This is a genomic window from Streptomyces daqingensis, from assembly GCF_014645895.1.
Taxonomy (GTDB): Bacteria; Actinomycetota; Actinomycetes; order Streptomycetales; family Streptomycetaceae; genus Streptomyces; species Streptomyces daqingensis.
On record NZ_BMMP01000008.1, the window covers coordinates 197,995 to 255,665 of the forward strand.

The window sequence follows — 57,671 nt, forward strand, 5'->3', positions numbered from 1 at the left end:
ACCCACTCTTCGGTGCCGTCGGAGAAGGTCTGGTGTTTCCAGATCGGGACCTCGTGCTTGAGGTCGTCGATCAGGCGGCGGCACGCGTCGAACGCCTCCCCGCGGTGCGGGCAGGAGACGGCGACGACGACGGCGAGGTCCCCCACCTCCAGCTCGCCCACCCGGTGCACGGCTGCCAGCGCCCGCACGGGGAAGTCGGCGGCCACCTTCTCCGCGACCCGGCGCAGTTCGGCTTCAGCTGTCGGATGGGACGAATAACCCAGACGGGTGACGTCGGCACCGCCGTCGTGATCGCGGACCGTCCCCACGAAGAGCGCGGTGCCTCCCGACGCGTCGTCGCCCACGGCGGCGAAGACCTCGTCCACGGAGAGGGGCTCCTCCCGGATGCCCAGCAACCGGATCGGGTCGTCCGCGGCCTGCTCACCAGGGTGATCGAACTTCTGCGACATGCCCTCATGCTGCCCTACCCACCACGGCCAGCGGAACCGGAAGCCCCCGGCTGTGCAGGCCGGCGCCGCCGAGCGGACCGGCCGTGAAGCGCCGCTCCTACAGGCCGCGGCGCTTGCGGGCCCTGCGCACGAGCGCGGCGGTGCCCAGCAGAGCGACTGTCGCGCCCGCGCCTGCCGCAGTGGCCGCTTCCGTACGTCCCAGTCGGCGTCCGGCGAGAGTGTGGCGTCCCGCCACCTCCTCCAGCAGCTCCGCCAGCACTCCCTCGTTCGTCCACTGAGGCCGCCAGCCCGCGTCGTGCAGCCGTGAGCCGGAGACGACCCAGGGGTGCATGGTGTAGGCGAGATCGCCCGCGGGCGAGGGCGTCAGTCCGAGCCGGTGCAGCCGGGACGCGGCCCCCAGCGCGACCGCCGAGGGCAGTTCCATCCGCCGGATCCCCGTGAGCTCCTCGACCTCCTCCTGCTCCAGCCAGCCGTCGCAGCCGACGGCGAACTCGCCGTCGGCCTTCTCCAGGACCGCGTACTGCAGGGCCGTGACCAGGTCTTCTACGTGGCAGAACTGCCAGCAGGGGCGGGAGTCGGCCACCACCAGCAGCCGGGGTGATTCGAAGTAGCGGGTCAGGGCGGTGTCCATGCCGGCCCCGACGAGGACCGAGGGGCGTACGACGGTGACGTTGAGCCCGGGGTGCGCGCGGGGCGCACGGCGAGCGAGCCGCTCGATCTCCAGCAGATCGCCGACGGCCGTGGCCTCGGCGGTGGCGCGCAGTTCGGCGTCCTCACTCAGCGGTACGTCGTTGTCCGGCAGAGCGCCGTACACCATCGTCGACGTGCACAGCACCACGCGCCGCACGCCCGCGGCCGCTGCCGCGGTGAGCACCGTCTGGGTGCCGCGGACGTTGAGGGCGGTACGGGCGGTGGGGTCCGTCTCCAGGTCGAGGTCGAGCGCGAGGTGGACGACGACGTCGACCGGATCGCCGTCGTTGCGCAGACGGTCGGCGATGACGGGGTCCCGGACGTCCAGCGTGTGCCACTGCGCCTCGGTGACCTCGCCCCTGCGCTCGTCGAGGGCGATGACGCGCTTGATCTCCTCCGAAGCGGCAAGCCGCTCCGTCAGGAGCGCCCCGACCCCCGAGGCGGCGCCCGTCACGGCGACGGTTGGGGTTCGCGCTGCGCGAACGTTGCTCTCGGAGGAACTCACCGGTCGTCTCCAGCGGTTGTTTCTGGTAGGAGGTGCGCAGGCTCCATCCTGCCTGACAGGTGTCTAGGCTGGAGGTGGAGCCGGCGAGATCCGTGCAGACTCGCGTATATCCCGATTGGTCCACTTCGGCCAGCCGGTCCAGTCCAACGTAGTCCACCAGCTCGTTCCTGCGAGCCAACGTCAGCGCACCGTCCGGCGAGACCCGCAGGACCTTGAACGCACGAGACCCACGAGACAGAGCCGAGGAAACCCGTGAGTGACTTCCCATTCGGATTCGGCGTACCTCCCGAGGAGCCCGAAGACGGGGACGAAGGCAAGAAGAAGGGTGACGGCGCCGGCCAGGGTGGCCAAGGCGGTCAGAGCGGTCAGGGCGGTGGTCAGGGCCGGGGCGGGGCGCCCGGGCCCTTCGGCTTCGGCGGTGGCCCGGGAGGCTCCGGTGCCGACAATCCGCTCGCCGCGATGTTCGGCTCGCTCGGCGGCGGTCAGGGCGGCATGGACCCCAACGACCTCGGCGCCGCCTTCCAGAAGCTCGGGCAGATGCTCTCCTACGAGGGCGGGCCCGTGAACTGGGAGATGGCGAAGGACATCGCGCGGCAGACCGTCGCAGCGGGGCCGCCCGGCCGCGACGCGCTGCCGGAGGGCTCCGAGAAGGCCACGAAGGACGCCAGCATCGGCCCGAGCGACCGTGCCGCGGTACAGGAAGCCGTCCGCCTGGCCGACCTCTGGCTCGACGGCGTGACGTCCCTGCCGTCCGGCTCGGGCACCGCGGAGGCGTGGAGCCGTGCCGAGTGGGTCGAGCTGACGCTCCCCGTGTGGAAGGACCTGGTGGACCCGGTCGCCGAGCGGGTCGGGGCAGCCATGGGCGACGTACTGCCCGAAGAGATGCAGGCTATGGCCGGTCCGCTCATCGGAATGATGCGCTCCATGGGGGGCGCGATGTTCGGTACGCAGATCGGTCAGGCCCTGGGTGTGCTGGCCGGCGAGGTCGTCGGCTCGTCCGACATCGGCTTGCCGCTGGGGCCGCCCGGAAAGGCCGCGCTGCTGCCGGGGAACATGTCGGCGCTCGGTGAGGGGCTCGGCGTCCCCCAGGACGAGGTCCGGCTGTACCTCGCTCTCCGCGAGGCAGCCCACCAGCGGCTCTTCGCGCATGTCCCGTGGCTGCGGTCGCACCTCTTCGGAGCCGTCGAGGGGTACGCCCGCGGCATCAAGGTCGACACCAGCAAGCTGGAGGACGTGGTCGGCCAGTTCGACCCGCAGCGCCCCGAGGAGCTGCAGGAGGCCCTGCAGCAGGGCATGTTCCAGCCTGAGGACACTCCGGAGCAGCAGGCCGCGAAGGCCCGGCTGGAGACTGCTCTCGCGCTCGTGGAGGGCTGGGTGGACGCGGTAGTCCACGCCGCCGCCGAGCCGCACCTGCCGTCGGCCTCCGCCCTGCGGGAGACGCTGCGCAGGCGCCGTGCCTCGGGAGGCCCCGCGGAGCAGACGTTCGCCACGCTCATCGGGCTGGAGCTGCGCCCTCGCAGGCTCCGCGACGCGTCCCGGCTGTGGGCCTCGCTCACGGACGCCCGGGGCATGGAGGGGCGCGACGGGCTGTGGGCGCACCCCGACATGCTGCCGACCGCGGCGGACCTGGACGATCCCGACGGCTTCGTGCACAGCGAGAACGCCGACTTCTCCGAGCTGGACAAGATGCTGGGCGACGCCGCTGAGGGGGCGTCCGGCGGCGTTGCGGCCGACGCGGGAGAGAGCTCCGGCGGTGACGGCGGCGAAGCCGCTCGCGACGAGGACGGCGGAGCCGGCCGTGACGGCGGCGGTGACGAGGGCCGCGGCGACGGCAACGACGGCAGCGGCCCCGACGGGAAGAAATGAGCCTGTTCGAAGACGCCGTCCGACGGCTCACGGAGTGGCCCGCCCCGGACGAGGTGCAGGAGGGCCTGCGCGAGGAGTACCTCCGCCACCTCCAGTCCCATCCGGCCGGCATGTGGAAGGCGTGCAAGGACGGTCACATCACGGCCAGCGCGCTGGTGATCGATCCCGGCGGAGAGCGCGTCCTGCTGACGCTGCACCGCAAGCTGCGGATGTGGCTGCAGATGGGCGGGCACTGCGAACCCGAGGACACCACACTCGAGGACGCCGCTCTGCGGGAGGCCACGGAGGAGTCGGGCATCAGCGGTCTGACGCTGATGCCGGGCGGACCTGTGCGGCTCGACCGCCATCAGACGCCGTGTGCCTGGCATCTGGACGTGCAGTACGCGGCGCTGGCGCCGCCCGGGTCGCTGGAGCAGGTGAGCGAGGAGTCCCTGGAGCTGCGCTGGTTCGGTTACGGCGAAGTGGCGACCGTGGCCGACGAGTCGGTGGTGTCGCTCACGGAGCGCTCCCGCGTGCTGGCGCGGACAGGGTGAACTGAGCGGGGCGCTGCCGGACGGACTGCGCCCCGCCAAGCGTGCGCGGCGAGGCCGGGTCCCGTCTCACGAACGGGGCCCGGCCTCACCACTGCTCAGTTGCTGAAGATGTTGCCCTGGTTCTGGCCTGCCGCTCCGTTCGGGCCCATGCCGTACTGCGCTCGGAGCCCTTGGCCGATCACGGCGTTCTGCGGAGGCAGCAGCTCGCTGGGCTGGACAAGGGCGTAACCCTGGCCCATGAAGCTCAACTCCCAGCCCTCGCCGGTGTTTCCGCGGCGGCGCCACACCTGCGAAGCGCTCGTCTGCGCCTGCATCTGCACGCGCAGGGAGCTCGACCAGGCGACGACAGCGTCGGCGTCGGCGTTCGAGTAGGCGTCCGGCGAGACCCGCATCATGAGGGGCTGTCCCGACGTCATCAGCGCGACCTTGCCCTGTCCGGTGATGTTGAGGTTGTACTTGCCGGACCCGGAGACGCCGAACTGGCTGTCCACCGCGATGACTTCCCAGTGCAGCTGGGAGTCGAGGGCGAGGACGTACGCACTGTCGACGGTCAGGCCGTCGCGTTCGACGTCCACGAGATGCACGTGCTGGGCGAGGTTGGCGAGGTAGACGGTCCCCTGCCCTGAGCAGCGCATGAGGTCGAGTCCCTCGCCCGTCCTGCGCCTCGCGTTCCGCTGCTGCGACGTCTGGTACTCGCCGTCGAACTCCAGCATTCCCTGATAGGCGACCATGCTGCCCTTGCGGGCGAGCACGTCCTCGTGGCCGGTCAGGGAGACGCGCAGCAGCCTCGGGTTCTGCAGCGCGTAGCGGTCCTGGCTCTGGACCTCGGTGTAGCCGAAAAGCGGGCTCTGCATGATCCTTCGTCCTCCCCCGTCAGCCTCGTGCCCGCAGGCGGTCGGCGCTGTCCTCGCTCGGTTGTACGACGACGAACCCCTGGCCGGAGAAGCCCAGTTGGTACGCCTCTCCGCTGCCCCGGCCGATCATCGCGGACGCCTTGAAGCTGCGCTTCCCCTTCATCTTCAGGTGCGTCGACCAGGCCACGAGCGCGTCCGGGTCCACCGACGTCTCGTCGTCACCGCGGCCGCAGTCGACGACGACGGGCTGGCCGCGGGTGGTCAACGCCACCCAGCCGGTGCCGGTGACAGCGACGTTGAAGAGGCCCTGGCCTGCGAACTTGGCCATCCCCTTGACGCGTTGCACTCCCCATTCGAGATGGGCGTCGAAGGCGAGGAGGTTGGTGCCGTTGACGGAGATGCTCTCGTCGTTGAGGTTCAGAATCACGACGTTCGCGCCGTAGTCGGCCAGGTAGAGCAGGCCGTCGCCGTGGCAGCGCATGAGCGGCGCGCCTTCGCCGGTGAGCCACTGGGAGGCGCGCTGCCGCACCGCCGGCGGGTTCGGCTCGTACTGCACGAAGCCCTCGTAGGCGATCATCGAACCGACGCGGGCGAACAGATCGTGGCCGCTCTGCATGACGACCTTGAGCATGTGCGGCCCGTGGTTCTCCATTCGGGCCGCGGGCTGGGACGGGGCGTAGCCCGCGATGAGCTGCTGATCCATGACGGGCTCCCTCACACCTCGTAGGGCTGGACGACGATGAAGTTGCCGGGCGCGCCGCGGAACTGGAGGTTCACGGTCTCGCCGCTGTGCCCGGGATATGCCTGGCGGCGGAGCCGGACCTGGCTGGAGACGATGACCTGAGCCGCTGCCGACCAGGCAACGACGGCATCGGCGTCGGCGAAGGTGGTGGGGGTGACGGGAAGGACCACAGGGGGGCCCTGCGTCGTGACGACGACAGTGCCGGTGCCCTGGAAGACCATCGTGAAGAGCGCACCGCCCGGTATGCCGTGGCCCTCGATCCGCCGCACCTCGTACTGAAGGCCCTCGTCGAAGGCGAGGACGTGGTCCGCGGACACGCAGATCGAGTCACCCTGCAACTCGATCGGGTGGAGAGTGGCGGCCTCCTCGGCGAAGAAGACCTGGCCACCGCCGGTGCAGCGCATCAGCTGCATCTCCTGGCCCGTTGCGTTGCCGACCACGCGGCCGCGGAAGCCCGCGCCCTTGTAGCTGAAGTCGACCTTCCCCTGGTAAAGGACCATGCTGCCCTGGCGGGCCAGGACGGGCTGGCCGTCGATGCCGAGGTCGACGCGGGCGAGCTGCTCGTTCTGCAGCGTCCAGCGCTGACCCGTGGGCGCTTCGCGGTACTTGTCGAGTGTGACGCCCATGCCCGCGGCCGGGCCCTGCGGGATCTGCGGCATCTGCGGCATCTGCGAGCCGAAGGGCGACTGCGGGGCCTGCGGGGCGAAGGGATTCTGCTGTGCCTGAGGCGGCTGCGGTGCCTGCGGTGCCTGCGGTGCCTGCGGCGGGCTGAACGACTGCGTGGGAGGCGGTTGTTGCGGCGGCGGTCCCGGCGGGCCGGGAGGCGCCGGCTGCGCGGGCGCCTGCCCCTGGGCGTAGGCGTCCGGGGCCGCGATCGTCGGGGCGGTCGCGTGGGCCGGCGTACCAGGAGCCGGGCCCTGCTGGGTGGCCGCCGGCTGCGGCGCGCCGAACGCGGGCGGCTGCTGCGGCGGGGCGCTCGCGGCGGGCGGAGCGGAAGCCGGGGCCGGTGCGCCCGCCGGCGGCGCGAAGCCGGGTTGCTCCGAGGCGCCCCCGGGCGGCGCGAAACCCGGAGCCTGAGCGGGCTCGGCGGCCGCCGGCTCCTCCTCTTCCAGGACCTCGCCGCCGAAATTGCGCAGCAATGCCTCGAGACCGCCGTCGAAGCCCTGCCCGACGGCGGCGAACCGCCACTCGTCCTTGAAGTAGAAGTCCCCGAGCATCACCGCACGTTCGGTGCTGAACTCCGAACCGTCGAACGAATACCGGGCGACCTCTTCACCGCCGGCGACTATCCGGATGTAGCCGGACTGCGCCTGGGACATCTGGCCGGCCCCGTCCAGGGCGGCGGTGAACGAGAGGCGCTTGATCTGAGAAGGGATCTTGTCCAGCGTCACACGGAAGGATTCCGTGTCGCCTGACTGGGCGCCGAGCTGCTGGAGCGACTCCTCCGGCGACTTCGGCTGGTTGAAGAAGATGAAGTACCGGTCGTCGGAGAGCCGTTCATCGGCGTCGAGGCCGAAACAGCTGATGTCGAAGGAGAGTCCGGGACCGGCGACCTGCACTCCCACGTACAGATCGCGCCCGGCTGTCAGATCACTGATCTTGGCCTTGTGGCCGCGCTGGAATTCCCTGGCCATACGTAACGACCGTCCCCCCGTCCGCAAATGTGTGCCGTATGAGGCGCCAGGCTATCCAATGCCCCGCGGAGTTCACTCGTCGCGTGCGGCAGGAAGTTCGGGCAGCCGGTCGGCGGCCACGACCCCCTCCAGGAAGCCGCGTGCCCGCTCCGTACGCGGATAGACCTCCAGCAACTCCCAGAAACGGGGGCCGTGTCCGGGCACCAGCAGGTGGGCGAGCTCGTGCAGCAGGACGTAGTCGACGACATATCCCGGCATGCCGCGCAGGCGGTGCGAGAGCCGGATGCTGCCCTCGGCGGGGGTACAGGAACCCCATCGAGTGTTCTGGTTGGTGACCCAGCGCACAGAAACGGGCCGCGCGCGCCCCTCCAGATACTGCTCGGAGAGCTGGACGGCGCGTGCCGCCAGCTCGCTGTCGCCGAGATGGCGCTTGCTCTCCTGGGCGGCGAGCTTTTCGAGCATGACTCCGACCCAGCGCTGCTCCTCGTCCCGGGACATCCGGGCAGGGATCATCACGATGGTGCGGTCACCCTCGCGGTAGGCGGAGACCGTGCGTCTGCGGCGCGCGCTGCGACGCACTTCGACCGCCTGCTGGCTGGTGCTCTTCAGCGGGTCGGCGGGCACGCGTCGACGTTACCCGTTGTGTGTGGCGGAAGTCCCACCTCCGGTCGGATACGAGGCTTATGCCCTGATATGCACTCGACTCATACGACTACTCCCCAGCCCTGTGGATAACTTTCGGCGGCCTCCTTGCCTGCAACCGCATTCTGTCCTTCCACGGCGGAGAGCCCGATGGGGCGGCACCTCACGGAACGGGAAGAGCATGCATCCGATGATCAAGCCCGCATTGCGGCGGGCCTGGCGAGACAGGCAGACGGTGCAGTACGGCGCGGCGCCCGCACACGCCGTGCTGCTGGGTCCGGTGGACAACACCACAGCGGGCTTCATGGAGCTCATGGACGGGACGCGGAGCCTCGTCCAGCTGCGGGAGGAGGCCGCACGCCTGGGCCTCTCGTCCGCTACGGCGGACCGTCTGGTGGAGAGGCTCTCCTCGGCCGGCGTGCTCGACGACGCGACTGCGGACCGGCAGGCCGCGGCCAGTGTGAGCGACGGCCTGCGCCCCGACCTCGGCTCGCTGTCGGTCGTGCACCGCGAGCCGGGAGGAGGGCTGCGCCGGCTCGTGGCCCGCAGGGAGAAGAGCGTGCAGGTGCGGGGAGCGGGGCGGGTGGGAGCACTGGTGGCGTCGACGCTGTCGGCGGCCGGGGTGGGGGAGGTCGACGTCGTGGACGGGGGTCACGTCGAGCCCTGGGACACGGTTCCGGGAGGCATTACCGCGGAAGCGGTCGGCGAGCGCCGGGATGCCGCAGCCCGCAAGGCTGTCAGCAGGGCGAGACCGTGGCGCTCCCGTGCACGCGGCCGTACGAGAGGGGCCGTGGGCCTGGTGGTGGTGGCGCCGCGCGACGGCCTGGACGCCTACGCCCCGGATCCGGCGTCCTCCGAGGGCTTCGTCCAGGCCGGGACGCCTCACTTGTACGGCGGTGTGGTGGAGAGCACAGGCGTAGTGGGGCCGCTGGTCCTTCCCGGGGTCTCTCCCTGCGCGGGGTGCATGCTGCGGGGCCGCGCCGAGCGGGACCCGAGCTGGCCGCTGGTGGTGGGGCAGTGGCGCACCTCGGGACGGCGACGTGCGGGGGTTCCCGCCTGCGATGTCGCGCTGGCGACGATGGTCGCGGGGGCCATCGCCTCCTACGCGCTGAGCTACCTGGACGGCGACGGCGGTTGCGCGGCCGGCTACAGGGTGCGCTTCTCGATGCCGCATCTGACGGGTGACACCGAGCAGCTCTCCGCCCATCCTGAGTGTCCGTGCGGTGCCGCTTTGGTGACAGCGGAACTCCCACCCTCGGCGGAAGCCCTGGAAGAGGTCACAATGGCCTGATGGCCGCCGTCCTCGGTGCTGTCCGGTAGAGCCGTCTGGAAGTTGGAGGGGCCCATGTCCGATCTTCCCCGCAAGGCAGTGACGCGTACGGCAAAACTCGCGGCGCTGCCTCTGGGGTTCGCCGGCCGCTCCGCGTGGGGGCTGGGAAAACGCATCGGCGGGCTGTCAGCCGACCTTGTGGGGCACGACCTCCAGCAGCGGACCGCGGAGCAGCTGTTCAAGGTGCTCGGGGAGCTGAAGGGGGGCGCCATGAAGTTCGGGCAGGCGCTCTCCGTCTTCGAGTCCGCGCTTCCGGAGGAGATCGCGGGCCCGTACCGGGCGACGCTGACCAAGCTCCAGGAAGCCGCCCCTCCGATGCCCACCCGCACCGTGCACCAGGTGCTCGCCGAGCGGATGGGCGAGGACTGGCGGGACCTCTTCGAGGAGTTCGAGGACAAGCCCTCGGCGGCGGCGTCCATCGGGCAGGTGCACCGCGGCGTCTGGCATGACGGGCGTGAGGTCGCGGTGAAGGTTCAGTACCCCGGCGCGGGTGAAGCGTTGATCTCGGACCTCACCCAGCTCGGCAGGTTCGCCCTGCTGCTGGGCCCCCTCATACCGGGGATGGACATCAAGCCCCTCATCTCCGAACTGCGCGACAGGGTGAGCGAAGAGCTGGACTACGGCTTGGAGGCCCAGGCACAGAGGACGTACGCGGAGGAGTTCGCGGACGACCTGGACGTCGTGATCCCCGACGTGGTGCATCAGTGCGAGCAGGTGCTGGTCACCGAGTGGATGGACGGCGTACCGCTCGCCGAGGTGATACGCGAGGGCACCCAGGACGAGCGCGACCGGGCGGGGCAGCTTCTCGCCCGCTTCCTCTTCTCCGGCACGGCTCGTACCGGACTTCTGCACGCCGACCCGCATCCCGGCAACTTCCGCCTGATACCCGGAGACGGGTCCGGCGAGGACGGCGACACCGCGCAGTGGCGGCTGGGGGTGATGGATTTCGGCACCGTGGACAGGCTCCCCGAAGGGCTGCCTCCCATGATCGGCACGGCACTGCGCATGGTCATCGAGGGCGAAGCCGAGGCGGTCTACGAGTTGCTGCGCGCCGAGGGGTTCGTCAAGGAGTCCATCGACCTTGAACCGGCTGAAGTACTGGACTACTTGGTCCCCGTGATCGAACCGGCGCGGGCGGAGACCTTCCCCTTCGACCGCGACTGGATGCGCGAGCAGGCCGCGCGGATCGCTGATCCGCGCTCCCCCGCACACCAGTTGGGCAAGCAGCTCAATCTGCCGCCCTCATATCTGCTTCTGCACCGCGTGACGCTGAGCACCATCGGTGTCCTGTGCCAGCTCGGGGCGTCGGTGAGGATGCGGGAGGAGATGGAGGCGTGGGTCCCGGGCTTCGCCGACGACGAGGATGACGAGGGCGCTTCCCCCGCGGAGGACACTTCTGCCTGAGCTTCGACGCCTCGCGACAGGCCGGCAGACGGCGCCGGCCGATGGCCTTTGCCTCATGCCGAGTCGTCACTGATCGCCGGGACACCGCGCCGGAGCCGTCGGCCGGACGGCAGCTGCAGGAGAGGCGCCTTGGCGGGAGCGGGCTGCTCACCACCAGGACGAGTCGAGGCGCTGCTCGATGGCTCTGATGCTCTCCCGGGCGCACGTGTCGCAGAAGTAGCGTGTCTCACCGTTCTCGCGGGAGCTCACCCAGGTCAGCGGAATCGCGTGGGCGACCTTCCCGCATGCGGCGCACGCTGTCCCGCCCGCCGTCGACTCGCTGTTCGTCTCGTCCATTCATCGAAAGATAACGCCGGGCAGACCCGAGAGCCGGGGCATGGCGCCCCGGCTCTCCGGTGACTTCACTGCATGACCGCCATGGCGATCGCCCGGCGGGCTCGCAGGGAGGCACGCTCCGCACGGCGCTGAAGGCGACGGGCGGATGTGACGCGCAGGGCCCTGCGTTGCGACTCGGCCTCGTGCAGGCGGTCGTCCATATGGGCTCGAGCCAGGGATTCTGGCATGAGTTGCATTTCTCGGTTCCTGTTCTGACGCGAGGAGTTCGCGTCGATTCCAGTTCTGTCGGGTGTCTCGGAGGCAGCTGTCATCGTCGGGACCTGCTTCGGAAGGTGACGCAGCTGCGGATCGTGCGTCATCGGGCGGTCGATCGTGCCGGCGGTCGTCATGCCGTGACCGGGTTCTTACGCGGGCGTCCGCGCGGACGCTTCCTGGGAACCACCACGCCCTGGATGAACAGCTCGCCGCCCCATACCCCCCAGGGCTCGCGGCGGTCCTTGGCGCCGGCGAGGCAGGCCTCACGCAGCGGGCAGGTCTGGCAGAGCGTCTTCGCGTACTCCACGTCGGCCGGGGCCTCGGCGAAGAAGACCTCGGGGTCGTAGGAACGGCAGGGCACGGTGACGTCGAGACGCTCGATGGCGTCGTCGAGTTCGGTGAGCGTGATGAGCGGGGCGGGCACAGGGTCCTCCGTGGGGCAGTCAGGCGGCATCAGGTCGGTCGTGGGTGACGGGGTGTGCGTGTTGGGGTGCACTGCCGGTTTTCCTCGTCTGTCGATGTCTGTTGTCTTGTCGGCCCGGCTGGTGGCCGGGCGGGGGCAAACAGAAGGGCCGCGGATCCCGGTGTGGGTTCCGCGGCCCTGGAAGGTGCCGACCTGATCTGCCGATCAGGCTGGATCTCTCCAGGGTTCGAGCCCACGGAAGGCCCACGTCGGGTTGTGCTTCGGCTCTTCGTTGCGGATGCCTGCGTCAGGGGCCGCGAACATGCGGACATAGGCCACTGCCTGTGCCGCTGCTGCAGATCCCTTGGTCTGTCGTACGCCGCTGCTGGGAACGACGCGGGACACACCGATGCCGTTGAGCCGGGAATCGAGCAGGCAAGAGGCGACGACCGAGCGGTCGGTCATCTGGGTGTCGGTGATGAAGCTGATCACTGGGCTCGCCTCCTCTCGGCGACTCGGGGGATCAACCGAAGCTGATCCGCATACGTACAGGAGTCAGTACAGCATGGATGGGGTGGGGCGAAAAGCCCCCGCCCTGTCCACGTCCGGAAGGCTATGGTGCTCCGGACAGCGCGCGCAAACTATTTTTCCGCCCCTTCTGGAAAAGGTTCCGAAGCGGGTGCCGGGCCGGACCCGCAGCAGGTGCTGGCTCGGCCGGCTACGAAGTACCCGGCGGTCGTGCGAGGGAGCCCCGCACCCGTCACTACGCGCCGGTCACCAGGCAGCCCCCCACGAACGCCAGGCGCCAGGCGTCGGGCGTCGGGCGTCGGGCGTCGGGCGTCAACCAGCAGACGCCAGCCACCGGCCGCGGCACACCTGGCGTCGGCATGGCGGCCCGGGACGCTTACTGCGAAGGCTCTTCGGCGTCTTCAGCGCCCAACTCCTCGCCCGCGCACAGCGCGAGGACGTCGGCGCCGAACCGCTCGAGCTTGCGCGCCCCCACGCCTGAGATGCACGCCAGCTCCGCCTCCCCGTCCGGCACCGTCTCAGCGATCGCCAGCAGCGTCTTGTCGGTGAAGACGCAGTACGCGGGCTGCCCCAGTTGCTTCGCCTGCTCGGAGCGCCACTCACGCAGGCGTTCGTAGAGCTGCTCGTCCATGTCGGACGGGCAGTCCTCACAGCGCATCAGCTTCATCTCGCCTGGGTCGGTCAGGGAACGCCCGCAGACCCGGCACTGCACGGGCCCGCGCCGCTTGCGCGCCCGGCTGCCGCCACTCCGCCCGCGCTCGATGCCGCCGGGGCCGCCGGAACCGCGGGTGCCCGTCGCCGACGTTCCGGGCCGCAGCCCGTTGAGGAACCGGCTGGGGCGCCTGCCGCCGCGGCCCCCCGGCGAGCGCGACAGCGCCCAGGAGAGCGTCAGATGGAGGCGCGCCCTGGTGACGCCGACGTAGAGCAGACGCCGCTCCTCCTCGACCTGGGCGTCCGTCTTGGCGTGGGTGATCGGCATCATCCCCTCGGTGAGCCCGGTCAGGAACACCGCATCCCATTCGAGGCCCTTGGCCGAGTGCAGAGACGCGAGGGTGACGCCCTCGACCGTGGGGGCGTGCTGTGCGTTGGCCCGCTCGTCCAGCTCCGCCACGAAGTCGCCCAGCGTCGGGGCTTCCTTGCCCGCCGCGGAGCGGGACGCGGCGAGGGACTCCGCGAGCCGGACGAGCGCCGCCAGGGACTCCCAGCGGTCGCGCACGGCCCCGGAGCCCGCCGGAGGCTCCGGCGTCCAGCCGCTGCCGCTCAGGACGGCACGCACCTGGGAGGGGAGGTCGGCCGCGCCGTCGAGCAGGCTGTCGTTCTCCCCGAAGCGGGCGGCGCTGCGCAGCGCCACTCCCGCCTCCCGGACCTCCGGGCGCTCGAAGAACCGTTCGGCGCCCCGGAGTTGATACGGCACGTCGGCGTCGACCAGTGCCTGCTCGTAGATCTCCGACTGGGCGTTGATGCGGTAGAGCACGGCGATCTCGCTGGCGGGCACGCCCGAGTCGATCAGCTCGCGGATGCGCCTGGCGGTTCCCTCGGCCTCGGACGGCTCGTCCGCGTACTCCACGTACGCCGGTTCGGGGCCGGCTTCCCGCTGCGAGACCAGCTCCAGGCGGTGCTCCGCCGCACGGCCCGTCGCCTGTGAGAGCAGGCCGTTCGCCAGGTGGACGACCTGCGGCGTGGAGCGGTAGTCGCGCACGAGCTTGACGACCGTGGAGTCCGGGTGCCGGGTGCGGAAGTCGAGAAGGTGGTCCGGAGTGGCGCCGGTGAAGGAGTAGATCGTCTGGCTGGCGTCCCCCACGACGCACAGGTTTTGCCGGTCGCCCACCCACAGCTCCAGCAGGCGCTGCTGCAGAGGGCTGACGTCCTGGTACTCGTCGACCACGAAGTGCTGGTACTGCCCGCGGACGGTGTCGGCGATGTCGGGGCGGTCCTGCAGGACCCCGACCGTCAGCAGCAGGACGTCCTCGAAATCGATGACCGAGCGGTCGCGCTTGAGCTGCTCGTACATGCCGAAGACGCGGGCCGTCTCCGCCGGGTCCCGCGGGGGCACCCGGGTCGTCTTGGCGACCACCGCCGGGTAGTCCTCCGGCACCGTCTGCGTCACCTTCGACCACTCGATCTCGCCGATGAGGTCCCGCAGTTCGTTCCGGTCGAGGCGCAGACGGCAGCGCGCGGCCGCTTCGGCGACGAGCTGGACCTTGCGTTCCAGCAGGCGGGGGAGCTCGCCCCCCACGGCTCGGGGCCAGAAGAACTGGAGCTGGCGCAGGGCGGCCGAGTGGAACGTACGCGCCTGGACGCCGCTCGCCCCGAGCTGCCGCAGCCTCCCGCGCATCTCCCCCGCCGCCCGGCTGGTGAAGGTGACCGCGAGGACGCTGGCCGGGGGAAGGATGCCCGCGCGCACGCCGTAGGCGATGCGGTGGGTGATGGCGCGGGTCTTGCCCGTGCCCGCGCCCGCGAGCACGCACACCGGGCCGTGGAGGGCCGTGGCCACTTCCCGCTGCTCCGGATCGAGCCCCTCCAGCACGGCGTCGGCGTCACGAGGCGGATCCGCGTAGGCGTCGGGCTGGGAGAACAGGGTGGGGTCCGTTGCTGCTGTCACCCCGCCATGCTGCCAGGTGGATCCCGGCGGTAGTCACGCTTGTCCACAGCTGAAGTCGTATCGTCCTACGGACTGTTGCGCCGGCCGCTCTGAGGAGGCGCCCCGGGCCGCCGCAGGACGGTTCGGGGACCCGGGAATGGTCCGGTTCGCTCGTACGTTCCCTCAGGCACCAACTGACACGAAGGAGCGCGAAACCCATGGCGGGAAACGTGACGATGTACAGCACCACATGGTGCGGCTACTGCCGTCGGCTGAAGGGCCAGATGGACCGCGCGGGGATCGCGTACACCGAGGTCAACATCGAGCACGACCCGGAGTCGGCCGACTTCGTGGAGAAGGCCAACGGCGGCAACCAGACGGTGCCGACCCTGCTCTTCCCCGACGGGACGACGCTGACCAACCCTTCTCTCGCACAGGTGCAGGCCGCCCTGGGCGCCTGAACACACGGCGCACGCCGGGCGCACGCCCGCCCTCGGCGGCGCCGGAGCGCCTTCGCACGCACGAGCCCCGCCCCCGCGGCGGGGCCTGCGTGCGTCGGGGGAAGCCCCGCCCGGGTCAGCGCTGCTTCTCGGGCCTCGGCAGCGGGCCGCCGTACCAGAGCTCCACCAGGCGCGCGGCGATGGAGATGCCGGCCGGGGCCAGGACCTCTCCCGTATGGATCGCCTCCCGGATGTCATCGCGGGAGAACCACCGGGCTTCCTCGATCTCGTCGCCGTCCACCCGGATCTCCGGTGAGGTGGCGCGCGCCATGAAACCCAGCATGAGACTGGCCGGGAAGGGCCACGGCTGGCTGGCCACGTACTCCACCTCGCCGACCGCGACGCCCGCCTCCTCACCGACCTCGCGGACGACCGCCGCCTCCAGCGACTCCCCTGGCTCGACGAACCCGGCGAGCGTCGAGAAGCGGCCCTCCGGCCAGTGGACCTGCCGCCCCAGGAGGGCGCGGTCCTTCTCGTCCGTCACCAGCATGATCACGGCCGGGTCGGTACGCGGGTAGTGCTCGGCTCCGCAGGCCGCGCAGCGGCGGAGGTGCCCGGCCGCCGCGATGACCGTGCGCTCGCCGCAGCGGGAGCAGAAGCGGTGCGTGCGCTGCCAGTTCTCCAGGCCGACGGCGTGTGCCATCAGTTCGGCGTCCCGCGGCGAGAGCAGCAGGCCCGCTTCACGGAGCCCGGCGGGGCGCGCGATGTCGTCCATGCGCCCGGGGAGCGCGTCCTTCTGAAGGGCGAAGTAGCGCACGCCCTCCTCGTCGACGCCCAGGAAGTAACGGTGGGCCTCGGTGAACGGGGCGTCGAACGAGGGCATCATCACGAGTTCGGTCCGGCCGTCGCCGTCGTCCTCGATCAGCGCCTGGCCGTCGGAGACCACGAACACCCGGGTCGTCGGATGGCTCCAGGCGGCCGCCAGCCACGCCTCGTCCATCCTCTGGTTCGCGGCGCGGTCGATGCCGCCGGTGGGGGTCAGGGTGATGGGAGCGGAGTCGGCGGCGCTGATGCGGTCGGTCCAGGTGGTCACGTGGGCTTCCTGCTCCTCCTGCGATCGGTGGTCTTGCTCGGGGCTCCGCCGGGCCTCGCACGGGCGGCGGCGGAGCGGGCGTGGGACGGCGTCACCGGACGCCGCCCGGCGTCATCCGGCACCCTCCGGCTCCGGACGCCAGTTCTCGGCGAGGTCCGACCAGAGGCAGGCCGCCGCTTCGGCGCCCTTCGTCAGCAGGTCCAGCTCGACCTTCTCGTTCGGTGAGTGCCAGCCGTCCGAGGGGACGGAGATGCCGAGGAAGAGGACCGGTACCTCCAGCGCGTCCTGAAGGTCTGCCGCCGGACCGGAACCGCCCTCACGGGTGAATCGGACCCGCTTCCCGAACGCCCGCTCCATCGACCGGACGACCGCTTCCAGCGCGGGATGGCCGAGCGGGGTGAGGCACGGGCGTGTGGCGCCCCAGAAGGTGATCTCGTGGCGGATGCCGTCGGGCAGGCTCTGCGAGACCCACTCGCGGACGGACTGCTGGACCTTCTCCGCGTCCTGTCCCGCGACGAGCCGGAAGGAGAGCTTCAGCTGGGCGCTCGACGGGATGACGGTCTTGCCGCCGGGGCCCTGGTAGCCCCCGCCGATGCCGTTGACCTCCGCTGTCGGGCGGGCCCAGATCCGCTCCAGGGTGGTGTAGCCGCTCTCGCCGCTCACCGCGTGGGAGTGCGCCGTACGCAGCCACGTGTCCTCGTCGAACGGAAGCTCGGCGAACAGCTGCCGCTCCTCCTCGGACAGCTCCACGACCCCGTCGTAGAAACCGGGAAGTGCGACGCGGTGATTCTCGTCGTGCAGCCTCGCGACCAGCCGCGCGGCCTCTGCCGCCGGGTTGGGGACCGCCCCGCCGAACGAGCCGGAGTGGATGTCCTGGTCCGGCCCGTACAGGTCGATCTGGCAGTCGGTGAGCCCGCGCATGCCGGTGCACACGGTCGGCGTCTCCGCCGACCACATGCCGGTGTCGGAGACGATCGCGGCGTCGCAGCGGAGACGGTCGGCCTTCTCCCGCACCAGGTCGGGGAAGTGCGGCGAACCCGACTCCTCCTCGCCCTCGACGAGCAGCTTCAGGTTGACGGCGGGGGCAGCACGGCCGGTGGCGGCCAGGTGCGCCCGCACGCCCAGGGTGTGCATGAAGACCTGGCCCTTGTCGTCGGCGGCGCCCCGGGCGTACAGGCGGCCGTCGCGCTCCTCCGGCGCGAAGGGCTCCGAGTGCCAGCCGTCCGCGAGGACCGCGGGCTGCACGTCGTGATGCCCGTAGACCAGGACGGTGGGCGCGCCGGGATCGTCCGAGGGCCACTCGGCGAAGACGGCCGGTGCCCCCGGCGTCTCCCAGACCTCCGCGACCGGGAAGCCCGTCGCGGCCAGCTTCCCCGCCAGCCAGGCGGCACTGCGTGCGAGGTCGTCCGCGTGCGAGGGGTCGGCGGAGACGGACGGGATGCGCAGCCACTCCACGAGGTCGTCGAGGAAGGCGGCGCGGCGCTCTTCGACACAGGCCCGGACAGCGTCGTCCGGAACTGCAGGGCTGCTGCTCATGCCGGGCAGCCTATCCGGCATTCGGGTGGCCCTCCGCATTCCGTACGAGGTGCTGCGGAGGGTCCGCGCCTGTTCACGCGTGGTCGGCTCCGCCTGCCCGTACGTCGGCGCCGGACTCTCCCGCCCGCTGCCCAGGCATACGGGGGGCCGGGGGGCCGTCGGGGTCGCCCCCGTCGCCGCTGAGGAGCCGTTCCAGGTCCGCGCGGTCGAGGAGTTCGGCAGGCCGCACCAGCTCGCCGCTGCGGACGTAGAGGAACCCGGCGGAGACCGCGGCGAGCGGCACCCCGGCCTTCTCCGCCCATGCGAGGCGGTACACGGACAGCTGCAGGGGGTCGGCCGTGCGGGACCGGCCGGTCTTCCAGTCGACGATCTCGTAGGTCTCCGCGCCGTCTTCCGTGACCTCCCGGTAGACCGCGTCGATGCGCCCGCGGATGACGCGTCCCGCGAGTTCGAGCTGGAAGGGCTCCTCCACGCGGTGCGGGGTGCGGTGCGCGTAGGGCGTACGCCCGAAGGCCTCCTTCAGCGCGGAAAGATCCCGCTCGTCCACGATCTCGGGCGGCTCGGGATTGCCGTCCTCGCCGCCCGGCAGCTCGTCCGGCCCGAGCATCGGAAGCGTCAATTCCTCGAACCGGGACTCCACCCAGGCGTGGAAGCGCACGCCTCGGCGCGCGGCCGCCGGCTCCGGCGGACGGGGCATGGGGCGGGCGAGTTCGCGAGCGAAGGCGTCGGGATCCGCTGCCATGCGCATCAGCTGGGACGCGGTGAGCGAGGGAGGCAGCGGAACGTCCCGCTCGGTGCTGCGCGACCGCCGCAGCTCCCCCTCCAGTGCCTCCAGGTCGCGGTCCCAGGAGGCGGCGAGCCTGGCCTCCTCGGGAGCGAGATCCGCGGCGTCGCCGTCGCTGTCCTCCGCGGCGTCGCCGTCGCAGTCCTCCAGATGCGTGCGCACCGCCTCAGCTGCGGCACGCCTCCGTTCCAGCGCCTGCGCGTCCAGCGGCATCGGCCACGCCCGCTCCTCCGCTGCAGCCTCCAGCAGCGGATTCTCCGCGTCGTCGGCGGGAGCGGCCGCCCAGTGCTCCACTTCGCCGTGTGCGGGATCGGCCTCGCAGTGCTCCCTCAGCGCGTGCAGGAAGGCGGAGGGCCCCCGGCGCTTCTTCTGGGTGGGACCCCACCAGTGGCCGGAGCCGAGCAGCAGCGAGCGCGGACGAGTGAACGTGACGTACCCGAGGCGGAGTTCCTCGGTGGCCTGGTGGTCGCGCATCGCCGTCTCGTAGTCGCTGACGCCCTTGGACTTCCACTCGGCCACGTCGGGAAGCGTCGCCGCGTCGCCGCGCAGGGCGTGCGGCAGGACCCGCGGCCGGCGGAGCCAGGACTCGCGGGGCTGCTCGCTCGGGAACTGCTTCACCACGAGGCCGGGCACCGCGACGACGTCCCACTCCAGGCCTTTGGCCTTGTGCGCGGTAAGGACCTTGACGGTGTCCTCGCCGCCGGGCAGCGAACTGTCGAGGCCCTTCTCGTACTGCGCTGCCGTACGCAGGAACCCGAGGAACGCCAGCAGTGTCGCTTCGCCGTCCACGGCGGCGAACCCCGCGGCGATGTCGAGGAAGTTGCCCAGGGTCTCGCGGCGGCGGGCCGCCAGCGCGTGCGGCGACGCGGACAGTTCGACTTCCAGGCCGGTCGCGGTGAGCACCCTGTGCAGGACGTCCATCAGCGGGTCGGCCAGCGAGCGCCGCAGGTCGCGGATCTCGGCGGCAAGCCTGGCGAAGCGCATGCGTGCGGCAGTCGAGAAGGGCAGGTCGTCCTCGTAACCGTCCGACTCCAGGAACGTCTCCAGGGCGTCCGCCAGGGAGACGACTTCCGCCGGGTCGGTGCCTTCCACCGCGGCGGCCAGCCGCCCGTCCGGGTCGTCGTCCTGGTACCGCGCGTGCTGTACGAGCAGCCGGGCGCGGCGCCCCAGCAGTGCGAGGTCGCGGGGGCCGATCCGCCAGCGCGGCCCCGTCAGCAGCCGTACGAGCGAGGCGTTCGCCGTGGGGTCCTGCAGAACCTCGCAGGTGGCGACGAGGTCGGCCACCTCCGGAAGGTGCAGCAGCCCGGACAGGCCCACGACCTCGACCGGGAGATCCCGGGCCACCAGCGCACCCTGGATCTCCGCGAAGTCGGCGGCCCCGCGGCACAGCACGGCGATCTCCCCGGGCTGCGTGCCCGTCCGCACGAGGTGGGCGAGGGAGTCGGCCAGCCACTCCAGTTCCTCGGCGTGCGTGGCCAGCAGCGCGCACCGCACCGTTCCCTCGCGCTCCGCCCCGGGGGCCGCACGCAGCGCCTCGACGCCTTCGTGGCGCGCGCGCAGCGGCGCGGCGAGCGTGTTGGCCAGGCTGAGGAGCCTGCCGCCGCTGCGGCGGTTCTCGCTGAGAGAGAACCGGGGCGCGGGGGTGCCGTCGGCGTTCGGGAAGTGGCGCGGGAAGTCGTCGAGGTTGGCCACCGACGCACCGCGCCAGCCGTAGATGGCCTGACAGGGGTCTCCCACCGCGGTGACGGCGTGGCCGGCGCCTGCCGGCGCGCCCGGCACACGAGAGGTGCGCGGTGCACCCGGCGTACCCGGTGCGCCCGCCGGGCCGGACGCGCCGAACAGACCCGCGAGCAGCACGCGTTGGGCGACCGAGGTGTCCTGGTACTCGTCGAGCAGTACGACCGGGAACTCCTGGCGCAGGATGCGGCCCACTTCCGGAACGTCCCGCGCGAGTGTCGCCGCCAGGGCGATCTGGTCCCCGAAGTCGAGCAGGTCGCGCTCGCGCTTGCGCGCGCGGTACTTCTCGACGAGACCGAGCAGTTCGGTGCGGCCGAGGGCAGTTTCCGGAACCTTGCGCAGCGTGGCGTTGGTGAGCGGAACGCTCTCCAGCCGCTCCAGCAGACCGGAGTCGTACGAGCGGAGTCCGTCCGGCGGGACCAGATGCTCGGACAGTTCCGCGTCGAGGGCCAGGACGTCCTCGACGAGTGCCGCGACGGTCTTCGTGAGCGCTTCGAACGGCCCCGGGTCGGACCGCAGGACGCTCGCCGCGAGCTGGAAACGGGTGGCGTCCGCGAGGAGCCTGGCCCCTGGTTCGATTCCCAGTCGGAGGCCGTGATCGGTGAGGATGCGGCCCGCGAAGGCGTGATAGGTGGAGATCTGCGGTTCGCCCGGCGGGTGTTCGGGATCGGCGGGGTCCGGATCGGTCACCCCTGCGCGTACGAGCGCCTTGCGCACGCGTTCCGCTAGTTCGCCGGCGGCCTTGTTGGTGAACGTGAGCCCAAGCACCTGTTCGGGGAGCACCTGTCCCGTGCCCACGAGCCACACCACGCGTGCCGCCATGACCGTCGTCTTGCCCGAGCCCGCTCCGGCCACGATCACCTGGGGAGCCGGAGGCGCCGTGATACAGGCGAGCTGCTCCGGGGTGAACGGGACACCGAGCAGCTCCTTGAGCTGTTCGGTGTCGGTGAGTCGGGCAGGCACACGAAGACGCTAACGGGCGGCACCGACAACTGGCGCAGCGGCTGCTGAAGACCCCTCCGGAGCGCACGTGGTCGGGGCCGGCCACCGTCCGCGCCGTCGATCCGTGGCGTTCAACCGACTAGCCCTGCGAGCTGCGGGACAGTCAACTGCCCGGGGGAGCGGGAGGATCGAACTGTGAAAGGACCTTCACCGACAGTTGGGTCCCTGGCGGTTCATCGCGGCGGCGCTTGGCAGCCCGTCACTCGACGACCTGCTGTCCCTCGGAGCGCGCACTGCACGCGCTGCGGAACGAACAGTGCGTGCAGTGCTGTCCGGGTGAGGGAGTGAAGCGCTCGTCCAGAACACGTCCGGCTGCCGTGGCAAGCAGTTCGCCGACCCACCCCTGTCCGGGATCGCCTTGGACGGCGCCCTCCGGGCCGTCCGGTGCCGACGGCGCGTCCTGCGCGGCCTCCGCCAGAGCCTCCTGACGCTGCACCACGGGCAGCGAGTCGCCCCCGTCACGCTTCGGGGCGCCGAGGCGGAGATGCACGAGTTCGGCACCGCCGGAGTCCGGACGCCCGCCGTCGAAGAGGTGGTCGGCGGCACCTTCGCGGACGGCCAACTGGTAGACGGCGAGCTGCGGGTGGCGCTCGACCTGCGTCCCGCTCGGTTTGCTCCTGCCTGTCTTGAAGTCGACGACGTACGCCCGTCCCGCCGCGTCGCTCTCGACGCGGTCCGCGCTGCCGCGGATGCGCACCTCGTACTCCCCCGCATCCAGCGTGACGTCGAAACCGATCTCGGTGCCGGCGACCTGCCGCAGCCCCGCCCCCTCGCCGCGCTGCATGACGTGCCAGCGCAGGAACCGCTCCAGCGCCGCCCGAGCGCTCTCCTTCTCCTGCCGGGACTTCCACGGCGCCTCGAACGCGAGCCCGTCCCACACCGTGTCCAGACGCTCCATCAGGACTTCCAGATCCGCGGGAGTGCCGCCGGAGGCGACCTCGTCGGCCAGTACGTGCAGCACGTTGCCGAAGCCCTGCGCGGCAGTCGCCGGGGCGTCCGCCTTCACCTCACGCGCCAGGAACCACTGCAGCGCGCAGGTGTTGGCCAGCTGGTCCAGCGCGCTGCCGGACAGGACGACGGGCTTGTCCCGGTCCCGCAACGGCACTTCGGACCGGGTCGGCTCGTGAAGGCCCCACCAGCGCTGCGGATGCGCGGCCGGTACGAGGACGTGCCCCTCCTCGTCATGCATGGCGGCGAGACGGGCGAGGCGCCGGGCCGCGGCATCCCGCAGGGCGGGCGAGGCAGCGGGGTCGACGGTGGTCGCCCGCAGTTCGGCGACGAGCGCCGAGACCGACAGGGGTCGGCGCGGCCGCCCCGTGACGGACTTCGGTTCGACGCCCAACTCGCCCAGGAACCGCGACGGCTGGTCGCCGTCCTCCGCGGGAGCACGCACCGCCGTGACGATCAGCCGCTCCCTCGCGCGCGTCGCCGCCACGTAGAACAGCCTGCGTTCCTCCGTGAGCAGAGCTCCCGGGGAGAGCGGCTCGGCGAGGCCGTCGTGGCCGATGCGGTCGGCTTCCAGCAGGGAGCCCCGGCGGCGCAGATCGGGCCAGAGGCCTTCCTGGACGCCCGCGACGACGACGAGTCGCCACTCCAGCCCCTTCGAACGGTGCGCGGTCATCAGCCGCACCGCGTCAGGGCGTACGGCCCGGCCCGTCAAGGTGTCGGCGGCGATGTCCTGCGCGTCGACCTCCTCCAGGAAGTTCAGCGCGCCGCGGCCGCCGCTGCGTTCCTCTGCCCGTGCCGCCGCGGCGAACAGCGCGCACACCGCGTCGAGATCGCGGTCCGCGTTGCGTCCCGAGGCGCCGTTGCGCAGGGAGGCGCGTTCCAGCCGCTGGGGCCACGGGGTGCCGTCCCACAGCTGCCACAGTGCCTCTTCTGCGGTCCCCCCGCCCGCGAGCAGCTCACGCGCCTTGCGGAGCAGCAGCCCCAGACGCTGCGCGCCTCTCGCGTACGACGGATCGTGCGCCACGAGACGTTCGGGCTCGGCGAGCGCTTCGGCCAGCAGCACGTCGGACGGGCGCGGGATGCTCTCCCCCGCTGCGCGTTCCTCCTCACGCAGCGCCCGCCCGAGACGGCGCAGGTCCGACGCGTCCATCCCGCCGAGCGGCGAGGTGAGCAGAGTGAGGGCGGTCTCCGGGTCCAGCCATCCGGACGCTGCGGAGGCGGAGGTGCGGGCAGCGCCCGGACGAGCCGCTCCCCCGCCGCCCTCCCGAGGCGCGGGTACCTGCGCTTCCGCGGCGCTGTGCCGCCGTGTCCGTTCACCGTCCTCCCGTTCCCGTTCCCGTTCACCGTCGTGTCGTTCCGGCCCGCCGCCGTCCTGCCGCGGGACCGCGTCGCTGTCCGGTCCGTACTCCGTGCGGCTGCCGCGGCCGTCACGGCCCCCGTCCGTCCCGCGCTGCTCCCGTCGTGCCGGCTCCGCATGCGCCGGCATGACCGCGGCCCGCGCCACTGCCCGCAACGCCGTGAGAAGTGGCGCCACCGCGGGCTCGTGACGGAGCGGCACGTCGTCGCCGTCCACGTCCAGGGGAACGCCCGCCGATGTGAGCGCACGGCGAACAGCCGGTATCGAACGCCCGCCCGCACGGACGAGGACCGCCATCTCCCGCCACGGAACGCCGTCTTCGAGATGCGCCCGGCGCAGGATGTCCGCGACGTTGTCGAGTTCGGCTCCGGCTGTGGGGAACGTGCAGACCTCGACGCTGCCCCCGGGCCGCTGCGCCACCAGGTCTCGGTGGGCGCGCACCGCGTCCGCCGGAAGCCGCGCCAGCGGGATGCGCGCGGTGATCTCGCGAGTCGCCGCCAGCAGCCGGCTCCCCGAACGGCGGGCCGCGCGCAGCACGTGCACGGGAGCCGGCCTGCCGGACCGCTGCCGGAAGACCTCCGGGAAGTCCAGGATGCCGTTCACGTCGGCACCGCGGAACGTGTAGATGGACTGGTCCGGGTCCCCGAAGGCGACCAGGCAGCGGCCGCCGCCCGCCAGCGCCCTCAGCAGCCGCACCTGCGAGGGGTCGGTGTCCTGGTACTCGTCGACGTATACGGCGTCGTACCGTCCGCGGAGGCCCGCCGCGACGTCCTCCCGCTCGGCCAGCAGGACCGCGCGGTGCACGAGTTCGGCGTAGTCGAGCACGCCCTGCGCATCGAGGACGTCCAGGTACTCCGCGAGGAAGGCCGCCGCCGCTCCCCAGTCCGGCCGCCCGGTGCGCCGCGCGAACGACCCGAGAGCTTCCGGGCCCAGGCCCAGCTCCCGGCTCCGGGCGAGCACCGCGCGCACCTCGTCGGCGAAACCGCGGGTGGTGAGGCACGCGCGCAGTTCGTCCGGCCAGCCGATGCGGGCCCGGCCCTCGGCCTCCAGCGCGAGCTGACCCTCCAGCAGCTCGCGGATGTAGAGGTCCTGCTCCGGTCCCGACAGCAGGCGCAGCGGCTCCGAGAACAGGTCCGCGTCCTGGTGTGCCCGGACGAGCGCGTAGCAGTACGAGTGGAAGGTCGTCGCCTGCGGTGCCGCGGCCTTCCGCGAAGCTGGTACGCCTTCGTGATCTGTACCTGTGCCGCGGCTGAGCCGTGCTGCCATACGGTCGCGTAGTTCGACCGCGGCCTTGCGGCTGAAGGTGAGGACGAGGATGCGCTCCGGGTCGCCGCCCGCCCGTACCCTCTCCGCTACGGCCTCGACGAGCGTCGTGGTCTTGCCTGTTCCGGGCCCCGCCAGGACGAGCAGGGGACCGTCGGCATGGTCAACCACCCGGCGTTGCTGTGCGTCCAAGGCAGGAGGGTCCGGGGGCACGGGCGCCGTGCGCACCAGGCGGTACGTGCCGGGCGCCGGGGCGGCGTCACCGGGGGGTGGCCGCTGCGCATCGGACGGGATGGAGGAGCTCACGTGGATCGCCTTGGGGAGGGTCTGTGCTGAATGGTGCAGACGCTACGCCAGCGGGCACACGGCCCGCAGCGCGGTACTCGTGTACTCCGTACGGGTGGCTCGCTACGGGCAGTACGCGGGAATGGCGGAAGGTGATGACTGTGAGCAGCCGCACTCGGGGGTCAGTCCCCGCCGTCCCACCGTGCTCTGCGCATGTCGATCCGCGGTATGTGCCCGTCCGCCGCGCGCCCCGCCTCCCGAAGCGGGGTCCCCTCGGCGCGGTAGTGCTCCAGCGCGCGCAGTTCGCTGCCCGGCAGCAGCCCACCGTCCGCCCTGACGACGCGCCACCACGGGACGGCTCCGCCGTAGAGCGCCATCACGCGCCCGACCTGGCGCGGCCCGCCTTCCTCCAGCCACTCGGCCACGTCCCCGTAGGTCATCACCCGGCCCGGAGGGATCCGGTCCGCCGTGTCCAGGACGCGTTCCGCGTACTCGGGCAGCTCGGCCGCCACCGACGGCCCGGCGCGCCCGCCCTGCCGTTCGGACGGGCCCGGGCGCTCGGGCTCCGCGAGGCTCTCGGACTGCACGCTTCGGGACCGGGTGAGGCTTCGGGACTGCGCAGGGCGCCCGGCGGGCTTCTGCCGGCCGGGCGGAGGGGAAGAGGGGCCGGGTGGTTCGCTCCCATGCATACGGGCCATGGTGCCGCACCCCACCGACAACGGCCCTGCGGTCCCCCGCGCCGTTCGCCTTCCGCCGCATCCGGCGCACGTCGCGTGGGAAGGCCCCTGGGCGGGCCCCGGACGGCTCCCCCATGCCACCATCATGCGGGCGGTGACGAGTGATACGGGATCAGGACGGAACGGCGGCCGGTCAGCGGCAAGGTGACCGCGCTCCTCACGCGAGGGGCGCCGGCACCTCCGACGATGCTGCCCGCGAACGGCCGGGGGCCGCGTCCCGCCGGGGACGCCTCGTCCGCGCCGACGATCCCGCCGCCTCCCCGGCCGAGGACGAGAAGACGACCGAACGGGTCGAGAGCGACGAGCCGCTGCTCCCGGCCCGCGTCCACCGCCCGTCCGATCTGCTGCGCCTGGGACTGGGGCTGCTCGGCATCGCGATCGTGCTGGTCATCGCCAACTTCGCGCACGGCACGACCGCGGGCCTCGAGCAGGACATCGACAAGGGCACCCAGCAGGCCCCGCCGCTGCTGATCAGCCTGACCGGTCTTACCTCCAGCATCGTCATCCTCCTCGTCCCGGTCGCCTTCGCCATCGAGCGGCTCATAAAGCGGGACGGGCTGCGGATCGCGGACGGCGTCCTCGCCGCCGTCCTGGCGCACGGCGCCTCCCTCGCCGTGGACCTGTGGGTCGCCCAGGCCGCACCCGACTCCGTGCGCGACGTCCTGACCAAGCAGATCACCGACTCCGACCTCACCACCCCCGTCCACAGCTATCTCGCCCCCGTGATCGCCTACATGACGGCCGTCGGGATGGCGCGCCGTCCGCGCTGGCGCGTCCTGCTGTGGGCCGTGCTCCTGCTGAACGCCTTCGCCGTACTCTTCCCCGGCTACTCGACCCTGTTCTCGATCATCGTCACGGTGCTCATCGGCTGGTCGGTGGCGTACGGCACTCTGTACGCGGTCGGCACGCCCAACGTCCGTCCCACTGGCCAGACGCTGCTCGCCGGACTCCGCCGCGTCGGCTTCAGCCCGGTCAGCGCGCTGCGCGTCGAGGACCCCCCGAGCCCCGACGGCACCGAGGCGGGCGACCACGGGCGCCGCTACCGCGTCACGCTGGAGAGCGGCCCGCCGATCGACGTGACGGTCGTCGACCGGGAGCAGCAGGCCCACGGCTTCTTCTACCGGGTCTGGCGGCGGCTGACGCTGCGCGACTTCATCCAGAACCGGAGCCTCCAGTCCCTGCGCCAGGCCCTCGAGCAGGAGGCGCTGCTCGCGTACGCCGCCATCGCCGCCGGAGCCAACGCCCCCCGCCTGATCGCCACATCTGAGCTGGGCCCGGACGCGGTGATGCTCGTCTACGAGCACATCGACGCCCGCACGCTGGACTCGCTGCAGGACGAGGAGATCACCGATGAGCTGATGCGGACCGCCTGGCAGCAGGTCGAAGCGCTGCAGTCGCGCCGCATCTCGCACCGCAGGCTCGTCGGCGACGCTCTGCTGGTCGACGCTTCCGGGACCGTCTATCTGACCGACCTCAGGGGCGGTGAGATCGCCGCGGGTGACGTCGTCCTGCGCATGGACATCGCGCAGTTGCTGACGACGTTCGGACTGCGCGTCGGTGCGGAACGGTCGGTCGCCGCCGCAGTGGACGTGCTCGGACCCGACGCCGTCGCCGACAGCCTGCCGATGCTGCAGCCGATCGCGCTCAGCCGCAGCACTCGGCACACGCTGCGCCGTCTCGCCAAGGAGCGCGCACAGCGCGAACGTGAGGCGGTGATCGAGGCGTCCCGCGCCAACAGGGAGGCCAGGGAGCACCGCGCAGACGAGAGGCCGGGCGTACTGGTCGACGCGGCCGCGGAACACAAGCAGGACCGCAAGTCACTGCGCGCGGAGAAGAACGCGCAGAAGAGAGCCGTCGACGAGGCGCTGGAAGAGGCGCGCGAGGAGGATCTGCTCGCGCAGATCCGGCAGCAGGTGCTGCTGATCAGACCGCAGGCCCCGATAGAGCCGGCCAGGCTGGAACGTGTCAAGCCGCGCACCCTCGTCACGTTCATCGCGGGTGCGCTCGCCGCCTACTTCCTCCTGTCGCAGCTCACGCAGGTCAACTTCGGCGAGGTCGTCGGGCAGGCGAACTGGGCCTGGGTCGGCGGCGCGGCGCTCTTCTCGTCCCTGACGTACTTCGCGGCGGCGATGGCGCTGCTGGGCTTCGTGCCGGAGAAGGTCCCCTTCCTGCGGACCGTCGTCGCTCAGGTCGCGGGCTCCTTCGTGAAGCTGGTCGCGCCCGCCGCCGTCGGCGGTGTCGCACTGAACGCACGGTTCCTGCAGCGCTCCGGGGTCCGCCCGGGCCACGCCGTGGCGAGCGTCGGCGCCTCCCAGCTGTTCGGCCTGGGCAGCCACATCACGCTGCTGCTCTTCTTCGGCTATCTCACCGGTACCGAGCACACACCCACCCTGTCGCCGTCCAGGACCGTCATCGCGGGGCTGCTCACGGCCGCTGTGCTGGTGCTGATCGTCACCGCGATCCCGGCCCTGCGAAGGTTCGTCTCGACGCGGCTGCGCTCGCTGTTCGCGGGCGTCGTGCCCCGGATGCTGGACGTGGTGCAGCGCCCGCGGAAGCTCGTGACGGGCATCGGCGGGATGCTGCTGATGACGCTGCTGTTCGTCATGTGCCTCGACGCCTGTGTGCGGGCGTTCGGACACGACGCGAGTTACGCGAGCATCGCGGTCGTCTTCCTGGCGGGCAACGCGCTCGGTTCGGCGGCGCCCACTCCGGGCGGTCTCGGAGCCGTGGAAGCGGCGCTGATCGCCGGGCTCATCACCTTCGGGGTGCCGAAGGAGATCGCGACTCCGGCCGTTCTGCTGTTCCGGCTGATGACGCTGTGGCTGCCGGTCGGCCCGGGCTGGCTGTCGTTCACGCACCTGACGCGCAGGGGCTCGATCTGAGCGACGCCGCGTCCAGCCAGACGGGCGGCCGCGCCCGCCAAAGCCGGGCGCCAGCGTCTGCGCTGTGCCCTGCGTCTGCCTGTACGTCCCATGCCCGCCCCGCCCGTCCCGTCCGTCCCACCGCGTGACACTGCCACAGCACGACGAAGGGGGCCGCGAACGTCGTCGCAGCCCCCTTTGCCGAGTGTGATCAGTAGACCGGCTTGTCCGGCTCGATCTGGTTGACCCAGCCGATGACGCCGCCGCCGACGTGAACGGCGTCGGAGAAGCCGGCGTCCTTCAGCGTGGCGAGCACTTCCGCAGAGCGGACACCCGTCTTGCAGTGCAAGACGATCTTCTTGTCCTGCGGCAGGTCCTGCAGGGCGGTGCCCATGAGGAACTGGTCCTTCGGGACGAGCTTCGCGCCCGGGATCGAGACGATCTCGTACTCGTTCGGCTCGCGCACGTCGATGACCTCGATGCGCTCGCCGTCGTCCATCCACTCCTTGAGCTGCTTGGGAGTGATGGTCGACCCGGCCGCGGCCTCCTGGGCCTCGTCGGAGACGACACCGCAGAAGGCCTCGTAGTCGATCAGCTCCGTCACGGTCGGGTTCTCACCGCAGAGCGCGCAGTCGGGGTCCTTGCGGACCTTGACCTGGCGGTAGCTCATCTCCAGGGCGTCGTAGATCATCAGGCGTCCCACCAGGGGGTCGCCGATGCCCGCGAGCAGCTTGATGGCCTCGTTGACCTGGATCGAACCGATCGAGGCGCACAGGACGCCCAGCACGCCGCCCTCGGCGCAGCTCGGCACCATGCCCGGGGGCGGGGGCTCGGGGTAGAGGCAGCGGTAGCAGGGACCGTGCTCGCTCCAGAAGACCGACGCCTGGCCGTCGAAGCGGTAGATCGAACCCCACACGTACGGCTTGCCCAGCAGAACGCAGGCGTCGTTGACCAGATACCGGGTGGCGAAGTTGTCGGTGCCGTCCAGGATCAGGTCGTAGTCGGCGAAGATCTCCTTCACGTTGGAGGAGTCGAGCCGCTCCATGTGCAGGTTGACGGTGGTGTGCGGGTTGATGCCCAGCACGGTGTCCTTGGCGGACTCCGCCTTGGAACGACCGATGTCCGACTGGCTGTGGATGACCTGCCGCTGCAGGTTCGACTCGTCGACCTCGTCGAACTCAACGATCCCGAGGGTGCCCACGCCCGCGGCGGCGAGGTACATCAGCGCGGGCGACCCGAGGCCGCCGGCGCCCACACAGAGCACCTTGGCGTTCTTCAGCCGCTTCTGCCCGTCCATCCCGACATCCGGGATGATCAGGTGGCGCGAGTACCTGCGGACCTCGTCAACGGTGAGCTCGGCGGCCGGCTCGACCAGGGGTGGCAGCGACACGGGGACTCCGTTGGTCGGTGGAAACGTACGGTTGTTCTTCCGTAACACTGCCACGCCCTATCTCATTCCGAGACACCCGGTCCGAGGCGCGAGACGATCTCGTCCCAGTAGCCGGGCAGTGCTTCCCACGGGTTCCGCCCGCCCCTCGCGCACCTGTCCGTGAAGTACACGGTGCCCGCGCCCTGCCAGCGCGCGATGCGGAGCGCCTCCTCGATGTGCGTACGCGGAACGCTGTGCACCAGGTGGCAGAAGCGTTCCGCGGGGAGGGACGCCGTCCACTCGGGAGCCTGGGACCACCGGTAGTCCGGCCAGCCGCCGCAGAAGGTCACCAGCTGGTCGGCCAAATCCGCGTAACCCGGGTGGGGATGGCTCCCGTGGCCGAAGACGAGTGCGGGCGACGGACGCGGCGGAGCCGGGGCCCCGGCGTGCACCGCCGGTCCGGGCGGCGGGCCCCCGGCGAGCGCGTGCCGCCCGCGGCGGCGCCGCTGCTGTACGCACAGGGCACGCAGCGTCGCCGCCGTCCGCTCCACGTCGGCGAGCTGCGCCGGGCCCCCGGGACAGTGCGCGAGGTAGAAGCCGTCGACGCGGTACCAGTCGAGGTAGCGGTGCGCGTCCGAGACCAGTTCGCCGAACGACCGCGCACCGTCCCGCATGTCGAGACGTCCCAGGACGGCAACGCCCGCACCGTGCAGCCTGTCCGCCGACGCCAGGCAGTACGGGTCGGGGCGGGCGCCGGGGCCACCGGCCACGTCCAGCACCGCCCAGTGCAACGGCAGGTCCGGATCCGCCAGCGCCGCCCACTCCTGGGGCGCGACCATCGGATGTGCCCAGCCGGGCACCCCCAGACCCGTCCGCCCGGCAGTCTCGGCCGGCAGGGGCAGGGTTCCGGGGCTCATCAGATGCGGCATGCCGCCTCCATCCAGATGTCCGCCAGTGACTCCTCGAGACCGATACGCGGACGCCATCCCAGCCGGTCGCGCGCTGTCCGTACGTCTGCCTGCTGCCAGTTCCCGCAGCCGTCCGGATAGTGGTAAGGCCCCGGTGCCGCAGACGACGGGCCGGCGGGCGACGGCACGTGAGCCGTGGCGACGCCGGCCTGCGAAGCGCTGGACGCGGCAGCCTGCCCCGCAGCTCCACCCGGAGCGGAAGGGACCGCCACGCTGCCGGAGTTGGGCCCCCCAGACGCTCCTGCCCCCGGCCCGCCGGAGGCTTCCAGCTCGTAGAGCGCTCCGCCGTACCCGGCGACTCTCGCGAGTACGGACGCCGCGTCGCGCAGCCGGACCGCTCTGCCCGTGCCGATGTTGATGACTCCCTGCGCCGCGGAGAGCGAGGCTGCGTGCACTGCCCGCGCGACGTCCCGCACGTCCACGAAGTCGCGCTGCACGGACAGCCCGGCCAGCCTCAGCTCGCTGTCCCCCTGCTGCATCGCCCGCCGCATCCCGTCGGCCAGCCGCCCCAGCGGGGAGCCGGCGGGCGTGCTCGGCCCCGCGGGCGAGAAGACGCGCAGTACGACGGCGTCCAGCCCCGAGGCGAGGACCAGCTCCGTGGCGGCCAGCTTGCTCACGCCGTACGGCCCGCCGGGGCGCGGCGTGGCCGCCTCGCCCGTGGACGAACCCGCCTGCGACGGCCCGTACTCGGCGGCGCAGCCGATGTGCACCAGACGCGCGTCGCAGGTGCTGCGCCTGAGCGACTCGCAGACAGTGGCCGTCGAGACGGTGTTCTGCCGCGTCAGCTCCCGTGCGCCTCCGCGCGTGGCGCCCGCACAGTTGATGACGACCCCTGGGTGCACCGCGTCGAGGAACCGGGTCAGTGCCCCCGGGCTTCCCGTGGCCAGGTCGAAACGCACGTCGGCGTCGTCGTCGCGGCCGAGAGCGGTGAGCTGCACGGCGGGGTCGGCCAGCAGCCGGTCGGCGACGAAGCGCCCGAGGTATCCGCTCGCACCGAGCAGGAGGACTCTCATCGTGCGGCCTCCCGGTGTTCGTCGGTGCGGTGTGACGGTTGTGCCGTGGTCATACGGCCCTGCTCCTTAGTCGTGTTGCGAAGTGCGGTACGCCTGGGCGGGCGTACCGGGGTGGGTCGGGGCGGCGGTGACCGGCGCGTTTCAGGGCGTCGTGCCCCAGGGGGTCTCGCTGTGCGCGCGGGTCTCACCGCAGTCGTTGTGCTCGTCGCAGTCGCTGTCGTCGGCGCGAGAGCTGTGGCCGGCAGTCGTGCTGTGCCCGACGGACGGGCTGTGGGCGACGTGATAGCAGTGGTCGCGGTGCGGGCAGTGGCTGTCTCCGGGGCAGGCACTCTCCGCGCGGACGCCCGGTCCGTCAGCCGGCGCACAGTGCGCGCAGCGCCCAGGGGGACTGCCGGCGCTCCGGAGTTCCCGCGGCGCCGCCCCGTGGTGCGCGAAAGCACCGCTGAGCAGCCGGTACGCCCAGGCCAGCAGTCCGAGTGCGACGCAGGCACAGACGGCGGCCGGGACGAGCTCGGGGTGCAGCGGGCCGAGAAGGCGCCCCGCTCCCGGGACAGCGCTCGCGACGAGCGCGGCTGCCTCCGCGCCGCACGCGATGCCCAGCCCGGTCGAAGCAGCACGCCGGAAGCCGTGCGCGGTCAGCAGGAGAGCGGTGAAGAGCAGCATGCCCAGCGCCGTCGTGGACGCCAGCACCTCGGCGGTGACGGAGGCGCCCACGGTCGCACCTCCGGGGTCCGCCCCGGCCAGGCCGGCAGCCGCCCCGGACACCTCCGCGCAGAGGATCTGCAGCCCCAGCGTCAGCGCGGCGAACAGCGCCACAGTCGCCGTCAGCAGCGGCCACATCCCCGCGGCGAAATCGTCCAGGGTGCGGCTCGCCGCCAGCCGCTTCCGCGCCCCCGCCGCGAACCGGCGGGCGCAGAGCACGGCGGGTACGAGAGCGCAGGCGAGTGCGAATGCCACGGTGACGGCGCTCCACTCCCCCACGACGGGGGCTCCGCCCTGTCCTCCGGGCAACCGGTCGCCCCACACGACGACGCCGGTCAGCCAGCCCGCGGACAGCAGCGTCGGCACACCGGCCTTCGCCCCGACGAGTCGCCGCAGTGCCAGTCGCACGGACGCTCCGACCGCGAGTACGGCCGCAGCGACTCCCGCGGCGACAGCGAAGCCGTCGACATGCTGCACGCGTGCCGGCGCGAGCAGTGCCACGCAGGCGGCCGTCAGCAACGCGGGCAGCAGGACGAGGCCGGCATTCAGAAGCCGCCTGGCTGTACGGCCGCGTGCACAGCGGTACGCCCGGTTGCCGCTCCCCCGGACGCGGCCGCGCGTGCCGGTACCGGAGCGCCCGGACAGTGCGTCAGGCTCTCCTTCGACGCGCGGCACCCGCGCGAACAGTTCCTCGGCGAGGGAGAAGACGTCGCGGTGGCGGAAGCGCGCCGCCGTACGGTCGGTGACGCCGGCCGCCTCGAGTCCGGCAGCGATCTCCAGCGGATCGACGGCTCGCTCGCACAGTCCGCGGTGCCTGTGCATCAACTCCCTGACCGGGTCCGCCGGTCCGGTGACAGCCCGTACGGCACCGCCTGCTTCCCTCGGTCTCGGGACCCGGCTCCCGGAGCGTGCCCCAAGCGGTCTGCTGTCCGCCGTCCGGGCGCTGCGAGACGGTTCGTCCGCAGCCGCCGAGAGCCGCGTGTCACCGTCCGGTCCGTCACACGTGGAGACATCCGGCGGGGCGAGCAGCGCCGAGGAACGCACGTCCCACGCCTGCCCGCTCACCGGGGCTCCCGGCCCGTACGCGCGGGCTGCCGGCTGGTCCGGTGCGGCCGTGTCCGGGACGGGGGGTCTGCCAACGCTCATCTCCGGTCTTCCTTCCGGGTCTCAGTCCGCACGCTCTGCTGCCGCTTCCGCGGTCCGATCGCCGCGCCGTCGGGCAGGTCCGGCCGCGCCCAGCTCGGTGCCGGGGGCCGCTTGCGGGTCCGGGCGGCCCCCGCCGAGGGGGCGCCGGGACGCACGCTCCGCTGCGTCGGCGCCACCGAGCGGCGGGCGCCCGGGCGGTCCCCGGCGGGGACGGAGCGGGAGGCGGCCACGGCCGCTCCGGTGCCGGTGCCGTCCGCCCAGCGGCCCGGCACCCGCGATTCGGCCGGACGCCCGAAGGGCTGCGGTTCGGCCTGGCCGGGCGTCGCGGCGGCACCGTCTCTGTGGACGGGCCAGCGCGACATCAGCTCCAGGTAGATGCCCCGGAAGGCCTCGACGTTCTGCTCGACGGTGAAGAGTTCCAGCGCCCTCGCCCGCGCCGCGGCACCCAGCCGCTCTCTGCGCTCCGCATCGCGCAGCAGCGCCGTGCAACTGTCCGCGAGGGCGCGGGGATTGCGTGACGGTACGACGAGCCCTGTGCCGCCGATGACCTCGCACACCGCGCCGACGTCGGTCGACACAGTTGCCCGCCCGCAGAACATCGCCTCCACCAGTGAGGCGGGGAAGCCCTCGACCGTGCTGGACAGCACCACGACGGCGCCCGCGCCGTATGCCTGCGCCCGCGTCGGTGCGGCAGGGCTGCCCAACTCGTCGAAGCGGACGGGACTCTCACCCACTGAGCCCGCACCCTCCGCCTCGTCGGGGAACAGCTGCGCGGCGAGGGCCCGGCAGCGCGCCGCGTACTCGGCGCTCTCCGGTCCCCTGGTGGCCGACGTCGCCACGATGCGCAGCCGCGCCCCCGGGATCGCCCTGCGGACCTCGGCGAAGGCGTGCAGAAGCCCGATCAGGTCCTTCTCGGGTGCGATGCGGCCGACCCACACCAGCGTCGAACTGTCCGCCTCCATCCGGCTGTCGCGGCGTACGTCCACTCGCCTCGCGCTGTCCGCGCGTTCACCGATCTCGGCGAACGGCGTGGCATCCATGCCCGGATAGACGGTGCGCAGTTTCTCCCGCGAAGCCCCGCAGCGCTCCTGCCAGCGACGGGCGTGCGTGTTCCCGGGAGTGACGAGCTGCGCCTGCGTGTAGGCCTCTCTTGCGAGTTGGCGCTGGAACGACGCCAGCAGCGCCCGTACGGGAGCACCCGCGGCAGTCGGCGCGACGGCGTCGGCAGCACTGGCGAGATAGTGCTCCCGCAACCGCACCCCGTACTCGGTGATCAGCAGCGGGGTGCCGAAGAATCGCTTCGCCAGCAGCCCCGGCAGCGCGGCGGGGCCGCCTCCCACGACATGGCACAGGTCCGCCTCCGCCAGCCCGGGACAGGCGCTCCCGGTCTCGCGCCCGGCGTCCCTCCCATGGCCGGGGCAACCGCCCCCGGCGTGGTCGCCGCCCGAGCAGCCGTACCAGTCGAGGGAGAGGGGCCGCAGCGCGCGCTCGAGCCGTTCGGCCACGGCCAGCAGGTCGCTGACGCCGACCCGGTGCGCGGCGCGGAGAGTGCCGGGGCCCCGGCATGCGGACTGCAGTACGCGGACCGCGAGTTCGGAGCGGAGGGCGCCCGCCAGGCCGCCGCAGTCGCGGGCGAGTTCGGCGAGTCCGTAGAGCCCCGCGGCGAAACGATCCGACAACTGGCCCTCTCCGCAGGCCAGTTCGCTGCCCTGTCGCTCACCCCGCGCATCCGGGGCGTCGTACGAGCCGACACCGCACACGGCAGAGGCCAGCTCTCCGAAGCACTCCCCGAAGCGGCGCCGCTCGCGGCGGCCGAACGCCCCGCTGCGCACTGCGTCTGCGCCTGCGACAGTCCGGCCAGTCCGCCATTGCACCGGTCGGTCTGCCGCGCGCGCAGTACGACCGTCCGGCTCCCCGTCCCACAGTGGCGCCGTGTGTACCCGTACGACGTTGGCGGGGAGTTCGCACCATCCGGCAGCTTCCTGCCGTGCGCTGCGGCTCAGCGCGTAGATCTCGAACTCGTGGGCGTCGAGGCCGTGCAGCAGCCGGTCGCACCACACGACCGTCTCGCCGCGCGCGAAGGGGTATCCGCCCTCCGTAAGCAATGCGATGCGCACGGACGCACCACCCCCGACCGATGATTCGAGCTGAGCCACCGCCCGAAAGGACGAGTGGCGTGACGGGGGAAGACGCTATTCGCGCCAATCGCACACCATGGACGGTTGTCCGTCGCACCACCAAAAGGGGTGAATGCACGTGACCTACTGACGAGTCGGACGTTCCTATGCGCTAGTGATGCACATCGGACGCGCTCCAGACGGAGCCGCAGCGAGGACAACGTCCGGCAGCAGACGAACCCGGCCGGGCGAGCCGCGAAGGCCACGCGGTCTCAGTTCACGGAGATGGAGACGGTTGCGTCACCCGGCCCGGCACCGCACCGGCTTGGTGCCGCCGCCTTGCCGACGGACCGACACCGGCCACCACCGTCCTCGCGTACCAGGCCGGACCGCGGAGTGCGCCGGTCAGGCCTTCGGGAACGGCCACGCGTTGGGCTTGCAGGTCGCCTCGCCGCTCGTGACGGTCTTCGTCTGCTGCATCATGACCGGCGCCAGCGCGCCGTCCTTCTCGCAGCCCACGTGGTTGAGCCCGATCCTGTGGCCCACTTCGTGGTTGATGAGCATCTGCCGGTACGAGTACATGCGGTGGTCCCCGAAGGTCTTCGCGCCCTGCGCCCACCGGTACCCGTTGATCATGATGCGGTCGGTGGAGGCGGAGTCGCAGGACACCCGCTCCTGGCTCGTGTCGAGGCCTGACTTCGCACACCACACGTCCGTGGTCGGCGCGCTCGCCAGGGTGATCACGAAATCCGCGTTCCTGCCGTCGACCCGCTCGAAGCTCCGCTCGCCGTCGTGGGCCCAGCTCCGCTTGTCGTTGAGCGTCTCGTGCACGGCCTTCGTGAAGAGTTCGGACTCCAGGGGGAGCCCCTTCTCGATGTCCACCCGGTAGCGCAGGACTTCGCCGCCCTTGGAGCCCTTCTCGCCGCCCTTGACGGCGGTGAAGGTGCCCTTTCCCTTGAAGTCGGCCTTGAGAGGCAGGACTTCGGACATCTGCTCGGCATACGACGGCGCGGCCTTCTGCGGTGCTCCGGGCGCGTCCCGCCCTTCCTCCGAGCGGGAGGTCGTTCCGTCGTCCGACTGGCCGCGATCGTCCGACTGCCCGGCGCCGGCCCGGTTCGCCTCGCCACCGGCGACCTGGCCGCTGACGACCACGGCCAGCACCGTCGTCACAGCGAGGGCGAGGACACCCGTGAACACACGGCCCTTGCCGCTCTTCTTCGGCAGCCGCGGCGGCTCCTGTGCGGGAGCCGGCACGCGCGGCATGCTCCCGGTGGAGGCGTTGCGCCCCTCGTCGTCATCCCACGCCGGGCCCGGCCCGGGCCCGCCCGGTCCCCTGCCGGGAGGAGCGAAGCGCCCGGGGCCGGCGCCGGGATGACGCGGAGCGGGAGCGCGTACAAACCGTGCCGCACCGCTCCCGAAGAAGTCCTCATCGAAGGCGTCCAGATACTCCTGCCGTGGGCCTGGACCCTGCCCCGCCCTGGCCGCCGCGCCAGAAGTCCCCTGCAGCACCCGCCCGGCGGAGCGTTCCGCCCCCGGACCGGGGCCGAGGGAGTCGGCACCCCAGCCACCACCCGGTTCACGCTGCTCGGGGTGGCCGCCGCGCACCGTAGGACCGTAGGGCTCACCGGTGCCGTTGCCGTGCCACGGCTGACCGGCGCCTGGCGCCCCGTCACGGGGGTCGCGAGCGTAGGGCGCGGACGGTCTCGGGCCTGCCGTCTCTTCCCGGGCCATGCCGTACGCGGGCGCGGCGCCGTCCCGGCGCGCCGCCCGGTCGGGCGGGTCGCCGGCTTTTGCGCGCCCCTTGCGGCTATGGCGTCCCACTAGTCACCTTCCGGGTGTACAGGCGTCGAGGACGCAGCCTTGCCCACCTCGGCCTGGCCCGTCAACCGACCGGTATCCACAAGCAGTTCACGGAATGCGCACGCGACGATCTCCGGGTACTCCATCATCGCCACATGTCCCGACTCGGGCAAAGCAAGCAGCCGGCTGTCGCGGAACGCGGCGCACGCCCGGCGCGCCATCCGGAAGCTCACGAGCTGGTCGCGTCCGCCGTACACGAGGAGCGTCGGGGCGAGCACGCGCTCCGCCTGGCGCCACAGCGAGTGCTGGCCGCCCAGGGTGTAGGCGTCGACGACGCCGCGGGCGGACCGGGCGAGCGAGTCCCAGAAGTAGGGCAGCCGCACTCTCCGCTCGTACTCCTCGACCGCCGCGGCGAATCCCGCGGGGGAGACGCGCGCCGGGTCGCCGTAGCACAGCGCCATCACCTCCCGCGTCCGACGCTCCGCGGACCAGCCGCTGGTCAGCCTGCCGAAGAGCCGCGCGACGCCGGGCACCGCGAGGAGCGCCGTGGGCAGCGCGGTGCGCTGCGGCGGAAGCTCCGGCAGCGCGGGCGAGACCAGCGAGAGGGTGCGCACGAGGTCCGGCCTTATCGCCGCGACCCTCGTGGTCACCGCACCGCCGAGCGAGTTGCCGAGGAGGTGCACGGGGGCGCGGCCGCACGAGTCGAGGTAGCGGATCACTGCCCGGGCGTGCGCGGAGACCGAGTAGTTGCCGTCGTCGGGCGGCAGGGACATGCCGAAACCGGGCAGGTCCAGCGCTTCGCCGTCGACGTCGCCCGCGAGCTCCAGCATCAGCGCCGACCAGTTCATCGACGATCCGCCCAGGCCGTGCACGTACAGCGCGGGCGGCAGGCCCTGCCGCCCCGGCGGGCGTGAGCGGATGTTCAGCGTGAGGCCGGGCAGAGCGACCGATCGGAGCGTCTCACCCTCGTGGGCCGAGGGAGCGCCTGACGGCGGCACCGGCTCGGCAGCGCTGGGCGCCCCGGAGTCTGATGCTTCCGGGCGTTCGGTCGACGACATGGGGCAATGTTACGAGACGATCACACGACTCCTCATGTGTTCGCCGTCACACGTCACCCACGTCTAGTCGTAGCCTCGAATATGAGGCGTCCTTCATGGAAAGGGGAGCGTGCATGCCTGTTGAGCCGATCGACCCGGACAGCTTCGAGGATGCGTACGAAGAGGAGCCGGAGGAGGTGCCGGCCGGACTGGAGGCCCCGCCCGAGGACGCCGCGGAGCAGCAAGCCGAGCTGCTGAGCCAGCGGGACGAACCGATCACCGGCCGCACGGACCTCGAGGCGAACCCCGCGGACGCCGCAGAGCAGGCGCGGGTGGTCGAACTGGAAGAGGATGAGTACCGATAAAGCGCCCCATGCGCTGTCTGCCAGCTGAAATTATCGGACCGCAGGAGTCACACTGCGGTTACCCAAAAGTACGATGGCGGCGCAGCGCATTCCGCGCTCAGACAGACCGATCAGGGAGGCGGCGTGTCAGCCATCGAGCAAACTGAAGCGCGCCCACGCGGCACGCGCCTGCCGCGCCGGGCCCGACGCAACCAACTGCTGGGGGCAGCCCAGGAAGTGTTCGTCGCGCAGGGCTACCACGCGGCGGCCATGGACGACATCGCCGACCGGGCTGGCGTCAGCAAGCCCGTGCTGTACCAGCACTTCCCCGGGAAACTGGACCTCTATCTCGCGCTGCTCGACCAGCACTGCGAGTCGCTGCTGCAGGCGGTGAGGGCGGCTCTCGCCTCGACCAGCGACAACAAGCAGCGCGTGGCCGCGACCATGGAGGCCTACTTCGCGTACGTCGAGGACGAGGGCGGCGCCTTCCGGCTCGTCTTCGAGTCCGACCTCACCAACGAGCCCGCCGTGCGGGAGCGCGTGGACAAGGTCAGCCTCGACTGCGCGGAAGCGGTCAGCGAGGTCATCTCCGAGGACACCAAGCTGCCGCGCGAGCAGTCGATGCTGCTGGCGGTGGGGCTGTGCGGGATGGCGCAGATCACCGCCCGCTTCTGGCTGAGCTCGGGGCAGCCCATCCCCCGTGACTCCGCGGCCAAGCTGATCTCTTCCCTGTCGTGGAGGGGCATCGCCGGCTTCCCCATGCAGTGAGACGCCCGCACGCCCGCAGCAGCACGCACAGTGTTCGCTGCGGGCGTGCGGCGTTCCGCCGCGGTGTTCGCTGCGGGCGTGCCCGGGCGGCCCCCAGGTGGCGGGGGTGTCCGGCTAATGTGTGCTCCGTACAGCGCGGCTGACCGCGTAACAACTGACCGTTCGGAGGGACATAGCCGTGGAGGTCAAGATCGGCGTGCAGCACGCGCCCCGCGAGATCGTCTTCGAGAGCAAGCAGTCTCCCGAGGAAGTCGAGAGCGCGGTGTCGAAGGCACTGGCCGAAGGCGGCTCGGACATGCTCAGCCTGACGGACGAGCACGGCCGCAAGATCCTGGTCCCGGCAGGGCGTGTGGCCTACGTCGAGATCGGTGAACAGACCGGCCGCAAGGTGGGCTTCGGCACCATCTGAGCACCTGCGCAAGACACACGTCAGGAACGGCGGCGGCTTCCCGAATCTTTCGGGGGGCCGCCGTTTCGCGTGTCCGCCATACGGGGAGTACGGGAACGACCGAACAGCACGTCGGCCGCAACCGAAGGAGGTCCCATGTTCTGGGAGGCACTCGGCGCGACGGCCCTCGGACTGGTGATCGCCGTCGCGGCCGTCCGGCAGCTCCCGGAGCGACTCGCGCGCGGTCCTCTGGTCCTGGCGACCGGACCGGCCGCCGCTCTCGTGGGCGGACTCATCTGCAGGGTCGTTCTGGGAAGCGGCCACACGCTCACGACTCTCGCCGTCTCGGCCGTGGTGAGTGTGGCGATCCTCTCACTGCTGATCGTGGACGTACGCCCCGCTCACCGTCTGCCGGCGAACGTCGTCAGCCCGCCCCGGGCCTGACGGCGCCGGTTCAGAACCGGGTGTTCCCACCGCACTCGGAGCGGCGCACCGCGGTTCCTCCCCGCAGTCAAGTCCGCGGGGCGCTCGGCGGTCCCCCGTACGGGCGGCACCGCCCGCGCCCGGCTCCCCGTACTCCGCGAGCCTCCGCGAGCGCACGCGCGTCGTCCGCGACCGCCTATGCGGCCAGGCCCAGCGCCGCCATCCGCTTGGTGTGCGCCTCCGTGATACGGGAGAACATTCGCCCGACCTCCGCGAGGTCGAAGCCGTCGGCGAGACCGCCCACCAGCATCGTCGACAGCGCGTCCCGCTCCGCGACCACGCGCTGCGCCTGGGAGAGGGCCTCGCCCATCAGCCGCCGCGCCCACAGCGCGAGCCTCCCGCCGACCCTGGGGTCGGCCTCGATCGCGGCCCGCACCTTCTCGACGGCGAAGCTGGAGTGGCCTGTGTCGTCGAGCACACCCAGCACGAGCGCGCGGGTGTCGGAGTCCAGGCGCACGGCTACCTCGCGGTAGAAGTCCGAAGCGATCGAGTCGCCGACGTACGCCTTGATCAGCCCTTCCAGCCAGTCCGACGGCGCGGTCTGCCGGTGGAACTCGTCGAGCGCCGCCGCGAACGGCTGCATCGCCTCCGTGGGCTCCACGTCGATCACGGAGAGCCGCTCCCGCAGCTGTGCGAAGTGCTGGAACTCGGCCGAGGCCATGGACGCCAGTTCCGCCTTGTCGGCCAGGGTCGGCGCGAGCTTCGCGTCCTCGGCCAGCCTCTCGAAGGCGGCGAGCTCGCCGTAGGCCAGCGCTCCCAGCAGATCGACGACGGCCGCCCGGTAGGTCGCGTCCGCGGACGCCTCTTCCCAGTTCTGGGTGGCGGTGCCGGTGTGCTCGGTGGCGGGGGTCTTCTCAGGCGTCTCCATGCGCAGCACGATAGCCCGCCGGATCCGGCCGGGAAGCCCCGTCCCGCAGGCCTCTCCGGCCCCGGGGAACTCGTACACAACAATCGGCCCGGTACACATGCACGGATCCGGGGTACAGTGATATTGGCTCCCGCCGGTTCGGCGGGATGCACGTACGCAAGACTGCGGATGCCCGGTCGGAGGCCCGATCGGCTCCGACCCGACCGCCCTCCGCGAGGCGCGTGTTCCCCACACGTCCCGTGACAATGGAGGGACCGCTCGCGTGAAGAGCGCTTGAGCGAGAGCCAGTGGTCCCGCACAGTCCGGCGGGCCGGCGAAGGCGCCGCCCCCGGGTCATCGCGGTACGACCCTCCTCGCCGCCTCCTCGCGCGCACACAGAATAGGCCAGCATCCTGACCACCACGACTTTCCGAGATCTCGGAATCCTCTCCGAGACAGCCGAGGCCCTCGAAGCCGTCGGCATCAGCACGCCCTTCCCGATCCAGGAGATGACCCTGCCCGTCGCCCTCGCGGGCGGCGACGTCATCGGCCAGGCGAAGACCGGCACCGGCAAGACGCTGGGCTTCGGCCTCCCGCTCCTGGAGTCCGTCACCGTCCCCGCCGACGTGGAGCGCGGCCGTGCGGAGCCGGAGTCGCTCACCGACTCCCCGCAGGCCCTGATCGTCGTCCCCACGCGTGAGCTGTGCCAGCAGGTGACGAACGACCTGCTGACCGCGGGCAAGGTCCGCAACGTCCGGGTGCTGTCGATCTACGGCGGCCGGGCCTACGAGCCGCAGGTCGAGGCCCTGAAGAAGGGCGTCGACGTCGTCGTCGGCACGCCTGGGCGGCTGCTCGACCTGGCCGGCCAGAAGAAGCTGCGCCTGTCCGACGTGCGCACGCTCGTCCTCGACGAAGCCGACGAGATGCTCGACCTCGGCTTCCTCCCGGACGTCGAGAAGATCATCCAGATGCTGCCTGCCAAGCGGCAGACCATGCTCTTCTCGGCGACGATGCCTGGCCAGGTCATCTCCCTCGCCCGCCGCTACATGAGCCAGCCCACGCACATCCGCGCCTCCGAGCCGGACGACGTGGGCCAGACCGTGGCGAACACCACACAGCACGCCTTCCGCGCCCACTCCATGGACAAGCAGGAGATGGTCGCCCGCATCCTGCAGGCCGAGGGCCGCGCACTCGCGATGATCTTCTGCCGCACGAAGCGGACCGCCGCGGACGTCGCCGACCAGCTCACGCGCCGCGGTTTCGCCGCGGGAGCCGTCCACGGCGACCTGGGCCAGGGCGCCCGGGAGCAGGCGCTGCGCGCCTTCCGCAACGGCAAGGTCGACGTCCTGGTCTGCACGGACGTGGCCGCGCGCGGCATCGACGTCGACAACGTGACGCACGTCATCAACTACCAGACGCCTGAGGACGAGAAGACGTACCTGCACCGCATCGGCCGTACTGGCCGCGCGGGCGCCTCGGGTACCGCCGTCACTCTCGTCGACTGGGACGACATCCCCCGCTGGCAGCTCATCGACAAGGCGCTGGAGCTGGGCCTCGGGGAGCCGGAGGAGACGTACTCCACGTCCCCGCACCTGTACGAGGCGCTGGGGATCCCCTCCGGCACCAAGGGCATACTGCCGCGCAACGAGCGCACGCGTGCCGGTCTCTCGGCCGAGCAGGTCGAGGACCTGGGCGAGACGGGGCGCGGTCCCCGCGGCCGCGGTGGCCGCGGCGCGACGGCGGAGCCGGAGCGTCCCAAGCGCACCCGGCCGCCGCGTCAGCGCCGCCGTACCCGCAACGGGCAGCCCCTCGACGCCACGGGTGAGACCGGCGGCTCGCCGTCCGACTCTCCGGCCTCCGCGACCGAGGACGGCGGTCCGCGCAAGCCGCGGCGCCGTCGCCGTACACGCGGCGGCGCGGCCGGGGCGGGGCAGCCGCAGGACGGAGCGGCGGGCGCGAAGCAGACCGGCACGGCCACCGCGACGGGTTCGCAGCAGGACCACTCGGCCGGCGCCGCGGACGCCAAGCCCGCCCGTCGACGCCGTACGCGCGGTGGCGGCGCCAAGGCGGCCCAGCAGTCCCAGGCGGCTCAGGAGAGCTGACCCGCCGTCGTCGGCAGCGGCCACGGCCGCTGCGGGCGGCACACGCGTCGAGGCCCGGCCCGGGTGGGTCCGGGCCTCGACGCTGTCCGGACGGGGGCGGGCCGGGGTGCATCTCAGCAGCCCGGGGTCGAGGTCCGTACAGGGCGTTCGTCCTGCTGTCGGTACGGCGACGGGGCGGTAGCGTCCTCGCATGAGCAAGCCGCCGTTCCTCGTACTGCCGCCCGTAGCCCGGGCGTACCGACTTGCCACCGCACGCGGTGAGTTCGCCGTACACGACGCGGGCCGGCCGCGCCTGGGCACGGCTCTGCTGCTGCCCGGCTTCACCGGCAGCAAGGAGGACTTCATCGCCCTGCTGGAGCCGCTGGCCGGTGCCGGATTCCGCGCCGTCGCCGTGGACCAGCGCGGACAGTACGAGACGGACGGGCCCCGCACTGAGGCGGCGTACGCGCGTGAGGAACTGGCGCTGGACGCGCTGGCTCTGGCCGAGGCGCTGCAGCAGGACGACAGCGTCGCACTGCACGGCAGCGACAGCGACAGCGACAGCGCAACGGTGAACTCGCCGGACGACGGGCGCAGCGGTGGAACGCGGGGGCCGGTGCACCTCCTGGGCCACTCGCTGGGCGGCCTCATCGCGCGTGAGGCGGTGCTGCGCGACCGGACGCCCTTCGCGTCGCTGACCCTCATGAGCAGCGGTCCCGCAGCGGTCTCCGCCACCCAGCAGCACCGTCTGAAGCTTCTCCTGGGCGCGTTGCCGGTGATGACGGCGGAGGAGATCTGGCAGGCGATGCGTGAGCTCGACCCTGTCGAGGCGGCGGACGAGTCGACGCCGCCCGAGGTGGCCGGTTTCATGCACGAGCGCTGGCTGGCACACGTGCCGGAACAACTGTGCGCAACGGCTCAGCAGTTGATCGCCGAGCCCGACCGCGTCGGCGAACTCGCCGCGGCGGTCTCCGCGTCCGGACCGGACCGGCCCGCGCTCCCCGTCCACGTGCTGTCCGGCTCCGTCGATTACGCGTGGCCCGTGCCGCTGATCGACGACATGGCAGTACGGCTCGGTGCCGTACGCACAGTCGTGCAGGGCGCCGGGCACTCTCCGAACGCGGAACGGCCCGGAGAGACGGCACAGGCGCTGGCGGACTTCTGGAGCGGAGCCCCGGGCTGACCGACGGGAGGTACCCCGCCTCCTGCCGTCCCCTACTGCGTCCTTTTGACGTCCCCGCCCCGCCGTGCCTCAGGCCCGGCCCGTGATGAACTGCTCGACGCCGTTGGCTATCTGCTGCACGGCGATCGCGGACAGGAGCATGCCGGACAGCCGCGTGACCAGTACCACGCCGCCCTCCTTGATCACGCGGATGATGAGCAGCGAGTAGCGCATCACCAGCCACAGCACCACGTGGATGGCGAGGATCGCGACCCAGACGGAGAACTGGCCGCCGAGGCCGTCCGCGTCCTGCACGGCCAGGATGACGGAGACGATCGCACCGGGCCCGGCGAGCAGCGGCATGCCCAGTGGCACGAGCGCCGCGTTGACCTCCTTCGTCTGCGACGGCTCGTCGGCCTTCCCGGTCAGGAGGTCGAGCGCGACGAGCAGGAGCAGCAGCCCGCCGGCGACCATCAGAGCCGGCACCGAGACGTGCAGATAGTCGAGGATCTGCTGCCCGCACAGCCCGAAGACGGTGATGACGCCGAAGGCGACAGCGGTGGCCTGGAGCGCCATGCGGCGCTGCACCTTGACGGGTCTGCCGGAGGTGAGGGCGAGGAAGATCGGCGTGATACCCGGCGGATCCATGATCACGAACAGGGTGATGAAGACCGATCCGAAGAGCGCGAAGTCGAACACTGGGTTGCCTTGCTGCGAGGCCGGGCCGTGGAAGCGCCCGGGTGTGGACGGGGGAGGGAACGGGCTGGGCGGAACGGGCGGGGCCGCACGCCGACGAGCGGCCGCCCGGGAGCACCCGGCCACAGTGCACTGCTCACGGGCCGTCCGGACAGGCCGCTGCACGGGCGCGCACGCCCGGTGGACGTCTGCGGGTCAGCCCGTGACGGGCGCGGAGCCGGAGCCGCGTGCGGCGATCTCGGCCCAGACGTCGGGATGCGTCGTGTGCTCGCCGAGGCGGCAGGTCTTCCGGCTGCCGTGGTAGTCGCTGGAGCCCGTGGCGAGGATCCCGAGGTCGTCGGCGAGGCCGTGCAGGCGGGCCCTGGTGGCCGGTTCGTGGTCCATGTGGTCGGCCTCGACGCCGTCCAGGCCCGCCGCGGCCAGGTCGGCGATCGCACTCTCCGGGACGCACTGACCGCGTTTGGCGGCCAGCGGATGAGCGAAGACGGCGACGCCGCCCGCGCCCTTGATCAACCGCAGTGCGTCGAAAGGGTCGAGTTCGTGCTTGTCGACGTACGCCCTGCCGTCGTTGGCCAGCCACTCCTGGGTGAAGGCGTCCGAGACGCTGTCGATCACTCCCGCCTCGACCATGGCGGTCGCGATGTGCGGGCGGCCGACCGCACCGTCCCCCGCGATCCGGGCGACGTCCTCCCATGTCACGGGGACGCCCAGCTCTCGCAGCTTGCGGACCATGCCCTGGGCGCGGGGGACGCGGTCGTCCCTCACGAGCTCGCGCTCGCGGGCGAGTTCGGGCTCCGCCGGGTCGAACAGGTAGGCCAGCATGTGGAGGCTGACGCCGTCGAGTCGGCAGGAGAGCTCCGCGCCCCGGACGAACGTCAGCCCGGAGGGCAGCGCCGCCAGTGCGGCCTCGTGGCCCGAGACGGTGTCGTGGTCCGACAGCGCGACGACGTCGAGTCCGGCCCGCCCGGCGTTCCGCACCAGCTCAGCGGGGGTGTCGGTGCCGTCCGAGGCAGTGGAGTGGGTGTGCAGGTCGATGCGCACGGGCAGGGGCTCCAGCTACGGCGGGGACGGTCAGCGGGGGGTCCCACCATAGCCGCCGCCCGGGGCACCTCCCGCGGGCGGACGGGGAGCGTGCCCGCGGACCCGGGCTCTGGCGGCATCGCCCTCCCGCCACAGGATCCGGAGAGGACGCGCACGTGGCTCAGGAGAGGATGCGCGACGAGAGCGTCCCGCAGGGCAGCAGATCCACTTCGGCCCCCGCGTCCCGCAGGTCGGTGAGGACGAGCTCGTCGTACATCAGCAGACCGGACTGTTCCGGCCACACGATCGCCCACAGCCAGAGCCCGCGCGCCTCACCGGCGAAGACCGCCCTGTCGCTGGCCGAGCCGGGCACGTGCCACAGCGGAGTCGGCCGTCCGGCGGCGAGCACCTTCACGGGCGGCGGCTTGTCCACGCACATGCCCGGTCCGGGGTCCACGCCGTCCACGCCCGCGTAGCGGGCACCGAGGCCGACGCCCAACTCCTCGGCCACCAGGATGAGTTCACCCGTCCCGCCGAGAGGGCCGGGCCCCGAGCAGGCAACTGCCGTGGCTCTCGCTCCGCTTCTGTCGTCCCCCGCGCACGCGACGCCCGAGAACAGCCAGCCCACCGGCAGCGGCCAGGGCATCCACACGGGCACCTTGGTCCGTCCGACGGCCACGGCGAGCGCTTCGACGCTGGGGGGAACGACAGGCTGGAGCGGGTGCACCGTGCCGTGCAGATCGCACTGCCAGGCGTCGGCGAAGAGTCCGGGCGCCCGCACCCGGCCACCGCATTTCGGGCAACTGGGTTCGCCCCTCATGAAGCACAACGGTCCTCCCCGGCCGCGTCCGCGTCAAGGATCACCCGTCCTTACTTGGCCGAACCCTGTCGGTCCTCCCCACCCGTCCCACCTGCCCCACTTGCCACAGGGGGACGACGGAGCCACCTCAGTCCGTCAGCGCCACAGCGGCACGGAGCGGGTCGCGGAGGTCGGTTCCGTGGCTGAGCCAGCGCTCCTCGAGGGCGGCGGCGCCGTGGACGCGCTTCCAGGCGGCCTCGTTCGGCGTCATGGGCAGCAGCGGGAGGAAGCGCACCGGCTCCAGCGGAGGGTCGAGCGCCAAGTCGCCGACCAGACCGCCCGGTTCGGCGACCAGAACGGACGTGAAGGGCGCGTCCGGCCACAGCGGTTCGCCGACGTCCAGCGAGGAGCCGGGGGCCACGACGACGCCCTCGACCTGCGGCGACGCGGCCAGCACGGCCAGCGGCCGCAGCACCTCGTCCGTCCTGGCGGCGCCCGCCCGTACGGAGAGGAGCAGTTCGGCACGCGGCCCGCGCTCGGGGTCGGCCAGAGCGGCGGCGGGGTCGGTCATGGGAGCGGCCGACATCCCGAGGGTGGCGTAGCGTACCAGGTCGCCGTCCACGAAGCGCAGTACGTCGATCCTCTCCGTGCCGAGGAACGTCACCGACGCCCTCGCGTCGGGCTCACCGAGCGCCGAGCGCAGCCGCGCCTCCACCAGATCCGATACGTCAGCCATGCCGCGAGGATAATCACGTAAGGAGGTGGCAAAGAGACGCGAGGCAGCGCCGGAAGCGTCAGAAGCAGTGCTTTCGCGGTGTTACCTTGGCTGCTGGTCAGGCATGCGAATCGTCCCCCAAGAGGGACCGGCCGGAGGAGGTGGGACTGACATGGATCCGAGTCGACCGTGCAGTACCAACTGCTCTTCCGTCCCACCGCGTCCCCACTCCTGAGCGCCCTACTCCCCCGCCGTTCCAGCGGCGAAACCACATGGGGCGCATTGTTTCCCCGGGATGTGTCCACGGGGTTCCGCGGCACGGGAGAGCTCAGAGCACAGCTCGACCCCGCAAGACTGCGAACCAGCGAACGCCGTCGCGACCGGCCTGAGCGGTACCCGCTTTGCAGACCTCCGGCTCCCTGCACACCGCACGATCCGTAGGTTTACATTCCGGGCAGCGCTGCACCGGCCGACGGCTCGGCATCCCCGAGGAGCCCAGCATGTCGATGATCCGAGACCTGCGCGCCGCCGTCCGCCCGTCCCTCCGCAAGGGCGGCCGCTCGGCCTACCAGTACGAGAACACCCGCACCGACGACTCGGGCACCGCCGTCGTGGACTGCGCCGTGTACCGGGAGGGCCGGCGCGTCAAGGCGCAGACGACTCCCGCCGAGGCGCTGCGGCAGGTGCGCTCCAGCGAGGGGCGCGAGTTCGTGTGGATCGGTCTGCACGAGCCGACGGAGAGAGAGTTCTCCGGCATCGCCACGGAGTACGGCCTGCACCCCCTCGCCGTCGAGGACGCGGTGCACGCGCACCAGCGCCCGAAGCTCGAGCGGTACGACGACAGCGTCTTCACCGTCTTCAAGACGATCCACTACGTCGAGCACGCCGAACTCACCGCCACCAGCGAGGTGGTGGAGACCGGCGAGGTGATGTGCTTCACCGGGCGGGACTACATCATCACCGTGCGGCACGGCGGCCAGGGTTCGCTGCGCGCGCTGCGGCACCGCATGGAGGACGACGCGGAGCTGCTCGCCAAGGGGCCTTCCGTGGTCCTGCACGCGATCGCCGACCAGACCGTCGACGGATACCTCGCCGTCGCCGACGCCGTCCAGGACGACATCGACGAGGTCGAGATCGAGGTCTTCTCCAACACCGCGGGCAACGGCCGCCGCGGCGGCGACGCCGGGCGCATCTACCAGCTCAAGCGGGAGGTGCTGGAGTTCAAGCGCGCGGTCTCCCCGCTGCTGCGTCCGATGCAGCTGGTCAGCGAGCGGCCGATGCGCGTGATCGACCCGGAGATCCAGAAGTACTTCCGCGATGTCGCCGACCACCTGACGCGCGTGAACGAGCAGGTGCTCGGCTTCGACGACCTGCTCAACTCGATCCTGCAGGCCAACCTCGCGCAGGCGACGGTCGCGCAGAACGAGGACATGCGCAAGATCACGTCGTGGGCGGCGATCTTCGCCGTCCCCACGATGATCGCGGGCATCTACGGGATGAACTTCGACTACATGCCCGAGCTGCACTGGAAGTACGGCTATCCCACGGTGATGGCCGTGACGGCGTCGATCTGTGTCGCCATCTACCGCGGCTTCAAGCGCAACGGCTGGCTCTGACCGCCGGCCCGGCCTGTGCGGGCCGGCGAGCTCGACGGCCGCAGGTCACCCGCAAGACGGAGGCGGGTGGCGTGAGTTGACGCCCGACGTTGACGCCGGGCGGCAAGGCACCCTCCTGGCGGAAGCCCCGGCCCCTCCCCTGCCCGGTAGCCTGCCCGTATGACGCTGCTCGATCAGGCCCTCGTCGAGGAGGCCACCAAGAAGTCCGGCCTCGTCTGGGTACGCGGCCCGGAAGGCCCCGCACGGTCCCTGTGGCACGTGTGGCACGACGGTGCCCTGTGCCTCGTGGGGGACGGACCGCTGGAACAGCCCCTGGAGGGGCTGGGGTTGACGGACGGGGGCGCCGCGACGGTCAGCGTGCGCAGCAAGGACAAGGGCGGACGGCTCGTGGTCTGGCCGGCCCGCGTGGTGGAGCTCGAACCGCACTCGGAACGCTGGGAGACGGCCGTCGGCGAGCTGAGGGGGAAGCGGCTCAACGCGCCCGACTTCCAGACCGTCGCGGAGCGTTGGGCCCGCGAGTGCCGGGTTCTGCGCCTCGAACCGTCAGGACCTCCCGTACAGCAGCCGGGGTCGATGCCCGACGACGCGCAGGCGGCCGTCCCGCTGCCCACCCGTGCCACGACGCGGCGCCGCATCCCTGCGGCGCTGCCCAAACTGCTCTTCCGCAGGCGGCGCCAGGCGGAGTGAGCCCGGGGCCGCTCGTCTTCCCGAAGCGCGCCCGACGCCGCGCGGGCCGAGGGCCCGTCGAGCTCGTGCTGCTCGTCCTGCCGACGGTGCAGGCCGGGAGAGCCGGAGCGGAAGCCGGGAGAGCCGGAGCGGTCAGCTCTGGCTCTCGGTTATCTTCCGGCCGTAGTCGACGATCTGCTCCTTCGGCGGCGCCTGGAGCTTGAAGTCCTTGTTCCAGTCGTCGAGTTCGAGCGAACCGGCGCCTCCGCCGCGTTCCACGCGCATCGGGTAGGGACTGCCGATCAGCGAGACGTCGACGGTCCCGCCGCCGCCCTCCCCCGCCGTGACGCGGATGGTCCGTACGCCGTCGACCTCGCCGCGCTCCCCCGTCTCCCGCTTGCCCCGCATCGTCAGCAGGCCGTCCAGCAGCACGCGCATGTCGGCGAAACCGCTGAGCTGCTTGTAAGCCGGGTCGCCGGAGGGGACTTTGACGTACTTGCCGTCGAGTTTGCCGGCGGCCTGGACGTCCGACCTCGACGGTTCCTTGCCGCCCTTGCCCTGGCGCGCCCAGAAGTCGGCGTCCGCCTTGAGGAAGAGAGCCTTGCCGGTCTTCAGCAGCCAGAACGTGGAACCGGCCCTCGAGACCTTGCCCGTGGCGCCGTCGCGCTTGAGGCGCATGTTCAGACGGTAGCTCTGCCCCTTGCTGACGACGTTGCCGGCGAGCTTGACGGAGTCCGCGCTCTCCGCGGCCGCTCTGGCCTTCTTCTCGATGCGCGTCGCCGACAGCTTCCCGATCCCGTTCGTCCCCTCGTCGGGGTCGCCGCTGCCGCATGCGGTCAGCGTCGCCGCAAGTCCCGCGCAGAAGGCCCCCCTCAGGGCCGCGGCTCCTCGCGTGCGGGCGCATCCAAACACGTCGGCAACCTCCTGGAGATCGGGCCGGGAACCGCACCTTACCGGGGCCCGCGAGTGCTTCCGGACGGGAGCCGTCCGGACCATCCTGCGAGGCCCCGCAGGGGGCCGCCAGGCTAGGCTGAAGCCGACAAACGGTGCGTAGGCGCCGGAGCCCGGACGGATGAGGAGGCCGGAAGATGGCCGCAGGAGCCACCCGGGTCTTCGTCTCCCACCTCGCCGGCATCGCCGTCTTCGACCCCAACGGCGACCAGGTCGGACGCGTGCGCGACGTCGTCGTCATGCTCAGGGACCAGCCCGCCGCGGGCGGGGAGCGCGCGGCGCGCGCCCGGCCCCCGCGGGTGCTCGGTCTCGTGGTCGAAGTCGTCAGCAGGCGGCGCGTCTTCCTGCCCATGACGCGCGTGACGGGCGTCGAGTCCGGCCAGGTGATCACCACGGGAGTGGTGAACATGCGGCGCTTCGAGCAGCGCCCCGCCGAAACGTTGGTGCTCGGGGAGCTCCTGGACAGGCGCGTCACGCTCACCGAGACGGGGGAGCAGGTCACCGTCCTGGACGTGGGGATGCAGCAGCTCCCCGCACGGCGCGACTGGCAGATCGACAAGGTCTTCGTACGCCGCGGCAAGGGCGGCGCGCTCAGGCGCCGCGGCGAGACCCTGACCGTCGAGTGGACGGCGGTGACGGGCTTCGCGCTGGAGGAGAAGGAGCAGGGCGCCGCCACGCTGCTCTCCACGTTCGAACACATGCGGCCCGCCGACATCGCCAACACGCTGCACCACCTCTCCGCGAAGCGCCGCACCGAGGTCGCGGGAGCGCTCGAAGACGACAGGCTGGCAGACGTGCTCGAGGAGCTGCCCGAGGACGACCAGGTCGAGCTGATCGGCGAGCTTCCCGACGGCCGGGCCGCCGACGTGCTGGAGGCGATGGACCCGGACGACGCCGCCGACCTGCTCTCCGCCCTCGCCGAGCAGGAGCAGGAGCGGCTGCTGCAGCTGATGAGGCCGCAGGGGGCCGACCCCGTCCGGCGGTTGCTTTCCTACGAGGAGGGAACTGCGGGCAGCATCATGACGACCGAGCCCATCGTGCTGCAGCCCGACGACACCGTGGCGCTGGCGCTCGCCCGCGTGCGCAACCCCGACCTGTCGGCGCCGCTGGCGGCGCAGGTCTTCGTCTGCCGGCCGCCCGACGAGACGCCGACGGGCAAGTACCTCGGCGTCGTCCACTTCCAGCGGCTGCTGCGGGACCCGCCCTTCACCCTCGTCGGCTCGATGGTCGACACGGACCTGCGTCCGCTGCCGCCCGAGACCACGCTGCCGTCGGTGAGCAGCTACCTGGCGACGTACAACATCGTGGCGGCCCCCGTCGTCGACGAGGGCGGGCACCTGCTCGGCGCGGTCACGGTCGACGACGTGCTCGACCACCTGCTGCCGGACGACTGGCGAGAGGACGCCGCGCTGGAGCCGCAGCCCCCCGTGCGGGACCGCCCGGAGGAGGTGAGCCCGGATGACGCCTGACCGCGGCCGGGAACGGGAGCGCGGGAGAGACCGGGACAGGGACCGGGAGCGGGAGCGGGAGAGAGAACGGGAGCGGGAGAGGGAGCGGAACGCCACACGCGGGCGCCTCGACGTGCCCCGCGCCCCCCGGCGCAGGCTGCTGCCCGAGTACGACCCCGACGCGTTCGGGCGGCTCTCGGAGGAGATCGCACGCTTCCTGGGCACCGGCCGCTTCATCGTCTGGATGACGTTCGTCGTGGTCGTCTGGATCGCCTGGAACGTGCTGCTGCCCCAGCCGCTGCGCTTCGACGAGTACCCGTTCATCTTCCTGACGCTCGCCCTGTCCCTGCAGGCCTCGTACGCCGCTCCGCTGATCCTGCTCGCGCAGAACCGCCAGGACGACCGGGACCGCGTCAACCTCGAACAGGACCGGAAGCAGAACGAACGGAGCATCGCCGACACCGAGTTCCTCACCCGGGAGATCGCGGCGCTGCGCATGGGCCTGGGCGAGGTCGCCACCCGGGACTGGATCAGGTCCGAACTGCAGGAGATGGTCAAGGATCTGGAGCAGTCCGCGCAGCAGCACCCGCAGCCTTCACGGGAAGCGTCCCGTGGGGAGACCCGGGCGGGGCCGCACGAGGGCGCGTGACGCGAAGACGCCACCGCGGCTTCGGGCGCTCCTCCGGACGGCCGTACCATTTCCACATGGCTACCGACACTCCCGCAGAGTCCGCCCAGGAGGGGGGTCCCGCAGCGACGGCTCCCACCGAGGACGCCGTTCGCGCCGCGCTCGCCACGGTCAACGATCCGGAGATCCACCGGCCGATCACGGACCTCGGCATGGTCAAGTCCGTCGGCATCGCACCGGACGGCGCCGTCGACGTGGGGATCTATCTGACGGTCTCGGGCTGCCCGATGCGGGACACCATCACCGCGAACGTCACCGAGGCCGTCCAGGGCGTGGCGGGCGTCACACGCGTGAGCGTCGAACTGGACGTCATGAGCGACGAGCAGCGGCGCGAGCTCGCCTCCTCCCTCAAGGGAGGGAAGGCCGAGCGGGAAGTCCCCTTCGCGCAGCCCGGCTCACTCACCCGGGTCTACTGCGTGGCCTCGGGCAAGGGCGGCGTCGGCAAGTCGTCGGTGACGGTGAACCTCGCGGCCGCCCTCGCGGCCGAAGGCCAGAAGGTCGGCGTCGTGGACGCGGACATCTACGGCCACTCGGTGCCCAGGATGCTGGGAACGGACGCGAGGCCCACGCAGGTCGAGGACATGATCATGCCGCCGTCGGCGCACGGCGTGAAGGTCATCTCGATCGGCATGTTCACGCCCGGCAACGCGCCGGTCGTCTGGCGCGGGCCGATGCTCCACCGGGCGCTCCAGCAGTTCCTCGCGGACGTCTACTGGGGCGACCTGGACGTCCTCCTCCTCGACCTGCCCCCGGGGACGGGCGACATCGCGATCTCCGTGGCCCAGCTGGTGCCCAACGCGGAGATCCTCGTCGTGACCACGCCGCAGCAGGCCGCCGCCGAGGTCGCGGAGCGCGCGGGCTCCATCGCCGTGCAGACGCACCAGAAGATCGTCGGCGTCATCGAGAACATGTCCGGCATGCCCTGCCCGCACTGCGACGAGATGGTCGACGTCTTCGGTACGGGCGGCGGCCGGCAGGTGGCCGAGGGCCTGACCCGCACCACCGGCGCCGAAGTACCGGTGCTGGGCGGCATCCCGATCGACCTCCGGCTCCGCGAGGGCGGCGACGAGGGCAAGCCCGTGGTGCTGAGCGACCCGGACTCCCCCGCGGGTGCCGCGCTCCGCGACGTGGCCGGGAAGCTGGCGGCCCGGCAGCGCGGGCTGTCCGGCATGAGCCTCGGGCTCACGCCCAGCAACAAGTTCTGACGTCTCAAGGGGCCGTGGCCCGGCACACGCAAGAGGGGCGCTCTCCGGAGAGGGCGCCCCTTACCCGTGGGCTCCGCGGACCCGGCGACCGGCCGGGCCGCACTCACTGCTCGTAGACGGTGATGTCCTTGACCACTGCGAATCCCAGACCGTAGGCGCTCATGCCCCGGCCGTACGCCCCGATGTGCACGCCCTCCTGCGCCGCGCCGGCGAGTACCCACCCGTACTCGGCCTCGCGGTAGTGGAAGTCGGTCGGCACGCCGTCCACGGGCAGGGTCAGCGTGGTCCAGCCGGCTCCGCTCAGATCGTCGGCCAGCTCCCACGCGACGCTCGTCTGCTGGTCGAGCCAGTCCTGACGCAGCCCGCGCTCCATCTCCTGCGGCCATGTACACGACAACAGACCGGAGCCCGCGAGCCACGCCGCCGTCGACACGGAGGTCGCCTCCAGGACGCCGGTGCCGTCAGCGCTGCGCCGCACCGGACGGCTGGCGACCGTGACCGCGACCGCGAAGCGCTGCTGGTCCGGATTCGCCTCGACCTTGAGCGAGGGAACCTCGCCGTGACCTGTCGAGCCGTGCTCGACCGTGCCGTCCGCCGCTGTCCCCACCTGCATCAGCCAACGCGGTCCGGTGAATGCCTCGTCGAGGCCGTACCACGGGAAGGAGGCCGTCAAGAACCCGTCCACAGCCCGCTCGGCACCGGGTTCCTCCGGTGCGGCGGGCCCGGGTTCACCGGCCACCCGACTCGTCGTCTCCATTGCGCGACGCCTCCTCCTTGCCCTGTGCCACGGGCAGCCTGCCCCCCTCGGACGGCGACCCCGGACACTGGGAGGATAGCCACCCGGGTCGGCCGTTTCGGGCATGACCAAACATCGCACCGTCATCGGGGACGTGAGATGCGCCTCTCAGGTGACCTCGATGAGGCAGATGATTCGCGAGCTTGCGGGAGTGGCCCAGGGGCCTCAGGTGGCGTCGGCGTCGAAGGGCGGCGGATCGCTGTCAGGCCTCTGGGCAGGGCGGTCCTTGCTCAGCGGGTCGGTCGTCGCCACGCCGCTGCCCGCGGACTTCGTCAGGTTCGCGCGGCTGCCGCCGCCGCTCTTGCCGGAGCCGCTCTCGCTCCCGTTGACGGCGTCTGTGACTTCCGCCATGTCCTTCCGGAAGTCGAAGCCGTTGCGGATCTCCTTCAGGCCGAGGTCGTCCTCGTCGAGGAGATGCTTGCGCGCGAACGTCTTGGGGTTCAGGTCCTCGAAGTCGAAGTCCTTGAACTCCGGACCGAGCTCGGAGCGGATGTCCTCCTTGGCGCTGTCCGAGAACTGCCGCACCTTCCTGATGAAGCCGGCCACGTCCTGGATCACCTTGGGGAGCTTGTCCGGACCGAAGATGAGGACCGCGAGGATGACGAGCGCGACCAGCTCTAGGGGTCCTATGTCGAAGAACACCTTGCAGCTCCCTCATCCTGATGCGTTCGCGGGCGAATACGGCCCGGTGTCACGGTACCCGGACTGCCTGCCCCGGCGGGAGCCCGCCCGGGCATCTGCTGCACCATCCGGCGCACGCAGACCGCACTGTCACGCGCGAGGCGGTGGCCCGGCAGGCTCCCCGCGCTCTCCGGAGGGGCTCGGTGCTCTCCGGAGGGACGCGGTCCGGCGCCTGCCGGTCACTCGTCGTCGACCGCCGAGCCGAGCTCGAGAGTCACCGTGCGCGTCTTCCCGTCCCGGCGGACGGTCAGCCGGAGCACGTCGCCCGGACGGTGGCCCCGGGCCTTCACGATCAGCTCCTCCGCGCTGTGGACACCCGTTCCGTCCACCGCGGTGACGACGTCACCCGGCTCCAGCCCCGCCTTCTCGCCGGGGCCGCCGGGCACGACCGGCTTGCCGTCCCGGCTGCTTCCGGACGTGGCGACCCGGGCGCCGTCCCCGCCATACCCCATGTCGAGCCTCACGCCGAGGACCGGGCGGACCGCGCGGCCGTCGTTGATCAGCTCCTCGGCCACGCGCCTGCCCTGGTCGACGGGGATGGCGAAGCCGAGTCCGACGCTGCCGCCCCCGCCTCCGGCGGGAAGCCCCGGCCCGCTCCCGGCGGACCGGATGGCGCTGTTGATACCGACCACACGCCCCCGGCTGTCGAGGAGCGGCCCACCGGAGTTCCCGGGGTTCATGGCCGCGTCCGTCTGCAGGGCGTCGACGTAGCCGGTGGCCCCGCCGTCCGGGCCGCCGGCCGCCGTGACGGGCCGGTGGGTGGCGCTGACGATGCCGTACGTGACGGTGCCGGCGAGGCCGAACGGCGCCCCGACGGCGACGACCGGGTCGCCGACCGCGACCGATTCGGAGTCCCCCAGCGGCAGCGGCTCGAGATCCCGGAGGCCGCTGACCCTGACCACGGCCAGGTCGTATCCGCGCGCCGTCCCGACCACCTCGCCCTTTGCGGAACGGCCGTCGTGGAAGGCGACCTCCAGCGGCCCGCCCCGGGCCGCCGACTCGACGACGTGGCTGTTGGTGAGGATGTGGCCCCGGTCGTCGAGGACGAAGCCGGAACCGACCCGGGTGCCTGTGCCCTCACCGTCGCCGTCACCGTCGTGGAGGGTGACGACGCCCGGCAGCGCGGCCTTCGCGATACCGGCGACGCTGCCGGGCGTGGTGTCCACGCCCGTGCCGGAACCCGCCTGCGGGAGTTCGACGTCACCCACGAGGCCTTCCCGTTCGAGGTACGCGCCGAGGAGTCCGCCGGCGATCCCTACGGCCAGGGACAGCGCGACGGTCGCTGCGACGAGCCGGGCCCCGTGGCGTCCGCCGCCCTCGGCGGGGCCGTCCTGTGCGGCCGGAGCGGAGGACTGGGCGGAGGCGGACGG

Annotated in this window: 49 protein-coding genes (1 of these 49 running past the window's edge); 17 read left to right on the forward strand and 32 right to left on the reverse strand. The window is 71.9% G+C overall.

Features of this window, described 5'->3' with window-relative positions; all coding sequences use genetic code 11:
• Together IEY56_RS14005 and IEY56_RS14010 are read right to left on the reverse strand one after the other, a co-directional pair.
• A partial coding sequence (locus tag IEY56_RS14005) for a molybdenum cofactor biosynthesis protein MoaE (protein WP_189037589.1) occupies positions 1-449 on the reverse strand: 449 nt, incomplete at its 3' end.
• 97 nt (positions 450-546) lie between these two features.
• The gene (locus IEY56_RS14010) at positions 547-1,644 is read right to left on the reverse strand and encodes an SDR family oxidoreductase (protein ID WP_189037491.1); all 1,098 of its coding nucleotides are present in this window, start codon (positions 1,642-1,644) and stop codon (positions 547-549) included.
• A 252-nt stretch (positions 1,645-1,896) separates the two neighbouring features.
• Here IEY56_RS14010 and IEY56_RS14015 point away from each other — a divergent pair, with 252 nt between their 5' ends.
• Both IEY56_RS14015 and IEY56_RS14020 read left to right on the forward strand, forming a co-directional pair.
• Entirely contained in the window at positions 1,897-3,510 is a 1,614-nt protein-coding gene (locus IEY56_RS14015) for a zinc-dependent metalloprotease (RefSeq protein ID WP_189037492.1), read from the forward strand.
• Complete coding sequence (locus IEY56_RS14020; protein WP_189037493.1) at positions 3,507-4,043, forward strand: NUDIX hydrolase; 537 nt, start codon at positions 3,507-3,509, stop codon at positions 4,041-4,043. The genes IEY56_RS14015 and IEY56_RS14020 overlap by 4 nt, the downstream gene beginning before the upstream one ends.
• A 95-nt stretch (positions 4,044-4,138) precedes the next feature.
• Here the strand turns inward: IEY56_RS14020 and IEY56_RS14025 are convergent, their stop codons facing one another.
• The 4 genes from IEY56_RS14025 to IEY56_RS14040 all read right to left on the reverse strand — a co-directional run bounded on the left by IEY56_RS14025 (position 4,139) and on the right by IEY56_RS14040 (position 7,897).
• On the reverse strand, positions 4,139-4,897 hold the full coding sequence (locus IEY56_RS14025) for an AIM24 family protein (protein ID WP_189037494.1): 759 nt from the start codon (positions 4,895-4,897) through the stop codon (positions 4,139-4,141).
• A 19-nt stretch (positions 4,898-4,916) separates the two neighbouring features.
• Positions 4,917-5,600 carry an AIM24 family protein gene (locus IEY56_RS14030; protein WP_189037495.1) on the reverse strand — a complete coding sequence of 228 codons (684 nt, stop codon included), beginning with the start codon at positions 5,598-5,600 and terminating at the stop codon, positions 4,917-4,919.
• Positions 5,601-5,611: 11 nt separating this feature from the next.
• On the reverse strand, positions 5,612-7,273 hold the full coding sequence (locus IEY56_RS14035; protein ID WP_189037496.1) for a TerD family protein: 1,662 nt from the start codon (positions 7,271-7,273) through the stop codon (positions 5,612-5,614).
• Positions 7,274-7,345: 72 nt separating this feature from the next.
• The gene (locus tag IEY56_RS14040; protein WP_189037497.1) at positions 7,346-7,897 is read right to left on the reverse strand and encodes a M48 metallopeptidase family protein; all 552 of its coding nucleotides are present in this window, start codon (positions 7,895-7,897) and stop codon (positions 7,346-7,348) included.
• Positions 7,898-8,105: 208 nt separating this feature from the next.
• On the opposite strand from IEY56_RS14040, the gene IEY56_RS14045 reads away from it, so the two are divergent.
• Positions 8,106-9,206, forward strand: coding sequence for a ThiF family adenylyltransferase (locus IEY56_RS14045; protein WP_373292084.1), 1,101 nt, complete (start codon positions 8,106-8,108; stop codon positions 9,204-9,206).
• A gap of 54 nt (positions 9,207-9,260) precedes the next feature.
• Positions 9,261-10,649, forward strand: coding sequence for an ABC1 kinase family protein (locus IEY56_RS14050; RefSeq protein WP_189037499.1), 1,389 nt, complete (start codon positions 9,261-9,263; stop codon positions 10,647-10,649).
• A gap of 147 nt (positions 10,650-10,796) precedes the next feature.
• Here the strand turns inward: IEY56_RS14050 and IEY56_RS14055 are convergent, their stop codons facing one another.
• From IEY56_RS14055 to IEY56_RS14070, 5 genes are all read right to left on the reverse strand, one after another.
• Positions 10,797-10,985, reverse strand: a complete 189-nt coding sequence (locus IEY56_RS14055) for a hypothetical protein (protein ID WP_189037500.1) — start codon at positions 10,983-10,985, stop codon at positions 10,797-10,799.
• Between the two features lie 65 nt (positions 10,986-11,050).
• On the reverse strand, positions 11,051-11,374 hold the full coding sequence (locus IEY56_RS28450; RefSeq protein ID WP_229711873.1) for a putative WhiB-interacting protein: 324 nt from the start codon (positions 11,372-11,374) through the stop codon (positions 11,051-11,053).
• Positions 11,371-11,736, reverse strand: a complete 366-nt coding sequence (locus IEY56_RS14060; protein ID WP_373292085.1) for a WhiB family transcriptional regulator — start codon at positions 11,734-11,736, stop codon at positions 11,371-11,373. Before IEY56_RS14060 ends, IEY56_RS28450 begins: the two co-directional genes overlap by 4 nt.
• Before the next feature lie 132 nt (positions 11,737-11,868).
• Complete coding sequence (locus IEY56_RS14065; protein ID WP_229711874.1) at positions 11,869-12,135, reverse strand: hypothetical protein; 267 nt, start codon at positions 12,133-12,135, stop codon at positions 11,869-11,871.
• 412 nt (positions 12,136-12,547) lie between these two features.
• On the reverse strand, positions 12,548-14,773 hold the full coding sequence (locus IEY56_RS14070) for an ATP-dependent DNA helicase UvrD2 (RefSeq protein WP_189037501.1): 2,226 nt from the start codon (positions 14,771-14,773) through the stop codon (positions 12,548-12,550).
• A 197-nt stretch (positions 14,774-14,970) separates the two neighbouring features.
• Here IEY56_RS14070 and IEY56_RS14075 point away from each other — a divergent pair, with 197 nt between their 5' ends.
• Positions 14,971-15,213: a mycoredoxin gene (locus tag IEY56_RS14075; protein WP_189037502.1), complete on the forward strand. Its 243-nt coding sequence runs from the start codon at positions 14,971-14,973 to the stop codon at positions 15,211-15,213.
• Between the two features lie 115 nt (positions 15,214-15,328).
• Here the strand turns inward: IEY56_RS14075 and nudC are convergent, their stop codons facing one another.
• The 5 genes from nudC to IEY56_RS14100 all read right to left on the reverse strand — a co-directional run bounded on the left by nudC (position 15,329) and on the right by IEY56_RS14100 (position 25,709).
• A complete protein-coding gene (gene nudC / locus IEY56_RS14080; RefSeq protein WP_189037503.1) occupies positions 15,329-16,285 on the reverse strand; it encodes an NAD(+) diphosphatase in 957 nt (318 codons plus the stop codon).
• Between the two features lie 111 nt (positions 16,286-16,396).
• A complete protein-coding gene (locus IEY56_RS14085) occupies positions 16,397-17,821 on the reverse strand; it encodes a dipeptidase (protein WP_189037504.1) in 1,425 nt (474 codons plus the stop codon).
• A gap of 73 nt (positions 17,822-17,894) precedes the next feature.
• Positions 17,895-21,305, reverse strand: a complete 3,411-nt coding sequence (locus IEY56_RS14090; RefSeq protein WP_189037505.1) for an ATP-dependent helicase — start codon at positions 21,303-21,305, stop codon at positions 17,895-17,897.
• A 238-nt stretch (positions 21,306-21,543) separates the two neighbouring features.
• Positions 21,544-25,218 (reverse strand): ATP-dependent helicase, encoded by a 3,675-nt coding sequence (locus IEY56_RS14095; protein ID WP_189037506.1) that lies wholly within the window; start codon positions 25,216-25,218, stop codon positions 21,544-21,546.
• Positions 25,219-25,379: 161 nt separating this feature from the next.
• Positions 25,380-25,709: an MGMT family protein gene (locus IEY56_RS14100; protein ID WP_189037591.1), complete on the reverse strand. Its 330-nt coding sequence runs from the start codon at positions 25,707-25,709 to the stop codon at positions 25,380-25,382.
• Between the two features lie 326 nt (positions 25,710-26,035).
• On the opposite strand from IEY56_RS14100, the gene IEY56_RS14105 reads away from it, so the two are divergent.
• Complete coding sequence (locus IEY56_RS14105; RefSeq protein WP_229711875.1) at positions 26,036-28,816, forward strand: flippase-like domain-containing protein; 2,781 nt, start codon at positions 26,036-26,038, stop codon at positions 28,814-28,816.
• A gap of 190 nt (positions 28,817-29,006) precedes the next feature.
• On the opposite strand, the gene moeZ is transcribed toward IEY56_RS14105, so the two are convergent.
• The 7 genes from moeZ to IEY56_RS14140 all read right to left on the reverse strand — a co-directional run bounded on the left by moeZ (position 29,007) and on the right by IEY56_RS14140 (position 38,968).
• The gene (moeZ, locus tag IEY56_RS14110; RefSeq protein WP_189037507.1) at positions 29,007-30,185 is read right to left on the reverse strand and encodes an adenylyltransferase/sulfurtransferase MoeZ; all 1,179 of its coding nucleotides are present in this window, start codon (positions 30,183-30,185) and stop codon (positions 29,007-29,009) included.
• A 62-nt stretch (positions 30,186-30,247) separates the two neighbouring features.
• Positions 30,248-31,093: a spherulation-specific family 4 protein gene (locus IEY56_RS14115; protein WP_189037508.1), complete on the reverse strand. Its 846-nt coding sequence runs from the start codon at positions 31,091-31,093 to the stop codon at positions 30,248-30,250.
• A complete protein-coding gene (locus tag IEY56_RS14120) occupies positions 31,081-32,145 on the reverse strand; it encodes an SDR family oxidoreductase (RefSeq protein ID WP_189037509.1) in 1,065 nt (354 codons plus the stop codon). The genes IEY56_RS14115 and IEY56_RS14120 overlap by 13 nt, the downstream gene beginning before the upstream one ends.
• 141 nt (positions 32,146-32,286) lie before the next feature.
• Positions 32,287-33,669, reverse strand: coding sequence for a hypothetical protein (locus IEY56_RS14125; RefSeq protein ID WP_189037510.1), 1,383 nt, complete (start codon positions 33,667-33,669; stop codon positions 32,287-32,289).
• Between the two features lie 320 nt (positions 33,670-33,989).
• Positions 33,990-36,110 (reverse strand): DUF3492 domain-containing protein, encoded by a 2,121-nt coding sequence (locus tag IEY56_RS14130; protein WP_189037511.1) that lies wholly within the window; start codon positions 36,108-36,110, stop codon positions 33,990-33,992.
• Positions 36,111-36,515: 405 nt separating this feature from the next.
• A complete protein-coding gene (locus IEY56_RS28455) occupies positions 36,516-37,364 on the reverse strand; it encodes a DUF3152 domain-containing protein (RefSeq protein ID WP_229711876.1) in 849 nt (282 codons plus the stop codon).
• A gap of 566 nt (positions 37,365-37,930) precedes the next feature.
• Positions 37,931-38,968, reverse strand: coding sequence for an alpha/beta fold hydrolase (locus IEY56_RS14140; protein ID WP_189037512.1), 1,038 nt, complete (start codon positions 38,966-38,968; stop codon positions 37,931-37,933).
• 113 nt (positions 38,969-39,081) lie between these two features.
• Between IEY56_RS14140 and IEY56_RS14145 the strand changes: the two genes are divergently transcribed.
• The 4 genes from IEY56_RS14145 to IEY56_RS14160 all read left to right on the forward strand — a co-directional run bounded on the left by IEY56_RS14145 (position 39,082) and on the right by IEY56_RS14160 (position 40,891).
• On the forward strand, positions 39,082-39,312 hold the full coding sequence (locus IEY56_RS14145; RefSeq protein WP_189037513.1) for a hypothetical protein: 231 nt from the start codon (positions 39,082-39,084) through the stop codon (positions 39,310-39,312).
• Between the two features lie 123 nt (positions 39,313-39,435).
• Positions 39,436-40,059 (forward strand): TetR/AcrR family transcriptional regulator, encoded by a 624-nt coding sequence (locus tag IEY56_RS14150; protein WP_189037514.1) that lies wholly within the window; start codon positions 39,436-39,438, stop codon positions 40,057-40,059.
• Positions 40,060-40,237: 178 nt separating this feature from the next.
• On the forward strand, positions 40,238-40,468 hold the full coding sequence (locus IEY56_RS14155) for a DUF3107 domain-containing protein (RefSeq protein ID WP_189037515.1): 231 nt from the start codon (positions 40,238-40,240) through the stop codon (positions 40,466-40,468).
• 135 nt (positions 40,469-40,603) lie between these two features.
• Positions 40,604-40,891, forward strand: coding sequence for a hypothetical protein (locus IEY56_RS14160; RefSeq protein ID WP_189037516.1), 288 nt, complete (start codon positions 40,604-40,606; stop codon positions 40,889-40,891).
• A gap of 175 nt (positions 40,892-41,066) precedes the next feature.
• Here the strand turns inward: IEY56_RS14160 and IEY56_RS14165 are convergent, their stop codons facing one another.
• The gene (locus IEY56_RS14165) at positions 41,067-41,798 is read right to left on the reverse strand and encodes a ferritin-like fold-containing protein (protein ID WP_189037517.1); all 732 of its coding nucleotides are present in this window, start codon (positions 41,796-41,798) and stop codon (positions 41,067-41,069) included.
• Between the two features lie 488 nt (positions 41,799-42,286).
• Between IEY56_RS14165 and IEY56_RS14170 the strand changes: the two genes are divergently transcribed.
• Positions 42,287-43,879, forward strand: a complete 1,593-nt coding sequence (locus tag IEY56_RS14170; RefSeq protein WP_373292086.1) for a DEAD/DEAH box helicase — start codon at positions 42,287-42,289, stop codon at positions 43,877-43,879.
• Positions 43,880-44,069: 190 nt separating this feature from the next.
• Positions 44,070-45,041 carry an alpha/beta fold hydrolase gene (locus IEY56_RS14175; protein ID WP_189037518.1) on the forward strand — a complete coding sequence of 324 codons (972 nt, stop codon included), beginning with the start codon at positions 44,070-44,072 and terminating at the stop codon, positions 45,039-45,041.
• A 69-nt stretch (positions 45,042-45,110) separates the two neighbouring features.
• Here the strand turns inward: IEY56_RS14175 and IEY56_RS14180 are convergent, their stop codons facing one another.
• The 4 genes from IEY56_RS14180 to IEY56_RS14195 all read right to left on the reverse strand — a co-directional run bounded on the left by IEY56_RS14180 (position 45,111) and on the right by IEY56_RS14195 (position 48,271).
• Entirely contained in the window at positions 45,111-45,719 is a 609-nt protein-coding gene (locus IEY56_RS14180; RefSeq protein ID WP_045862773.1) for a MarC family protein, read from the reverse strand.
• Positions 45,720-45,911: 192 nt separating this feature from the next.
• The gene (locus IEY56_RS14185; RefSeq protein ID WP_189037519.1) at positions 45,912-46,757 is read right to left on the reverse strand and encodes a PHP domain-containing protein; all 846 of its coding nucleotides are present in this window, start codon (positions 46,755-46,757) and stop codon (positions 45,912-45,914) included.
• 160 nt (positions 46,758-46,917) lie between these two features.
• The gene (locus IEY56_RS14190) at positions 46,918-47,556 is read right to left on the reverse strand and encodes a DUF6758 family protein (protein ID WP_189037520.1); all 639 of its coding nucleotides are present in this window, start codon (positions 47,554-47,556) and stop codon (positions 46,918-46,920) included.
• A gap of 127 nt (positions 47,557-47,683) precedes the next feature.
• Positions 47,684-48,271 carry a suppressor of fused domain protein gene (locus IEY56_RS14195; protein ID WP_189037521.1) on the reverse strand — a complete coding sequence of 196 codons (588 nt, stop codon included), beginning with the start codon at positions 48,269-48,271 and terminating at the stop codon, positions 47,684-47,686.
• A 479-nt stretch (positions 48,272-48,750) separates the two neighbouring features.
• Between IEY56_RS14195 and IEY56_RS14200 the strand changes: the two genes are divergently transcribed.
• Positions 48,751-49,866: a magnesium and cobalt transport protein CorA gene (locus IEY56_RS14200; RefSeq protein WP_189037522.1), complete on the forward strand. Its 1,116-nt coding sequence runs from the start codon at positions 48,751-48,753 to the stop codon at positions 49,864-49,866.
• A gap of 159 nt (positions 49,867-50,025) precedes the next feature.
• A complete protein-coding gene (locus IEY56_RS14205) occupies positions 50,026-50,553 on the forward strand; it encodes a hypothetical protein (RefSeq protein WP_189037523.1) in 528 nt (175 codons plus the stop codon).
• A 132-nt stretch (positions 50,554-50,685) separates the two neighbouring features.
• Here the strand turns inward: IEY56_RS14205 and IEY56_RS14210 are convergent, their stop codons facing one another.
• Complete coding sequence (locus IEY56_RS14210; RefSeq protein ID WP_229711877.1) at positions 50,686-51,444, reverse strand: hypothetical protein; 759 nt, start codon at positions 51,442-51,444, stop codon at positions 50,686-50,688.
• 176 nt (positions 51,445-51,620) lie between these two features.
• On the opposite strand from IEY56_RS14210, the gene IEY56_RS14215 reads away from it, so the two are divergent.
• From IEY56_RS14215 to IEY56_RS14225, 3 genes are read left to right on the forward strand one after another with little or no spacing between them, the layout of a single operon-like run.
• Positions 51,621-52,952: a magnesium transporter MgtE N-terminal domain-containing protein gene (locus tag IEY56_RS14215; protein ID WP_189037524.1), complete on the forward strand. Its 1,332-nt coding sequence runs from the start codon at positions 51,621-51,623 to the stop codon at positions 52,950-52,952.
• Positions 52,942-53,580 (forward strand): DUF1003 domain-containing protein, encoded by a 639-nt coding sequence (locus tag IEY56_RS14220; RefSeq protein WP_189037525.1) that lies wholly within the window; start codon positions 52,942-52,944, stop codon positions 53,578-53,580. Before IEY56_RS14215 ends, IEY56_RS14220 begins: the two co-directional genes overlap by 11 nt.
• Before the next feature lie 56 nt (positions 53,581-53,636).
• Positions 53,637-54,824, forward strand: a complete 1,188-nt coding sequence (locus IEY56_RS14225) for an Mrp/NBP35 family ATP-binding protein (protein ID WP_189037526.1) — start codon at positions 53,637-53,639, stop codon at positions 54,822-54,824.
• Between the two features lie 103 nt (positions 54,825-54,927).
• Here the strand turns inward: IEY56_RS14225 and IEY56_RS14230 are convergent, their stop codons facing one another.
• The 3 genes from IEY56_RS14230 to IEY56_RS14240 all read right to left on the reverse strand — a co-directional run.
• Complete coding sequence (locus IEY56_RS14230; RefSeq protein ID WP_189037527.1) at positions 54,928-55,581, reverse strand: hypothetical protein; 654 nt, start codon at positions 55,579-55,581, stop codon at positions 54,928-54,930.
• Between the two features lie 204 nt (positions 55,582-55,785).
• Positions 55,786-56,262 (reverse strand): sec-independent translocase, encoded by a 477-nt coding sequence (locus IEY56_RS14235; protein ID WP_189037528.1) that lies wholly within the window; start codon positions 56,260-56,262, stop codon positions 55,786-55,788.
• A 218-nt stretch (positions 56,263-56,480) separates the two neighbouring features.
• Positions 56,481-57,671, reverse strand: the 3' portion of a protein-coding gene (locus IEY56_RS14240; RefSeq protein ID WP_229711878.1) for a S1C family serine protease. Its footprint extends 582 nt past the window's final position; 1,191 of the gene's 1,773 nt are visible here — the last part of the coding sequence; the start codon falls outside the window, past its right edge; it ends in the stop codon at positions 56,481-56,483.

Excerpts from the sequence above, each read along its gene's own strand:
- IEY56_RS14020 (WP_189037493.1), top strand. The coding sequence starts at position 3,507 with ATGAGCCTGTTCGAAGACGCCGTCCGACGGCTCACGGAGTGGCCCGCC.
- IEY56_RS14025 (WP_189037494.1), bottom strand. The coding sequence starts at position 4,897 with ATGCAGAGCCCGCTTTTCGGCTACACCGAGGTCCAGAGCCAGGACCGC.
- IEY56_RS14030 (WP_189037495.1), bottom strand. The coding sequence starts at position 5,600 with ATGGATCAGCAGCTCATCGCGGGCTACGCCCCGTCCCAGCCCGCGGCC.
- IEY56_RS14035 (WP_189037496.1), bottom strand. The coding sequence starts at position 7,273 with ATGGCCAGGGAATTCCAGCGCGGCCACAAGGCCAAGATCAGTGATCTG.
- IEY56_RS14045 (WP_373292084.1), top strand. The coding sequence starts at position 8,106 with ATGATCAAGCCCGCATTGCGGCGGGCCTGGCGAGACAGGCAGACGGTG.
- IEY56_RS14050 (WP_189037499.1), top strand. The coding sequence starts at position 9,261 with ATGTCCGATCTTCCCCGCAAGGCAGTGACGCGTACGGCAAAACTCGCG.
- IEY56_RS14055 (WP_189037500.1), bottom strand. The coding sequence starts at position 10,985 with ATGGACGAGACGAACAGCGAGTCGACGGCGGGCGGGACAGCGTGCGCC.
- IEY56_RS28450 (WP_229711873.1), bottom strand. The coding sequence starts at position 11,374 with ATGACGACCGCCGGCACGATCGACCGCCCGATGACGCACGATCCGCAG.
- IEY56_RS14075 (WP_189037502.1), top strand. The coding sequence starts at position 14,971 with ATGGCGGGAAACGTGACGATGTACAGCACCACATGGTGCGGCTACTGC.
- IEY56_RS14085 (WP_189037504.1), bottom strand. The coding sequence starts at position 17,821 with ATGAGCAGCAGCCCTGCAGTTCCGGACGACGCTGTCCGGGCCTGTGTC.
- IEY56_RS14115 (WP_189037508.1), bottom strand. The coding sequence starts at position 31,093 with ATGCCGCATCTGATGAGCCCCGGAACCCTGCCCCTGCCGGCCGAGACT.
- IEY56_RS14120 (WP_189037509.1), bottom strand. The coding sequence starts at position 32,145 with ATGAGAGTCCTCCTGCTCGGTGCGAGCGGATACCTCGGGCGCTTCGTC.
- IEY56_RS14125 (WP_189037510.1), bottom strand. The coding sequence starts at position 33,669 with ATGCACAGGCACCGCGGACTGTGCGAGCGAGCCGTCGATCCGCTGGAG.
- IEY56_RS14140 (WP_189037512.1), bottom strand. The coding sequence starts at position 38,968 with ATGTCGTCGACCGAACGCCCGGAAGCATCAGACTCCGGGGCGCCCAGC.
- IEY56_RS14145 (WP_189037513.1), top strand. The coding sequence starts at position 39,082 with ATGCCTGTTGAGCCGATCGACCCGGACAGCTTCGAGGATGCGTACGAA.
- IEY56_RS14160 (WP_189037516.1), top strand. The coding sequence starts at position 40,604 with ATGTTCTGGGAGGCACTCGGCGCGACGGCCCTCGGACTGGTGATCGCC.
- IEY56_RS14165 (WP_189037517.1), bottom strand. The coding sequence starts at position 41,798 with ATGGAGACGCCTGAGAAGACCCCCGCCACCGAGCACACCGGCACCGCC.
- IEY56_RS14170 (WP_373292086.1), top strand. The coding sequence starts at position 42,287 with ATGACCCTGCCCGTCGCCCTCGCGGGCGGCGACGTCATCGGCCAGGCG.
- IEY56_RS14175 (WP_189037518.1), top strand. The coding sequence starts at position 44,070 with ATGAGCAAGCCGCCGTTCCTCGTACTGCCGCCCGTAGCCCGGGCGTAC.
- IEY56_RS14190 (WP_189037520.1), bottom strand. The coding sequence starts at position 47,556 with ATGAGGGGCGAACCCAGTTGCCCGAAATGCGGTGGCCGGGTGCGGGCG.
- IEY56_RS14195 (WP_189037521.1), bottom strand. The coding sequence starts at position 48,271 with ATGGCTGACGTATCGGATCTGGTGGAGGCGCGGCTGCGCTCGGCGCTC.
- IEY56_RS14200 (WP_189037522.1), top strand. The coding sequence starts at position 48,751 with ATGTCGATGATCCGAGACCTGCGCGCCGCCGTCCGCCCGTCCCTCCGC.
- IEY56_RS14205 (WP_189037523.1), top strand. The coding sequence starts at position 50,026 with ATGACGCTGCTCGATCAGGCCCTCGTCGAGGAGGCCACCAAGAAGTCC.
- IEY56_RS14215 (WP_189037524.1), top strand. The coding sequence starts at position 51,621 with ATGGCCGCAGGAGCCACCCGGGTCTTCGTCTCCCACCTCGCCGGCATC.
- IEY56_RS14220 (WP_189037525.1), top strand. The coding sequence starts at position 52,942 with ATGACGCCTGACCGCGGCCGGGAACGGGAGCGCGGGAGAGACCGGGAC.
- IEY56_RS14225 (WP_189037526.1), top strand. The coding sequence starts at position 53,637 with ATGGCTACCGACACTCCCGCAGAGTCCGCCCAGGAGGGGGGTCCCGCA.
- IEY56_RS14230 (WP_189037527.1), bottom strand. The coding sequence starts at position 55,581 with ATGGAGACGACGAGTCGGGTGGCCGGTGAACCCGGGCCCGCCGCACCG.